45 protein-coding genes are annotated in these 45,974 nt (G+C 32.9%); 29 read left to right on the top strand and 16 right to left on the bottom strand.

What is annotated here, in order from left to right:
- Positions 1 to 600, top strand: a 600-nt coding sequence (locus NE054_RS00510) for a PD-(D/E)XK nuclease domain-containing protein (protein ID WP_297887074.1), incomplete at its 5' end; no start/stop codon positions are given.
- Positions 601 to 616: 16 nt separating this feature from the next.
- On the opposite strand, the gene NE054_RS00515 is transcribed toward NE054_RS00510, so the two are convergent.
- The 8 genes from NE054_RS00515 to tyrS form a co-directional block, all read right to left on the bottom strand.
- Positions 617 to 2,095 (bottom strand): menaquinone biosynthesis decarboxylase, encoded by a 1,479-nt coding sequence (locus NE054_RS00515; protein ID WP_297887076.1) that lies wholly within the window; start codon positions 2,093 to 2,095, stop codon positions 617 to 619.
- Position 2,096: 1 nt separating this feature from the next.
- A complete protein-coding gene (locus tag NE054_RS00520) occupies positions 2,097 to 2,732 on the bottom strand; it encodes a DUF502 domain-containing protein (RefSeq protein ID WP_297887078.1) in 636 nt (211 codons plus the stop codon).
- A complete protein-coding gene (locus NE054_RS00525; protein ID WP_297887080.1) occupies positions 2,732 to 3,580 on the bottom strand; it encodes an ATP-dependent Clp protease proteolytic subunit in 849 nt (282 codons plus the stop codon). The genes NE054_RS00520 and NE054_RS00525 overlap by 1 nt, the downstream gene beginning before the upstream one ends.
- Positions 3,581 to 3,582: 2 nt before the next feature.
- The gene (locus tag NE054_RS00530) at positions 3,583 to 4,257 is read right to left on the bottom strand and encodes a dUTP diphosphatase (protein WP_297887084.1); all 675 of its coding nucleotides are present in this window, start codon (positions 4,255 to 4,257) and stop codon (positions 3,583 to 3,585) included.
- 11 nt (positions 4,258 to 4,268) lie between these two features.
- Entirely contained in the window at positions 4,269 to 5,819 is a 1,551-nt protein-coding gene (locus tag NE054_RS00535) for a 1,4-alpha-glucan branching protein domain-containing protein (RefSeq protein WP_297887087.1), read from the bottom strand.
- A 125-nt stretch (positions 5,820 to 5,944) separates the two neighbouring features.
- Complete coding sequence (locus NE054_RS00540; protein ID WP_297887089.1) at positions 5,945 to 6,181, bottom strand: hypothetical protein; 237 nt, start codon at positions 6,179 to 6,181, stop codon at positions 5,945 to 5,947.
- A 59-nt stretch (positions 6,182 to 6,240) separates the two neighbouring features.
- Positions 6,241 to 7,365, bottom strand: a complete 1,125-nt coding sequence (locus NE054_RS00545) for a KamA family radical SAM protein (RefSeq protein WP_297887091.1) — start codon at positions 7,363 to 7,365, stop codon at positions 6,241 to 6,243.
- Entirely contained in the window at positions 7,362 to 8,579 is a 1,218-nt protein-coding gene (tyrS, locus tag NE054_RS00550; protein ID WP_297887094.1) for a tyrosine--tRNA ligase, read from the bottom strand. Before tyrS ends, NE054_RS00545 begins: the two co-directional genes overlap by 4 nt.
- A gap of 70 nt (positions 8,580 to 8,649) precedes the next feature.
- Between tyrS and NE054_RS00555 the strand changes: the two genes are divergently transcribed.
- Together NE054_RS00555 and ccsB are read left to right on the top strand one after the other, a co-directional pair.
- Positions 8,650 to 8,949: a nucleotidyltransferase domain-containing protein gene (locus NE054_RS00555; RefSeq protein WP_297887097.1), complete on the top strand. Its 300-nt coding sequence runs from the start codon at positions 8,650 to 8,652 to the stop codon at positions 8,947 to 8,949.
- A gap of 220 nt (positions 8,950 to 9,169) precedes the next feature.
- Positions 9,170 to 10,288 (top strand): c-type cytochrome biogenesis protein CcsB, encoded by a 1,119-nt coding sequence (gene ccsB / locus NE054_RS00560; protein WP_297887100.1) that lies wholly within the window; start codon positions 9,170 to 9,172, stop codon positions 10,286 to 10,288.
- A gap of 130 nt (positions 10,289 to 10,418) precedes the next feature.
- Here ccsB and ispD read toward each other — a convergent pair whose 3' ends face one another.
- Entirely contained in the window at positions 10,419 to 11,078 is a 660-nt protein-coding gene (gene ispD, locus NE054_RS00565; protein ID WP_297887103.1) for a 2-C-methyl-D-erythritol 4-phosphate cytidylyltransferase, read from the bottom strand.
- Entirely contained in the window at positions 11,078 to 13,204 is a 2,127-nt protein-coding gene (locus NE054_RS00570) for a cation-translocating P-type ATPase (RefSeq protein ID WP_297887106.1), read from the bottom strand. Before NE054_RS00570 ends, ispD begins: the two co-directional genes overlap by 1 nt.
- Before the next feature lie 82 nt (positions 13,205 to 13,286).
- On the opposite strand from NE054_RS00570, the gene fabG reads away from it, so the two are divergent.
- The 10 genes from fabG to NE054_RS00620 all read left to right on the top strand — a co-directional run bounded on the left by fabG (position 13,287) and on the right by NE054_RS00620 (position 21,642).
- Positions 13,287 to 14,027 carry a 3-oxoacyl-[acyl-carrier-protein] reductase gene (gene fabG, locus NE054_RS00575; RefSeq protein WP_297887109.1) on the top strand — a complete coding sequence of 247 codons (741 nt, stop codon included), beginning with the start codon at positions 13,287 to 13,289 and terminating at the stop codon, positions 14,025 to 14,027.
- 28 nt (positions 14,028 to 14,055) lie between these two features.
- Positions 14,056 to 14,289 (top strand): acyl carrier protein, encoded by a 234-nt coding sequence (acpP, locus tag NE054_RS00580; RefSeq protein ID WP_297887111.1) that lies wholly within the window; start codon positions 14,056 to 14,058, stop codon positions 14,287 to 14,289.
- A gap of 5 nt (positions 14,290 to 14,294) precedes the next feature.
- Positions 14,295 to 15,539 carry a beta-ketoacyl-ACP synthase II gene (gene fabF, locus NE054_RS00585; protein WP_297887113.1) on the top strand — a complete coding sequence of 415 codons (1,245 nt, stop codon included), beginning with the start codon at positions 14,295 to 14,297 and terminating at the stop codon, positions 15,537 to 15,539.
- Positions 15,529 to 16,245 carry a ribonuclease III gene (gene rnc / locus NE054_RS00590; protein ID WP_297887116.1) on the top strand — a complete coding sequence of 239 codons (717 nt, stop codon included), beginning with the start codon at positions 15,529 to 15,531 and terminating at the stop codon, positions 16,243 to 16,245. The genes fabF and rnc overlap by 11 nt, the downstream gene beginning before the upstream one ends.
- A 4-nt stretch (positions 16,246 to 16,249) precedes the next feature.
- Positions 16,250 to 16,978 (top strand): pyridoxine 5'-phosphate synthase, encoded by a 729-nt coding sequence (locus NE054_RS00595; protein WP_297887118.1) that lies wholly within the window; start codon positions 16,250 to 16,252, stop codon positions 16,976 to 16,978.
- A 4-nt stretch (positions 16,979 to 16,982) separates the two neighbouring features.
- Positions 16,983 to 18,797, top strand: coding sequence for a glutamine--fructose-6-phosphate transaminase (isomerizing) (gene glmS, locus NE054_RS00600; protein ID WP_297887120.1), 1,815 nt, complete (start codon positions 16,983 to 16,985; stop codon positions 18,795 to 18,797).
- A gap of 40 nt (positions 18,798 to 18,837) precedes the next feature.
- Positions 18,838 to 19,611, top strand: coding sequence for a molybdate ABC transporter substrate-binding protein (gene modA / locus NE054_RS00605; RefSeq protein ID WP_297887122.1), 774 nt, complete (start codon positions 18,838 to 18,840; stop codon positions 19,609 to 19,611).
- A gap of 99 nt (positions 19,612 to 19,710) precedes the next feature.
- Positions 19,711 to 20,100, top strand: a complete 390-nt coding sequence (locus NE054_RS00610; RefSeq protein ID WP_297887124.1) for a TOBE domain-containing protein — start codon at positions 19,711 to 19,713, stop codon at positions 20,098 to 20,100.
- A gap of 1 nt (position 20,101) precedes the next feature.
- On the top strand, positions 20,102 to 20,785 hold the full coding sequence (modB, locus tag NE054_RS00615; RefSeq protein ID WP_297887126.1) for a molybdate ABC transporter permease subunit: 684 nt from the start codon (positions 20,102 to 20,104) through the stop codon (positions 20,783 to 20,785).
- Complete coding sequence (locus tag NE054_RS00620; protein WP_297887129.1) at positions 20,782 to 21,642, top strand: ABC transporter ATP-binding protein; 861 nt, start codon at positions 20,782 to 20,784, stop codon at positions 21,640 to 21,642. The genes modB and NE054_RS00620 overlap by 4 nt, the downstream gene beginning before the upstream one ends.
- Here the strand turns inward: NE054_RS00620 and NE054_RS00625 are convergent.
- The 5 genes from NE054_RS00625 to NE054_RS00645 are packed head-to-tail and all read right to left on the bottom strand — an operon-like array spanning position 21,635 to position 24,400.
- A complete protein-coding gene (locus tag NE054_RS00625) occupies positions 21,635 to 22,273 on the bottom strand; it encodes a hypothetical protein (protein ID WP_297887132.1) in 639 nt (212 codons plus the stop codon). The two genes, NE054_RS00620 and NE054_RS00625, sit on opposite strands and share 8 nt — an antisense overlap.
- Positions 22,270 to 22,959 carry a DNA repair protein RadC gene (radC, locus tag NE054_RS00630; RefSeq protein WP_297887135.1) on the bottom strand — a complete coding sequence of 230 codons (690 nt, stop codon included), beginning with the start codon at positions 22,957 to 22,959 and terminating at the stop codon, positions 22,270 to 22,272. The genes NE054_RS00625 and radC overlap by 4 nt, the downstream gene beginning before the upstream one ends.
- 6 nt (positions 22,960 to 22,965) lie before the next feature.
- Complete coding sequence (locus NE054_RS00635) at positions 22,966 to 23,439, bottom strand: BCAM0308 family protein (protein ID WP_297887138.1); 474 nt, start codon at positions 23,437 to 23,439, stop codon at positions 22,966 to 22,968.
- A 12-nt stretch (positions 23,440 to 23,451) separates the two neighbouring features.
- The gene (locus tag NE054_RS00640) at positions 23,452 to 23,820 is read right to left on the bottom strand and encodes a DUF29 family protein (RefSeq protein ID WP_297887141.1); all 369 of its coding nucleotides are present in this window, start codon (positions 23,818 to 23,820) and stop codon (positions 23,452 to 23,454) included.
- Between the two features lie 4 nt (positions 23,821 to 23,824).
- Positions 23,825 to 24,400 (bottom strand): DUF29 family protein, encoded by a 576-nt coding sequence (locus NE054_RS00645; RefSeq protein WP_297887146.1) that lies wholly within the window; start codon positions 24,398 to 24,400, stop codon positions 23,825 to 23,827.
- 85 nt (positions 24,401 to 24,485) lie between these two features.
- On the opposite strand from NE054_RS00645, the gene dnaE reads away from it, so the two are divergent.
- The 4 genes from dnaE to NE054_RS00665 are packed head-to-tail and all read left to right on the top strand — an operon-like array spanning position 24,486 to position 31,669.
- Entirely contained in the window at positions 24,486 to 28,421 is a 3,936-nt protein-coding gene (dnaE, locus tag NE054_RS00650) for a DNA polymerase III subunit alpha (protein ID WP_297887148.1), read from the top strand.
- Positions 28,422 to 28,435: 14 nt separating this feature from the next.
- Positions 28,436 to 29,485 carry an ABC transporter permease gene (locus tag NE054_RS00655; RefSeq protein ID WP_297887151.1) on the top strand — a complete coding sequence of 350 codons (1,050 nt, stop codon included), beginning with the start codon at positions 28,436 to 28,438 and terminating at the stop codon, positions 29,483 to 29,485.
- On the top strand, positions 29,470 to 30,231 hold the full coding sequence (locus NE054_RS00660; RefSeq protein WP_297887153.1) for an ATP-binding cassette domain-containing protein: 762 nt from the start codon (positions 29,470 to 29,472) through the stop codon (positions 30,229 to 30,231). Before NE054_RS00655 ends, NE054_RS00660 begins: the two co-directional genes overlap by 16 nt.
- Positions 30,221 to 31,669: an MlaD family protein gene (locus tag NE054_RS00665; protein ID WP_297887155.1), complete on the top strand. Its 1,449-nt coding sequence runs from the start codon at positions 30,221 to 30,223 to the stop codon at positions 31,667 to 31,669. Before NE054_RS00660 ends, NE054_RS00665 begins: the two co-directional genes overlap by 11 nt.
- 48 nt (positions 31,670 to 31,717) lie before the next feature.
- Here the strand turns inward: NE054_RS00665 and NE054_RS00670 are convergent, their stop codons facing one another.
- On the bottom strand, positions 31,718 to 32,698 hold the full coding sequence (locus NE054_RS00670; protein ID WP_297887157.1) for a glycosyltransferase family 9 protein: 981 nt from the start codon (positions 32,696 to 32,698) through the stop codon (positions 31,718 to 31,720).
- 59 nt (positions 32,699 to 32,757) lie between these two features.
- Here NE054_RS00670 and NE054_RS00675 point away from each other — a divergent pair, with 59 nt between their 5' ends.
- The 12 genes from NE054_RS00675 (at position 32,758) to NE054_RS00730 (ending at position 45,939) form a co-directional block, all read left to right on the top strand.
- Positions 32,758 to 34,218: a glycosyltransferase family 39 protein gene (locus tag NE054_RS00675; RefSeq protein WP_297887160.1), complete on the top strand. Its 1,461-nt coding sequence runs from the start codon at positions 32,758 to 32,760 to the stop codon at positions 34,216 to 34,218.
- Between the two features lie 73 nt (positions 34,219 to 34,291).
- Entirely contained in the window at positions 34,292 to 34,981 is a 690-nt protein-coding gene (gene mtnC, locus NE054_RS00680; protein ID WP_297887162.1) for an acireductone synthase, read from the top strand.
- A 32-nt stretch (positions 34,982 to 35,013) separates the two neighbouring features.
- Positions 35,014 to 35,793: an ABC transporter ATP-binding protein gene (locus NE054_RS00685; protein ID WP_297887164.1), complete on the top strand. Its 780-nt coding sequence runs from the start codon at positions 35,014 to 35,016 to the stop codon at positions 35,791 to 35,793.
- 126 nt (positions 35,794 to 35,919) lie between these two features.
- Positions 35,920 to 37,545 (top strand): IS200/IS605 family accessory protein TnpB-related protein, encoded by a 1,626-nt coding sequence (locus NE054_RS00690; protein WP_345780594.1) that lies wholly within the window; start codon positions 35,920 to 35,922, stop codon positions 37,543 to 37,545.
- A 9-nt stretch (positions 37,546 to 37,554) separates the two neighbouring features.
- A complete protein-coding gene (locus tag NE054_RS00695) occupies positions 37,555 to 39,138 on the top strand; it encodes a proton-conducting transporter membrane subunit (RefSeq protein ID WP_297887169.1) in 1,584 nt (527 codons plus the stop codon).
- Between the two features lie 18 nt (positions 39,139 to 39,156).
- Positions 39,157 to 39,720, top strand: a complete 564-nt coding sequence (locus tag NE054_RS00700; protein ID WP_297887171.1) for a hypothetical protein — start codon at positions 39,157 to 39,159, stop codon at positions 39,718 to 39,720.
- A 19-nt stretch (positions 39,721 to 39,739) separates the two neighbouring features.
- The gene (locus NE054_RS00705) at positions 39,740 to 40,714 is read left to right on the top strand and encodes a sodium-dependent bicarbonate transport family permease (RefSeq protein ID WP_297887174.1); all 975 of its coding nucleotides are present in this window, start codon (positions 39,740 to 39,742) and stop codon (positions 40,712 to 40,714) included.
- A 2-nt stretch (positions 40,715 to 40,716) separates the two neighbouring features.
- Positions 40,717 to 41,010: a P-II family nitrogen regulator gene (locus NE054_RS00710; protein ID WP_297887176.1), complete on the top strand. Its 294-nt coding sequence runs from the start codon at positions 40,717 to 40,719 to the stop codon at positions 41,008 to 41,010.
- Between the two features lie 19 nt (positions 41,011 to 41,029).
- Positions 41,030 to 43,861, top strand: coding sequence for a putative inorganic carbon transporter subunit DabA (locus tag NE054_RS00715; RefSeq protein ID WP_297887179.1), 2,832 nt, complete (start codon positions 41,030 to 41,032; stop codon positions 43,859 to 43,861).
- A gap of 36 nt (positions 43,862 to 43,897) precedes the next feature.
- On the top strand, positions 43,898 to 44,134 hold the full coding sequence (locus NE054_RS00720; RefSeq protein WP_297887182.1) for a ferredoxin oxidoreductase: 237 nt from the start codon (positions 43,898 to 43,900) through the stop codon (positions 44,132 to 44,134).
- A gap of 19 nt (positions 44,135 to 44,153) precedes the next feature.
- Entirely contained in the window at positions 44,154 to 44,723 is a 570-nt protein-coding gene (locus NE054_RS00725; protein ID WP_297887184.1) for a carbon monoxide dehydrogenase beta subunit family protein, read from the top strand.
- A gap of 85 nt (positions 44,724 to 44,808) precedes the next feature.
- On the top strand, positions 44,809 to 45,939 hold the full coding sequence (locus tag NE054_RS00730) for a transketolase C-terminal domain-containing protein (RefSeq protein WP_297887186.1): 1,131 nt from the start codon (positions 44,809 to 44,811) through the stop codon (positions 45,937 to 45,939).
- Positions 45,940 to 45,974 lie beyond the last annotated feature (35 nt).

A 45,974-nucleotide genomic window follows, 5' to 3' on the forward strand; every position in this document is an offset into this window, starting at 1 on the left:
ATTGATTACATCTATCCGGAAAATCTACTGTTTCAATCCGGATATCTGACTATAAAACAAACAATACAGATAGAAGATGAAACGATATACATACTTAGTTATCCAAACCACGAAGTAAGAAAAAGCTTCAACAGAGCATTTTTAACCCATATAATACCCCCACCCCAAGCAAGTAAAACTCAGCTAAACCTGATAAGAGCCTTTTTATCATCAGACATAGAAAAAATAAAACAAACACTTTACAGTTTTTTTGCAAGCATACCAACAGACTGGTACAGGAAAAACAACATTCAAGAGTATGAAGGATTTTACGCATCTGTTGTTTATGCGTTATTCATCGGAAGTGGCTTAACAACCATAGCGGAAGATACAACAAACAAAGGAAAGATAGACCTAACAGTAATAGCACAAGAAAAGGTTTACATAATAGAGTTTAAAGTTATAGAGGAAACCCAAGAAGGAAAAGCATTACAGCAGATAAAAGAGAAAAAGTATTATGCAAAATACCAAGACAAGTATGAAGAGATTTACCTAATTGGTATAGAGTTTAGTAAAGAGAAAAGGAATATAACAAATTTTGAAGTAGAAAAAATGTATTGAAACTAAACATCTAAACTTATCTGTTTTTATCTAACATTTTTTGCAGAATTTCTTCCCAAACTGGTAGAACTTTTTTCTTTACATTTTCATCCATTTTGGCAACTTCTGGCCAATCTCTTAAATAACCTTCTTCTTTCCATTTTGTGGTTGCGTCTATTCCCATTTTTCCACCGAATCCTACGTAGTTGGTAGAATGGTCTAAAACGTCTATAACACCTTTTTGTATTATCACATCCCTTGATGGGTCTACGTTGTTTCCCCATATCCAAAGAACTTCATCTATATCTTGTACGTTTACCCAATCGTCAAACACGATGATATTTTTTTCAAACATCAACTGTCCAAGACCCCAAAGGGCATTTATCACTTTGAAAGCATGTCCCGGATACCTTTTTTTAATAGAGACAAAGGCAAAGTTGTGGAAGCATCCGGATATAGGTAGGTTGTAATCTACTATTTCCGGAAGGTTAAACTGAACCATAGGTAAAAATATTCTTTCGGTAGCTTTTCCAAGCCATCCATCTTCCATTGGTGGTTTTCCTACAATGGTTGTTTGGTATATAGGGTCTTTTCTGTGAGTTATACATGTGATATGCATCAAAGGGTATTTGTCTACAGGTGTGTAGAATCCTGTGTGGTCCCCAAACGGTCCTTCATCGTGTAATGGTTCGTTTGGGTCTATGTATCCTTCTATGACAATTTCTGCATCCGCCGGAACCTCTAAAGGAACAGTTTCACATTTTACCAGCTTAACACCTTTTTCTCTTATTATTCCTGCAAATAAAAACTCGTCAACATCTTCCGGAAGTGGTGCAGAAGCACAGTAGGTTATTACAGGGTCTGCACCTATTACTATTGCAACAGGTATTTTTTGACCGAGTTTTTTCGCTTTCCAGTAGTGGTGAGAACCTCCTTTATGTATCTGCCAATGGACGGTTACTTTATCTTTATCTATAAGCTGTACTCTATACATTCCTATATTTCTTATACCACTTTCTGGGTCTTTTGATATCACTATTGGCAGTGTTATAAACCTTCCACCATCTTTTGGCCAACATTTCAAAACAGGAAAATCAAAAATATTTATATCATCACCTTTTTTTATAACTTCTTTACATTTTCCATCTTTTACGATTGTAGGTAAAGAGTCGTTTAATTTTTTTAGTTCCGGAAGTTTTTTTATTTTTTCTAAGAATGTGTTTGGTATCTCTGGTTTTACTATCCTGTATAGTTTCCAACCTATATCCTCAAACTTTTCTACACCAAGTGCCATCTTCATCCTTTTCTCACTACCAAAAGCGTTTATCAAAACGGGAATTCCTTCGTATCCTTCTACATTTTCAAATAAAAGGGCTTTTCCACCTTTTGGCATCTTCATCATTCTGTCTGCAATCTCTGTAATCTCTAAAATTGGACTTACTTTTGATTTTACTCGTATTAATTCGTTGTTTTTCTCCAAATCTTTTATAAACTCTCTTAAATCTTCGTATGGCATATTAATCTCCGTTTGCAGAAACTTCTCCTGCAGGGGCTTGATTATCTTTTAGTAATTTTATATGTTTTTTTATCACAAGTCCACCTGATACGATGGTCCTCATTGCTTCTTCAACTGTTAAATCTGTAATTATGATGTCTTCTTTTTTTACCATTATGGCAAATCCGGATGTTGGGTTGATTGCAGCTGGAACAAAAACTATGTAGTAAAACTCATCACATATTTTTAGTTCATTGGCTATAAACCCTAATGCAAAAGTATCTTGATGTGGAAATCTTACCAGGGCAACCTTTGAAAAGTTCTCTTTTTTGGAGAAAAGTGTTTCCATTGTTTGTTTTGTCGCATTGTAAACGGAACCTGCAACAGGAATTTTTGATATTAAAGACTCAAAGTATTCTAACACTCTTTTTCCTAAGTAATTTTGAGCTAAAAGACCCAAAACAAATATAATGGATAATGTTACCAAAATACCTAAGCCGGGAATATGGGGAGTAGGAACCCCCATTTCTTCTAAATAAGGAAGTATAAGATTGTTAACAACTGAAAGAAGTGTTTTTATCACCCATATTGTAACTATAATCGGTATTAATACAAATAATCCAGTGATGAATATGTTTTTTAAGTTTAGCTTTTTCATTACTTTTTAACTGCCTCCGGTCTTTTTATTGGTTCTGGTAAGTACTGAACCGCTGGTATTCCTGTTGGTTGAGGGTATAAATCCATAAGTGCGTAAACTTCTTCTGGCATTTCTGTGGACACTTTTAGTCCAAGTTCTTGAAGGTACTCTACCGTAATTGGATAGTCATGGGTAAACTTACCTTGAGATAACTCTTCTGCAATTTTTTCCGCTTGTTCTACTGAATAACCTTTTTTAACTAAAATATTTTTAACTGTATCGTACATCTGCTTCAATGCTTTTTTACTCATATCTATTTTTACTAATGTTTGGTCATCAATATCTTTTGGCTCTTTTACTTTTTCTATTGCAACCAGTGAAGCTGCAGGTTCCATTCCAAGTTGAGGGTCAACAGGTCCTAATACTGCGTGTTTATCCATAACTATCTCATCTGATGCTAAAGCTATCAAAGTCCCACCAGACATCGCATAATGAGGAACTATTACCCTAACTTTAGCCGGATGGTCTGCCAATGCTCTTGCTATCTGAGTAGCTGCCAACGCTATTCCACCTGGTGTGTGAATTATAAAATCAATTGGTTTGTCTTTTGGTGTCATCCTGATGGCTCTTAAAACCGCTTCCGAATCTTCTATGGTAATCATCCTCATCATAAAAAAGCCAAACAAAGACCTTGTTTCTTGTCTATGAATAAGGGTTATGACTTTACTGCCGTACTTATCTTCAATAGCTTTTAATATTTTCTCCCGACTCCATTGTAGCATCTGTGCCTGTAAAATAGGCATTATTATCATAAATAGGAATATAAACCAAAATAGCTGGCTGATAAAGAAAAATCCTGTGTGGTCCATTATTAACCTCCTGAGTTTAACAAAATTTTTCTTAAGTTTTCTTCCATTTTTTCTAAGTTATCAACTTCTTTTATCACTCTGAGTAAATGTTTGTTATCTTCAAGACCGTTTATTACTTTCTTGTACTCTCCGGATTTGTACCCCATCTCTTGTCTTATATGGTTAAGTATGTTTTTTCCCATGTAAAGAAGGTAAAGTCTATCAAATCCTATCAACTTCTTTGTAAGAATTCCAAAGAAAAATAAGACTCCATTTAAATTTTGTTTTAACGCTTTTTCTGCCATCCTTTCAAAAAGGTATATGTACTGCTGATAAATGTCTTCATCTTTTTGATAAGTTTGAGCCAAGTAATGGTTTATGTAATCACCTTCTATATCTTTTAGGTCTTTAAAGTCTTCGTTTAATCCTTTGTAAAAATACGTTAAATCCGGATTTTTTTCCATGAGAATTAAAGATAGTATAAAATGGAAAATGTCTGCAAGCTCTATTTCAAGATTTTCTATGTCAGGTTGTGTTTTTTTCCACCATTTCCAAGGAAGGCTCTCAACAGCTTCTGCACACTCAAGCCATATAGCTCTGTAAAAGTCTTCTTTAGTTCTTATCTCTTTCCAATTTTCATTTATTTTTTTGTTTAATTGGTCTTGTAAATCTAAACAGTGTTTAATTTTTTCTTCCAATCTTTTCTCCTTTACAGTATTTCAGAAAATATAGAGTTTTTCTCTTTCAAACTATTTAAATAGTCAAAGTCTATTATATTTGTTTGAAGCATCTTTTTCAAGCTGTAAAAGTTATGAATGTGTTCTTTTAGTCTGTTAGTTGCATACTGTTTTGCTGTTTGTGTGGTTATAAGAAAAGTCCAATCACTACTTTGAGCTAAAAGTAGTTCTTTTTCCATCTGTTTTACAACTTCGTTATCTTTAAAAATCTCTTTGACTTTTAATAAATCTTCTTCCATTTGATGAAGGTATTTGTAAACCCATTGGTTTTCCGAATTAAGCCATACTTCAAAGTATCCTTTATCACCCCATGAGGAAGGAGATGGTCTTATAACTTGATTTTCCGGATACAAATCTAAATATTCAGAAGGGGTGATAGATTTGAACTGTTTGTAAGTATCAATCATTTTAAAGATGTTGTATAAAAACTCTGGACCTTCAAACCACCAATGACCAAAAAGTTCTGCATCGTAAGGACTTACTATCAACGGAAGTCTATCCATATATTTTGATAGATGTTCCATCTGTTTTTCTCTTGATATATGAAAATGTCCTGCATGTATCTTGGTCATTTCGTAAGCTTTATCCGGGTCGTAAGGTTTTTTATGGGCTAAATCTACATCTCCTGTAATTTTGTAATACTTTATTCCTGTGTAAACCCTTATTCCATCTGGACTTATAAAATCTTTTATATACTCAAAATCAAGGTCAAATCCAATGTCTCTGTAAAAATCTCTGTAATTTGGGTCTCCTGGATAACCTTCTTTAGCACTCCATACCTGTTTTGATGACTCTGGGTCTCTTGCAAAAACCGCAACCGAATTAGGAGTATAAACGGGAGCAAAAACACCGTACCTTGGAGTTGGTTTTCCAAATATAACTCCGTGGGAGTCCATAAAGAAGTATTCTATACCGTATTTTGCAAGTGTTTCATCAAGACCATCAAAGTAAGCACACTCAGCAAGCCATATACCTTTTGGTTTTTTACCAAAATGTTTTTGGTGAGATTTAACCGCCAGCTCTACCTGTCTCTCTACAGCAGAAGGGTTAGGAGAAAGTAGTGGTAAAAATCCATGGGTTGCGTTACATGTTATTATTTCAATGTTTTTCCTTTCTTCAAAATATCTGTACCCATTTAACACATCTCTTTGTAAAAAGTTGTAGTAAAAATCTTTAATCTGTAAAAATCTTTCGTTATAAAAGTTAGCTAACTTATTGAAAACAGGACTTGATTTTGTTCTGTGAATCTCTTTTTCTGTAAGTAGCAACATTTTATCTAAGTACTTTTCATACTTCGTCATCAGATGTTTATCGGTTAACATCTCTGCCAAAGGTGGTGTTATTGATGTTGTGATTTTAAAATCTACACCTTCTTCCTTTAACTGTTTAAACTTCATCAGAAGTGGAATGTACGTTTCTGTGATAGCCTCAAAAAGCCAATGTTCTTCTAAAAAATACTTGTACTGTGGATGTTTTACAAAAGGTAAATGGGAATGTAATACAGGCATCCAAAATCCTTTCATTGTTATCTCCCCCTTGGGATTTTAAGATATATTATATATGATAAAGATGAATTTTCCGTTAAGAAATTTTTAATGATTGTGTTTGAAGATTTAGATAGAAGGGGCTTAAAGCCCCTTTAAAGAGATTACTTTTGTTCAGCTGGTTTTTGCTCTTGTCCTGCTGGAGCAGCTTGTTGTTCTTGTCCTGCTGGAGCAGCCTGTTGCTCAGCTGGTGCTGGAGCAGCTTGTTGCTCAGCTGGTGCTGGAGCAGCTGGTTGAGCTTGTTGTTCAGCTGGTGCTTGTTGTTCTTCTTTCTTTTGGCAGCTGAAAAGTAAAGATGCAGATAAAACCGCTGCCACAGAACCAAGTACTAATTTCTTCATCTTACAATACCTCCTCAAAAAATAATTTTAAAAATTATAACATAAAATTTTTGTTTTTTTCAAACTTTTATTTTGACTATTTTCCCTTCGTAATTTTTAAATGTGTATAGATTTTCGTTTTTTTCTAATAAATATTCTGGAAGTAAAGGAACTTTTCCCAAACCGTCTATCAAATCTACAGCAAAAGTAGGGTTACCAAGTCCGGATACTCTACCTCTTAAGTGTTCCATTATTTCAAGTCCTTTTTCTATTGAAGTTTTAAAATGGTACACACCTTTTGTTGGGTCACAGTTGAATAGGTAGTAAGGTTTTATTTTTACTTTAAGTAGGTCTCTCATTAGATTTTCTATGGTGTGTTTATCGTCGTTTATTCCTTTTAATATAACTGTTTGGTTTAAAACGGGGGTTCCTGTTGAAAGTATGTTTTTTACAGCTTTTTTTGTTTCAGATGTGATTTCATTTGGATGGTTAAAGTGGGTTACAAGCCATACTTTATCGTATTTATCAAATATTTCTAACAGCTCTTCGTCAAAGAATCTAAATGGGTTTGCTACGAGTTCTCTTGAGCCTATTCTTATAATATCTATATGGTCTATTTCGTAAATATTTTTTACTATATACTCTAATTTTGTGTTTGGGAGAGTTAAAGGGTCTCCTCCGGATATTAAAACCTCTTTTATGTTTTTGTTGTTTTTTATGTATTCAAACATTTTGTCGTATTCTTGTTTTGTCCTTGCTCTTTCATCTTCCAAAAACATCCTTTTTCTCATACAGTGACGACAGTAAACACTACAAAAGTTTGTAGCTCTAAACAGTACTCTATCCGGATACCTGTGGGTAAGACCTTCCACTGGGGATTTTTTGTCTTCTAAAAATGGGTCTAAGAGTGCTCCTTCCTGGTATTTTTCATCTATCTCTTTCTCGTCAGGAATAATCTGTTTTACAATTGGGTCATCCGGATTTTCTCTATCTGCTAAAAATATGTAGTAAGGTGTGGTGCCAAAATGATAAATTTCTGATACTTTTTTAAAACTTTTTTCATCTATTATATTTAAAATCTTTTTTGCATCTTCAAGAGTTTTTAAACGGTTTTGTATTTGCCATTTCCAGTTTTTCCATTCCTCCTCTTTAACATCTTTGTATATAGGTATTTCTTTCCAGTATTCTCCTTCTAATATTTTCAACTATTTACCTCAATTTTCACAAACTTTCTTTTTCCTGCTTGGATTGTATGGTTTTTTGTAAGGTCAACTTTGTATAAAAAGTCTTCTACCTTTTCTCCGTCAATCTTCACACCACCTTGTTTTATAATTCTTTTTGCTTCTGCTTTTGATGGTACCAGGTTAAGTATAAATAAAAGTTCAAAAAGTTCTATTTCTTTGTCTGGAAGGTTTAAATCACTTACTTTTACAACCGGAATGTCTTCTGGTATCTCTTTTTTTGAGTGAACTTTTTCAAAATGTTCTTTTGCTTTTATTGCTGCTTCTTCATCGTGGAATCTTTTTACTATATACATCGCAAGTTCTTTTTTCACCTGCATTGGGTGTAGTAATCCAGATTCTACATCTTTTTTCATCTTTTGTATCTCTTCTTCCGTTAAATCTGTAAGAAGTTGCCAGTACTGCCACATAAGCTCATCTGATATAGACATTATTTTTCCAAACATTTCTTCCGGTGGTTCGGTTATTCCTATGTAATTACCGTAGGACTTACTCATCTTCTTAACACCATCTGTTCCTACAAGTAAAGGAAGTAGTATTGCTACTTGGGGTTTTTCTATACCGTACTCTTTTTGTATATCCCTTCCTATAAGGAGGTTAAACCTTTGGTCTGACCCTCCAAGTTCAACGTCCGCTTTTATTGCCACCGAATCGTAGGCTTGTAAAAGTGGATATAAAAATTCGTGAATTGATATAGGTATATTTTCTTTAAATCTTTTTTTAAAGTCTTCTCTTTCAAGCATTCTTGCCACTGTGTATTTTGCTGTGAGTTTTATAAGGTCTTCTGCTTTCATCTCAGCAAGCCATGAGCTGTTGAACACGACAACCGTTTTTTCCGGGTCTAAAACTTTAAACACCTGTTCTTTGTAAGTTTTTGCATTTTCTAAGACTTGCTGTTTTGTAAGAGGTGGTCTTGTTTGGTCTCTTCCGGAAGGGTCTCCAATCATTGCTGTAAAATCACCTATTATAAAGTAAACAGTATGACCAAGTTGTTGGAATGTTCTTAATTTTTGTAGTAAAACTGTATGTCCTAAGTGTAAATCGGCAGCTGTTGGGTCAAATCCGGCTTTCACCACTAAAGGTCTACCTTCTTTCAACTTCTCTAAAAGTTCTTCTTCTGATATTATCTCCAAAACACCTTTTTTTACTATTTTAAGTTGTTCTTCCGGTGATAACATAACTCCTCCTACTTGAAATTTATGAAATTTTATTTTACCATTAAGAAACAAAGTTTTAAATGTGATAAAAATGAAAGTAAATCCAAGAAATATTAAAACCATAGAAGATTTAAAAGATTTTTTAACGAATTACTTTAAGGGCAAAAGTGTAAAAATTTACCTTTTTGGCTCTCGTGCAGAGAAAAAAGAAAGATATAACTCTGACATTGATTTAGCCTTTGAATCAGAAGAAGATATAAGTCAGGATTTGGCATTGATAGAAGAAATTTTAGATGAAAGCAATTTAATCTACAAGGTGGATTTAGTAAACCTAAAATTTGCACCCTATTTGATAGAAGAAGTCAAAAGTAAAGGTGTAAGATGGCTTTAGAAAAGAGGCTGAAAGATTTAGAAAAAGCTTTCGACAGATTAAAAGAGTCTTACTTTAAAACTTTGGAACATGTTAGATGTGGCTGAAAAGATATTTAAGGATTTGGCTGTTTATCTTCCTGTAATTGAAAGTGTTTTAGCAAAATTTAGCTGATTTTTTATCTTGAATATTTTTATAAAAAAAGTAATATAATAGTGATTTCTAAAATAGGAGGTTTTTTATGGAAACGGTAGTTTTTGAGAATAGAAGTAAAAACAACTACCTACAGGCCGTTTTGTTTAGTACTCTTATTTTGGTCTTTGTAGGTGGGTCGGTAGCTTTGGCTATACTTAGTGGTAAGGTTAGTAATGTTCTTGTATTTCAGATATCCGGATTTATCTATGGTCTTTCTGCCTTGATGTATATTTTTCAGTTTTTCTTTAAAAATGAGAATGTTGGGAAAGTAGGGACTTTGTTTGCTTTTCTTGGATGGCTTACTCAAACCGTAGGACTTTTTTTAAGAGGTTTAGAGTCTTACTATATGGGTATTTTCCATCCACCTTGGACAAACCTTTATGAGTCTTTGATGTTTTTCCCTTGGCTTGCGGTAGGTTTATACCTTTATATAGAAAGAGAGTATAAAACAAAGGTAATTGGAACATTTTTTATGCCTATAGTTGCGTTTTTGGTTATATGGGGACATAAGTTCAATACGGATATTAATCCTCTTGTTCCGGCTTTAAGGAGCTACTGGCTTTATCTTCACGTGCTGGCTTCCTTTGTTGGATATGCAGGATTTACAGTTTCTTTTGGAGCATCCTTTGCATACCTAATAAAGCATAACTTTAATAAAGAGGTAGAAGTAAAATCCGTTTATTATTTGGGTTTTGTTTTCTTTTTAGTACTCTCCGGAATATTTGGATACCTTACCTTAACAGGAGCAAAAGATATTAAAACAATGATGTTTGGAGTTATTTTTATTTTATCTTTACTTGGTCTTTTGTACTTTGCGGTTTATGTTTTAAAACCTATTGGAAAAGTTTTACCATCTGAAAATATTCTTTCTGAAATTGCATTTAAAGCTGTTGCTATATCTTTTCCTATATGGACTGCTTCTATAATGCTTGGTGGAGCTTGGGCTAACGAAGCTTGGGGAAGTTATTGGAGCTGGGACCCAAAAGAAACATGGGCTTTAATCGTTTGGTTATTTTTTGCTGCATACATTCATGGTAGAACAATTGGAAAATGGAAAGGAACAACATCTTCTTGGATAGTTGTAGCCGGATTTATAATGCTTTTGATATGTTATTTCGGTGTAAATCTCTACTTCCCTGGACTTCATAGTTATGCAACGGAGTAAAACACTTTCCAAAATCCTTATGAACGACACGAAAAAACCCCTGTATTACAGGGGTTGTTAATAACTTTCATGATTGCTGAATATTCGTTAATCTAAAGTGAAAGGAAAAGCGTAAATTTACCATTTCAAACTAACCTTGTTGCATACTGATTAAAGCCTCTGCTAATTTTATGTCTTGGGGATAGGTAATCTTAAAATTTAGAAAACTTCCTTCATTTACCGTTATCTTAAAACCTTCCTTCTCCATCAGTGCAGAATCATCTGTTGCTAAAAAATTTTCCGATAAAGCTTTTTGATGGGAGTAAAGTAGTTTTTTATAATCAAAAGTTTGTGGTGTTTGTACTATGTAAATAAAATCTCTATTCAAAGTTTTTATAACCTTTTTGTCGCAAACTTCCTTTATAGTGTCTCTTGATTTGTATGCTGTAATAGAACCATCCCATCCGAATTTAACGTTTTGTATTCCATCTAAAAACATCTTTTTTGTTGCAAAGGGTCTTGCGGTGTCGTGAATAATCACGATATCACATCTTTCAAGTTGTAAAAGACCGTTGTAAACGGAGTACTGTCTTTCTTTTCCACCACAAACTTTTTTAAACGGTTTATCAATTTTTATAGGAACATCTAAATCTTCTTTGGGCAAAACAATTACAACTTCATCTATTTCATCTATACTCTCAACAACTTCCAAGGAAAAATCTATAATCCTTTTGCCTTTTATACTCATAAACTGCTTTTTACTTCCAAACCTTGAACCACTTCCGGCTGCTAAAAGTATGCATCCTATCATTAGTAAGCCTTTACTCTCAAAGAGTTTCCTATAACAAACACACTACTCAAAACCATGGCAAGGGCAGCAAATATTGGATTTAGTTGTCCTGTTATAGCTAAACCCATACCTATGATGTTGTAGATGAAAGCCCAAAATATGTTTGTGTATATCACCCTTTTTACTTTTCTTGATAGGATAATTATAAGTGGTATTTTCCTCAAATCGTCACTTATAAGGCTTATAGATGCTGATTCTCTTGTAAGGTCTGTTCCACAACCCATAGCTATACCTATATCTGCGGCTGTCAGTGCTGGAGCGTCGTTTATTCCATCTCCAACCATTGCAACAACTTTTCCTTTTGATTTTTCTTCTTGAATTGCTTTTAGTTTATCTTCTGGCAGTAGATTTGCTCTTACGTCATCTATTTCCAACTCTTTTTTTAGTACATTCGCAAAGTATTGGCTATCGCCTGTAAGTATGCCTACTTCTATGTTTATTGACTTTAACGCATCTATTGCAACCTTAGCTTCAGGTCGAATACTTTGAGTGAAAGAAACAAATCCTAAAACCTGACTTTTGTCTGATAAAAATGTAATTATCTCTCCATTCTCTATCGCTTTTTCTTTCATCTTTTTTAATTCTTCATCTAACTCTACATTAAACTGTTTTAAAAACTCTTGGCTTCCAAGGATATACTCTTTACCTTCTACTTTTCCACTTACTCCAAATCCAAAGTGAACTTTAAAATCTTCAACTTTCAACTCTTTACAGTCTTGACAATCTTTTATGAAACTTTTTGCCAAAGGATGCTCTGAGTTTTTTTCTAAGGAGTAAAAGATGTTCTTTGCCATATCATTCTTAAACCAAGTAGTTGAAACTTTCATAAATCTTTCCGTTATGGTTCCGGTTTTGTCAAAAAACACTTTTTTGACTGTTGAGAGTTTTTCTAAAATTTCTGCACTTTTTATTATGACTCCATCTTTCATCGCTTGTCCAAGTCCAAGCCATAAAGCAAGTGGAGCGCCAATACTAAATGCACAAGGACAAGATATAAGTAAAACGGACAATGATACTATCAAAGCTTTTTCAAATCCGGATTGAATGTACCAATATACAAAAGATGAGATTGCAAGAAAGAAAACAATAGGTAAAAAGTAAAAGGCTATTCTGTCGGTAATTCTGTTGATTGGTGCTTTAGTGTTTCTTATCTGTTTCATTATCTCTATAAACCTGTTTAAAGTCCATTGAGATTGAGGTTTATCAACTTTTATTATAAATGTGCCATCCAATACTGTTGTTCCGGTATAAAGGTAATCTTTAGCTTTTTTTAAAACAGGTTTTATCTCACCTGTTAGTGTAGATTCATCAACATTTCCAATTCCTTCCAGTATAACACCATCGGCAGATACTTTTTCACCTGGACGTATTTTTACCAAATCTCCTACCTGAACTTCTTCAACAGGAACTTCAACCTCTTGACCATCTCTTACAACTGTTGCCTTTTTTGCTGTTAGGTCCATAAGCTGTTTCATAAAGTTAGAAGCTTTTACTCTTGACGAAGTCTCTAAATACCTTCCAAAGGTTACCAAAACGAGTATCATAGTTGCGGTTTCAAAGTATATAGCATTTTTACCAGTTAAAACAGAGTAAACTGATAGAAAGTAAGCAGAAAAAGAGCCAATCGCTATCAGTGTATCCGTGTTAAAGTTTAGAAGGTTCTCTTTTGAAAAAGAGTTTTTTAAAATGGGGATTCCTAAAAGAATCATAACTGGTGTAGAAAGGACTAGTATCACCCATTTTATAAATCCTGTAAATAAAAGCATCTCTCTATCGTTAGGGTCAACAAAATGGGAGCCGTATATGTACATGCTAAGCATCATTACAAGCATTGCTAAAAAGTATCCAAAACCAAATTTTCCCAAGAATGCTAAAGCTGTTCCTTCTTCACCTCTCAATCCAGTTGTTCTGTTTATAAGGTAACATCCAAAACAGCAAAAATCTTCCATCTTACCGTCTACTTCAAATTTCAAAGGTTTTCCGGTGATTGGTATTCCACATTGATAACATTCTGCATTTTTTTCTTCTGACAAAGACAAAGGACCACAAGAACATGAAATAGAAGGCTTAATTTCTATATTTTCCAAAGTTTGGACCACCTCTTTTTATAAATTTCAAAAAATGTGTTAAAATATTAAGTAATTTTTGCTATTTTGTAAAGAGGTATAGATGATAGATTTTAAAGGTAAAACAGTTCTTGTAACAGGCTCTACAAGAGGGATAGGAAAAGCGATAGCTATTGCTTTTGCAAAAAATGGAGCTGATGTAATAATAACTGGAAGAGAAAGAGCTGCTGCTGAAACTTTGGCAAAGAATATAGAGAATGAGTTTGGTGTAAAGACTTTTGGTGTAAATTTTGATTTAGCTGGTGATATAGAAGAGTCTTTTAAAGAGATAACTCAGTGGTCCGGTGGAAAAATAGATATTCTCGTAAATAATGCTGGAATAACAAAGGATACTCTCTTTATTCGGATGAAACAGGAAGATTGGGATAGTGTTATAAACACAAATCTTACAGGGACATTTAAAATAACACAAGCGGTTGCCAAACTTATGATAAAACAAAGATACGGAAGAATAATCAACATAAGTTCTATAATAGGATTTATAGGGAATGTAGGACAGGTCAACTACTCTACAACGAAAGCCGGATTGATAGGCTTTACAAAATCTTTAGCAAAAGAGCTTGCATCAAGAAATATAACGGTCAACGCTGTTGCTCCGGGATTTATTGAAACCGATATGACAGCAAATCTACCAGCTGATATAGTGGAAAACTATCTAAAGCAGATACCTCTTGGTAGATTCGGTAAACCAGAAGATGTGGCTAACGTAGTTTTATTCCTTGCATCGGATATGGCAGGTTATATAACAGGTGAAACCATTCACGTAAACGGTGGAATGTTTTAAAAAATTTTAAATATAGGAGGTTTTAGAGATGTCAATTGAACAAAGAGTTAAGGAAATTATCGCAGACCAACTTGGTGTAGAGATGGAAAAAATCACTCCGGAAGCTAAATTCGTAGATGACCTTGGAGCTGACTCTCTTGACGTAGTAGAGCTTATAATGGCTTTTGAAGAAGAGTTTGGTGTAGAGATTCCAGATGAAGACGCGGAAAAGATAGCAACAGTTGGAGATGTTTTAAATTATATTAAATCAAAACAAGGGTAAGAAGGATGAGAAGAGTCGTCGTAACCGGTCTTGGTGCTGTAACACCTATAGGTAACAACGTAAAAGATTACTGGGCAAACCTTGTAAATGGTGTCAGCGGTATAGATGTTATAAAAAGATTTAATCCTGTTGAAATAGGTCTTCCGGTTATAATTGCCGGAGAAGTAAAAAATCTCAATCCGGAGCAGTTTTTAGATTCAAAAGAGCTAAAAAGGATGAGTGATTTTGTTAAATTTGCAGTTATAGCTGCAAAAGAAGCTATAGAAGACTCCGGATTGGACCTTGATAAAATTGATTTAAACAAGGCAGGTGTTATAGTCGGGACCGGTATCGGCGGCCTTCGGGACATTGAAGAACAGCAAAAGGTTGTTATGGAGAAAGGAGTTAAAAGAGTTTCTCCTTTCTTCATACCATCCGGAATATCAAATATGGCAGCTGGGTACATATCTATCCAGTTTGGGTTTAAAGGACCTAACTCTTGTGTAGTTACAGCTTGTGCAACAGGAACCCACTCTATTGGAGATGCCTTTAAGATAATCCAAAGAGGCGATGCTGATATTATGATTGCAGGTGGTACAGAATCTGCAATAACACCACTTGGAGTAGCAGGATTTGCAAATATGAAAGCACTCTCTACAAGAAATGACCAACCTCAAAAAGCGTCAAGACCCTTTGATGCGGAAAGAGACGGATTTGTAATGGGTGAAGGAGCTGGAATATTAATCTTAGAAGAACTTGAGCACGCTAAAAAAAGAGGAGCAAAAATATACGCAGAAGTCGTTGGATATGGACTTACAGGAGATGCATACCATATAACAGCACCTTGCTCCGATGCAGATGGAGCAAGAAGAGTTATAGAAATGGCTCTAAATGATGCAAGGGTTAATCCGGATGAAGTCCAGTATGTAAACGCTCACGGAACTTCAACACCTTTAAACGACAAAATAGAAACTCTTGCATTAAAACTTGTGTTTAAAGACCACGCCTACAAACTAAAAATAAGTTCTAACAAATCTATGATAGGACACCTTTTAGGAGCAGCAGGAGCTGTTGAAGCCGTTGCAACGGTTTTAACCATAAAAGAAGGAATAATACCACCTACCATAAACTACGAACATCCGGACCCAGATTGTGATTTAGATTACGTTCCAAACAAAGCAATAGATTATCCAGTGAAAGTGGCAATATCAAACTCTTTTGGCTTTGGTGGAACAAACGGATGTTTAGTCTTCAAGGCTTATGAAGATTGAAAATCCGGAATTTTTAGAAAGAGTTGAAAAGTTAGAAAAACTTCTAAATTATTCGTTTAATGATAAGTCTTTACTTTTAGCAGCTATAACCCATAGGTCATTTGTTGCGGAGTATCCTAAAAAACTCAAAGATTACGAAGTTTTGGAATTTTTAGGAGATTCCGTTTTATCTTTGATAGTCAGTGAAATACTTATAAAACAGTTTCCAGATGCAAGAGAAGGAGATTTATCACAACTTAGGTCTTCCATTGTAAGTGAAGCTTACCTTTCCAAGTTAGCAAAAACTTTAAATTTAAGTAATTTTGTGTTGATTAGCAGAGGTGAGAAACTACAAAAAGGAGAAGAAAGAGAATCACTACTGTGTGATGTGTTTGAAGCGATATTCGGTGCTATATACATAGACGCCGGATACAAAATAGATGTTCCAAGAGATATTTTTAACAGCCTTTTTAAAGATAAAGTTTTAGAGGATATAAAAACGGAAAATATACCCAGAGACTACAAATCACTTCTTCAGATAGAAACTCAAAAAATTTATGGTAAAATACCAAAATACAAATTAGTCCATTCTGAAGGTCCAGAGCATGATAAAGTGTTTGTAGTTGAATGTCAGATAGATGATATAAAAACAACTGGAAAAGGAAAATCAAAAAAAGAAGCAGAAACACAAGCAGCAAAAGAAGCATTTAAAAAGATAAAGGAATAACAAAATGAGACTTGGAGTAAACATAGACCACATAGCAACATTAAGAGAGGCAAGAAAAACAGTTGAGCCAGACCCTGTAAAAGGAGCTTTAATAGCTATTGAAGCCGGAGCAGACCAAATTACGTTACACCTTAGAGAAGACAGAAGACATATCCAAGATGAAGACCTTTTTAGATTGAAATGTGAGCTTAAAGACACTCAAATTCCAATAAATCTTGAAATGGCACCTACTTTGGAGATGAAAAACATCGCTTTGGAAGCTCTTCCAAATACAACCACATTGGTTCCGGAAAAAAGACAAGAGATAACCACAGAAGGTGGGTTAGATGTAGTATCTATGAAAGATTACCTAAAAGAGTATATAAGAGAACTAAAAGAGTCAGGAATCAAAGTAAGCCTTTTTATAGACCCGGATATTCAACAGATAGACGCGTCTTTGGAAGTAGGAGCAGATGCGGTTGAGATACACACAGGAGAGTATGCAAACGCTTATGGTAAAAATGTAGAAAAAGAGCTTGAAAGAATAAAAAAAGCTGCAAAGTATGCAAAAGAAAAAGGTTTAGCAGTTTATGCAGGACATGGTCTTAACTACGAAAATGTGGTTAACATTGCAAAGATAAAAGAGATAGAAGAACTAAATATAGGTCACTCAATAATCGCAAATGCAATATTTTTAGGACTTTATCAAGCAGTCAAAAAGATGAAAGAGATAATAACAAACGCAAGAGGATAAAAGTATGTGTGGAATAGTTGGGTATGTTGGATATAGGAAAGTAGTACCAGTTTTATTACATGGACTTCAAAGATTAGAGTACAGAGGGTACGACTCAGCCGGAATAGCTGTCTTAGATGAAGAAAAAGGGAAGATAATAGTTGAAAAAAAAGTTGGAAAAATAAAAGATTTACAAGAACATCTTTGGGGTAAAGATATAAAAGGAAGTATAGGAATAGCCCATACAAGATGGGCAACCCACGGACCACCTTCTGTAGAAAACGCCCATCCACACACCAGTCAAAACGGTGAAATTGCTGTAGTTCACAACGGAATTATAGAAAATTACGCCCAGTTAAAAGAAGAACTTATAAAAAAAGGATACCAGTTTAAATCTCAAACAGATACGGAAGTAATAGCTCATCTACTTGAAGAGTACTACGAAGAGAATCTGCTTAACACAGTTTTGAAAGTTGCAAAAATGTTGGAAGGTGCTTATGCCATTGGTGTTATTTCCACATTAGAACCGGATAAAATCGTAGCTTTAAGAAAAGGAAGTCCGTTAATAGTAGGAATAGGAGAATATGAAAACTTCATAGCATCTGATATTCCGGCTGTTTTGGAATACACAAAAAAGTTTATAACTCTTGATGATGAAGAGATAGCTGTTATCACAAAAGATAAAGTAGAAATCTACAACATAAACGGACAAAAAGTAGAAAAAAAACCGTTTACTGTAAATTGGGATATTGCAGCTGCTGAAAAAGGTGGTTATAAACACTTTATGTTAAAAGAAATTTATGAACAGCCAAAAACCATCACAGACACCATATCCGGATTTTTCTCAGATTTGAACAATCCGGTTTATCAGGAAATTAAAAACATAGAAAAAGTCGTTATAATAGCTTGTGGAACATCATACCATGCTGGACTTGTAGGAAAGTTTTGGGTTGAAAAATACGCAAAACTTCCTGTAATAGTAGATTACGCATCAGAATTTAGATACAGAGATTTTCCAGTTGATGAAAAAACACTTATAATAGCCATAAGTCAATCTGGAGAAACAGCAGATACAAGATTTGCAGCTATAGACTCAAAAAAGAAAGGAGCAAAAGTTTTATCCATTGTAAATGTAGTTGGGAGCTCTCTATCAAGAGAGAGTGACTTTGTAATATACACTTACTGTGGTCCGGAAATTGGTGTTGCTGCAACAAAAACCTTTACAGCACAACTTATAACTCTTCTTTTATTTGCAGTTAAATCCGGATTGGAAAGAGGATTTATAAGTGGTGATGAATTTGAAAAAATCCATAAAGATATATCTCACCTTCCAGTTTTAGTTAACGAAATATTAAAACAGGACAAAAAAGTTGAGGAGATATCTTACAAGTATCACAATGCAAAAGACTTTCTGTTCCTTGGAAGAGGGTTAAACTACCCTATTGCATTTGAAGGAGCACTAAAACTAAAAGAAATCTCCTATATACACGCGGAAGGTTATCCGGCAGGGGAGATGAAACACGGTCCAATAGCCCTTATAGATGAAAATCTTCCGGTTGTATGTATAGCACCCAAAGACTCTCTTTATGAAAAGATGATATCAAATATACAAGAAGTAAAAGCAAGAAAAGGAATAGTTATAACTATAACAGATTCTGATGACAAAGAAATTCTATCTCTATCGGACAACATAATAAAAATACCTACAGTTAACAATGAAAACTTATACCCAATAGTATCTGCAGTTCCACTTCAACTACTTGCATACCATATTGCGACAATATTAGGAAAAGATGTGGACCAACCAAGAAATCTTGCAAAAACGGTAACAGTGGAATAAAATATTTTAGATTTAGTTTTCAATAGATAAAAGGTTTGAGATGAAAAAGGTTTTGAGTTTACTGTTGACTTTAATTCTTGGTATTAAAGTTTATGCAGGTGAGATAACGGTTTATGCAGCTGCAGACCTTACTTACGCATTTGATGAGATACTTAAAGTTTACAAGCAAAAGTACCCACAGGATACCGTAAAAACTATTTTTGGTTCTTCCGGTAAAGGTTATACACAGGTTTTAAACGGTGCTCCTTATGATGTTTTCTTCTCTGCTGATATGAGTTATGTAGAAAAACTAAAACAGCAAGGACTAACAGCATCTGACATTAAACCTTACGCAATAGGTAGAATAGTTTTATGGACAAGAAAAGACTCGGGAATAGATGTTTCAAAAGGTATTAATGTAGTACTTGACCCAAAAGTGAAAAAGATAGCTATAGCAAACTGGGAACATGCTCCGTATGGCGTTGCTGCAAAACAGTGCCTTGAACATTACAAACTTTTTGATAAAGTAAAAGATAAACTTGTTTTAGGTGAAAATATCAGTCAAACTGCCCAATTTGTAGAAACAGGTGCAGCTGATATAGGGTTTTTAGCTCTTTCTATTGCAAAAAGTGATAAACTTCAAAAACAAGGCATATACTATCTCTTACCTGCAAATTGTCATAACGAGATAAAACAAGGTTATGCAATTCTAAAACATGCAACAAAAGACAAAGAGACCTTTGAAACGGCAAAGAGGTTTTATGAGTTCATACAGACCAATGAAGCAAGAAAAATATTTATAAAATACGGATTCGTCCTTCCGGGTGAAGATTGATGATTCACTTTTTTGATACTGACTATATTGGTTAAAGTTACTATAGGTTCATCAGGAAAAACTAAAACAGCAGGGATTTGCAATCTCAGAGGATAACAAATGAACATAGTTAAAGGTTATATAGTCGGTATTGAATTTACTGATACAATCTCTCAAATAAAGTTGAATACAGAAATTGGGGATTTTTACTGTGTTGTACTTGAAAATCCGGATACCGCTAACTACTTAAAGATAGATAACACGGTAAACCTTATATTCAAAGAAACTGATTTTGTAGTTTGTAGAGATAAAATACACCCTTTTAACACTTTTCAAGGAACTGTTAAATCTATCTTTAAAGGACAACTCTTCACAAGAGTTTTTATTGAAAATAAAGGTCTTCAATTTTCGGCTTTAATTACTAATTTAGAGTTTGATAATCTTCTTATAGATATCGGTAGCCAAATCTATTTTTACATAAAACCTACAAACATTATTTTGGAGGTGTAGGTTGTTAGAAATTCTTAAACAGATAGATTACTCTCCTTTTTTTCTAACCTTTAAGCTTGCTTTTATTACCACTTTAATTTTGTTTGTTGTTGGTATTCCGGTTTCATACTTTTTGGCTTACTCAAAATTTAGATTCAAATCTGCTTTTGAGGCTGTTGTGGCACTTCCTTTGGTGTTACCACCTTCTGTTTTGGGTTTTTATCTTCTGTTAATCCTATCAAAAAATGGTTTTTTAGGTAAGTTTTGGGAAGAGAATTTTGGTCATCAACTTGCATTTCATTTTGAGGGTATTGTTATAGCATCTGTAATATTTAGTTTTCCTTTTATGGTTCATCCCTTAACATCCGGATTTAAATCTGTAAATAAATCTTTGATAGAGGCTGCTTACACTTTGGGAAAATCAAAATTGGAGACACTTTTCAAAGTTATCCTTCCTAACATGAAACCTGCAATAATCACTGGAATAACCTTGTCTTTTGCCCATACCATTGGAGAGTTTGGTGTTGTTTTGATGGTAGGAGGAAGTATTGAAGGAGAAACAAAAGTGGTCTCTATAGCTATTTACGATGCCGTTGAAAGGTTAGATTACACAACAGCCCACGTTTATGCCGCAATACTTTTTGGTTTATCATTTTTTGTTTTACTGGTTGTTTATATGCTCAATAAAAGGTTTGAGATAAAATGATAGTTGTTGATGTTAAAAAGGAGCTTATTGGTTATAAAGGAAAGTTTACTTTAGATGTAAGTTTTAAAGTGGAAAAAGGAGAGTTTTTAACGATATTTGGAAAATCCGGAAGTGGTAAAACAACTGTACTTAGAATTATTGCAGGGCTTGAAAATCCAGATGAAGGATACATAGAGTTTGACGGTAAGGTGTACTTTGATTCTAAAAAAGGTGTTAATCTGCCACCACAAAAAAGAAATGTAGGATTTGTCTTTCAAAACTACGCCCTTTTTCCCAACATGACAGTTTACGAGAATGTAGCTTTTGCACTGGACAAAGAAGAAAGGGATAAAGTTGATGAGATTTTAAAAGTTGTAGAGCTTTACAACCTTAAAGACAGATATCCTTCATCACTATCGGGAGGACAACAACAGAGGGTTGCGTTGGCAAGAGCGATTGTAAAGAATCCGGATATACTACTTTTAGACGAGCCTTTGTCTGCCCTTGATTACTCAATACGATTAAAACTTCAGGACCAGCTAAAAAAACTTCATAAAATGTTTAATCTTACAACACTTTTAGTTTCTCACGACAAACCGGAGGTTTTCAAACTATCCGATAGAGTTATTTACCTTGAAGATGGAAAGATAAAAAAAGAAGGAACTCCAAGGGAAGTTTTTATAGAAAAAAGTATATCCGGAAAGTTTTCGTTTTACGGAACAGTTTTAGATATTAGAAAATCTGATATTTTAAACATAGTTACAGTTGATATAAACGGTAATCTTGTAGAAGTAGCTACAACAGAAGATTTTAACATTGGAGATGAAGTTTTGGTAGGAGCAAAAGCCTTTAATCCTATTATCAAAAAAATCAGTTAATCTTTTCAAGAGTTATATTTACTTTACCTTCTATCTCAATCCGGTAAGGTGTATTTTCATTTTTCTTTATAAAAACCATTATTTTTTTCGTCTTGCTTTTTTGAGGTTCAAAAATGTATTTAATCTCATTACCCGTTTCTTCTTTTGATATTAAGACTGGAGCGTTATTTATATAAATTTTCATAGATAAAACTTCATCCGGAGAGATTTTACCTTTAAAGAAATTTGCTATTATAGGAAGCCATGGTTTTTTTTCGTAAATCTCCTGATTTTCATATATTCTTTCTTTCTTGTTTTCTTTCTCATAAAGAGCTTTATACTCACCTTCTTCCATATACAGAAAATCGTAGTTATAAAGCCAGCTTAGAGATTTGTAGGTTTGCCCCTTTGCTTCTATTTTTCCATCTTTGTTTGTAATGTACATGTCAGCAACTGCCAACCCCATTGCGTAAACTTTGTACACCACATAGTTCTTAACTTCACTGTTTTTTGCATTTTCTTTGTTTGTATCTTCGTTGTTTGAATATGTTGTTATGTACAAAGGCTCTGTTTTATAAACATCTTCCTGAGAGTTTACCTGAGATAGTAAAACAGGAGTAAAAAGGGTTATCGGTAAAAAAACCTCTATCACAGAAGACCTTCCTTAGCAAAACTGAAAAAGTCTGATTTTCCTATTATGATATGGTCCAAAATCTCAAAACCAAGTTCAATTGAAATGTTAAACAGTTTTTTTGTAAAGTCTATATCCTCTTGGGAAGGTTTGCTACTTGCGTTTGGGTGATTGTGGGCAACTATAATTCCGTTGCAGTTGTATTTTAAAGCGTAGTACAAAATGTCTCTTGGTAACACTCTTACAACGTTCAACGAACCTTTTGCTATGGTTTCCTTTGCTAAAAGCTCATTTGAACTGTTTAAGTAAAGGGCAACCATATGTTCTTGTGATTCTTTTGATAAATACTTTAAAAGCTGGTAAGCATCGGATACAGAAGTTATTTTTATTCTATCTTCTGGTTCTTCCATTCTTTTTGCTATCTCTATTATTGATAGAATTTGAAGAGCTTTTGCAAAACCTATTCCTTTTATTTTCTTTAAATCTTCTAAGGTAAGATTTTTCAAATCTTTAAAAGATTTTCCGTTTAATATTTTTTGAGACAAACCTAAAACGTTTATACCTTTTGTTCCAGAGCCGAGAGATATGGCTAACAACTCTTCATCAGAAAGAGAAGAAAAGCCGTATTTAACGGCTTTTTCTCTTGGTAGTAAATCCTTAGGTAAATCTTTAATGGGTTTTTTATATAAAACTCTATCCTGTTTCATAAAAAATCAATCTCTATGCCAGTATACTCTTACGTATTTTTTTCCTTCCGGGTAGTTGAGTTTTAAATCACCTTTGTAGGCTCTATGGACCGCCTCTCCTACTCTCCTTGCAAGATGTTCGTAAGTTGTTCTTATAACCATTTTTCCATTTTCTTCTTTAATGTCTATAATTCTTTCTAAAGGTCTGTAAGCCATCTCTTCTTCTTCAACATTCTTTATAAGATTTAGAATTTCATCTTTGTGTTTTTGTAAAAACTCTCCTTCCAAGTAAACAACTCCACCTTCGTAGTTATCCTCTATTCTTCTACAGGCAGGACAGATTATTTTTTGTGCATTTTGAGGAACTTCTTTCATCCATTCAAATATTCCATCATGAAACACAACTCCACATCTTTCACATACAGAAGGGTCGTGATACTTTTCTTTTGTAAAGTATGGGTCATGAACGTACTCTTGAATCAACTTGTCCATTCTCTTCATCGCATCTCTCCTTTATAGGTTATATTTTTTCTTATATTCATAGATAACATCTCTATATAATATATCAATTATATCGTAAGGGCAACTGTTTGGTAGGTTTACATTTTTGATTCCATTTTTCAATAAATCTTTGCGTATGATTTTTAATGCTTCTTCCCAAGCTTTTTGTATAGTTTCAAAGCTTTCTATAAATCTTTCTAGAGAGGGCATATCTGAAACTAAATCTTCAATTTCTTTTCTTGCGTTAACTATGCTATTAATCCAGTTTTTACCACCTTTCGTTTTGTGTGACGCTATACCTGTATAATTATCCCATTTGTATAAATGGGCTAAAATTATCGCTAAATAACTTATTAAACTTCTTTCATCCCTTTTACTCAAAAATTTACCTTGTATCGTTTAATAAATCTGCAAATGCTTCAAATCCTTGTTCATGTAAAACTTTTTCTATGAATTTACTTATAAAACTATCAGGTTCATTAGGCAAATCTTGAATTTGCATGTTCTTTTTGAAAAGATACACAGTAATTAGATTTTTGGCTAATTTCCATGCGGTATTTAAATCAATTTTTTTAAGTGAAGGGGAATCTTTGACTATTTTCTCAACTTTTAAAATATAATTGAATGTGTTTTCTACAATCTTTTTTTGCTCTTTTTTTTCATTTTTGTTAATTTCGTTTTTATTTTTATAAATTGTTTTAATTATATAAAGATTTGCCATTATCTTTGCGATGTACTTATAGAGGTTTATTTTTTCTTGGTTTTTTAAACTTTCTAATTCTAAAATTAAATTTTTCCAATCAACCTGATTGAACTTCCCCTCTTTTATAAGTGCTAAATTTTTTTCAAACCACATGTAGTAATCTGTATTATAGAGGTTTTTTTCTTCTTTTTTTAAAATCTGTTTTTTCATTTTTATCCATCCTTTGTCATGTATCTTTGTAATTTTATCATATATCATAAATATAATCAAAAATTTTAGTTTTGGAAATTGAGGAATCCGGATGTAAATTATTATGGTTCAAAAAATCTGTAAGGGGTTAGATATGGGAAAGGATTTTGTTCATCTGCATTTGCATACTCATTACTCTCTGTTGGATGGTGCAATTAAGATAAAGGATTTGGCTAAAAAGGCTGTAGAGTATGGGTATAAAGCAGTTGGACTTACCGACCATGGAAACATTTTTGGGGCTGTTGAGTTTTATCAAGAGATGAAGAGTGTAGGTGTAAAACCTATCATAGGTATGGAAAGCTATTTTACAAACAACAGGTTTGAGAAAAAAGGAGAAGGGTCGGACGATATTCTAACGGATAAAAATTACCATCTTATTTTGTTTGCAAAGGATAAAACCGGATTTAAAAATCTTATGAAGTTGTCTTCGTTGGCTTACACGGAAGGTTTTTACTACAAGCCGAGAATAGATTGGGAGCTTTTAGAGAAGTACCATGAAGGACTAATCTGCCAAACTGCTTGTCTGAAAGGCTTTATCCCTCATCTTCTTTCAAAAGGGAAATACGAAGAAGCTAAATTTTATGCTAAAAAGCTAAAAGATATTTTCGGAGAGGACCTTTATTTTGAAATACAGTTAAATGGTTTAGAAGAACAAGAGGAAGCTAATAAAGGAATTATAAAGCTTGCAAAAGAGCTTGGTGTCAAAGTAGTAGGAACCAACGATTCTCATTATCTAAATCCGGAAGACCAGCCGGCTCACGATGTTATAAAAGCTCTCCAGATGAAAGAGACTTTAAAAAGCCTTCAAGAAAAAGGGAAGGCGTTTAAGGTAAAAGGTCTTCACTTTACTTCTCCGGAAGAGATGTATGAAAAGTTCAAAGGTTATGAAGAATATTTAAAAAATACGATGGAGATAGCGGAAAAGTGTAATGTTGAGATAGATACGGCTGATACAAGAGGTTATCTTTTTCCTAAGTATCAGATTCCGGATGTAGAAAATCCAACCGCTGAAGATGTTGCAAGATACTTTGAAAAGTTGGCAAAAGAAGGTTTAGAAAAGAGATTAGAAAAGATAAAGAATTTATCATCTGAAAAACTTCAAGAGTACAGAGAAAGACTTCAGTATGAGATTGATGTTATAAATAAAATGGGATTTGCCGAGTACTTCCTGATAGTGCAAGATTTTATCAATTATGCAAAAAACAAAGGTATACCTGTTGGTCCAGGTAGAGGTTCAGCTGGTGGTTCTTTGGTTGCCTACTGCTTAGGAATAACAGAGATAGACCCTCTTAAACATGGATTAATTTTTGAAAGGTTTTTAAATCCAGAAAGAATATCTATGCCGGATATTGACGTAGATTTTTGTATGGACAACAGGGAAAAAGTAATAGAGTATGTAAAAAACAAGTACGGAGAAGACAGTGTCGCTCAGATTATCACCTTCAACTTTATGAAATCAAAAATGGTTATAAGAGATGTTGCAAGAGTCTTGGGATTTCCTTATCAAGAAGCTGACAAAATAGCAAAGATGATACTTCCTGGACCGGTTCAAGGTACAACCCTTACAATAGAAGAAAACCTTGAAGCCAATCCGGATTTTAAAAAGTTATACGAAACGGACCCAAAGGTTAGGGAGCTTTTAGATTTAGCAAGAAAATTAGAAGGTTCTGCAAGACATACAGGTATCCATGCTGCAGGAATAGTTATAGCACCCGGACCTTTAGATGAGTATGTACCTGTTTACAGAGATAAAGATGGAAACAAAGCGACCCAGTTTGAGATGAAAACCTTAGAACAACTTGGTCTTGTAAAAATGGACTTTTTAGGTCTAAAAACTCTTACAGAGTTAGACTTAATGAAAAAATTGATAAAAGAAAGACATGGTGTAGATGTAAACTATCTTGATATACCCCTTGACGATGAGAATGTTTTCAAACTTCTTCAATCCGGAAAAACAACCGGTGTGTTCCAACTTGAAAGTAAAGGAATGCAAGATTTATTGGTACGCTTAAAACCTACAGTGTTTGACGAAATCATCGCCATCTTGGCTTTATTTAGACCTGGACCACTGATGAGTGGAATGGTAGATGAGTACATAGAGAGGAAACACGGAAGAAAACCTGTAGAATATCCTTTTGATGAGGTAAAGGAAATACTTAGTGAAACATATGGGCTATGTTTGACTGGAGATACTTTAATAACGTTAGCAAACGGAACTTTGATACCTATTAAAGAGATAGTTGAAAAAAATTTTGTGGGTGAAGAAGTTTTATCTCTTGATGTTAATACAAATAAAATAGTTAGAAGTAAAATTACTCACTGCTTTTACAATGGAATAAAAGATGTATACAAGATAACATTATCAAACGGTTTAGAGATAAAAGCTACAGCAGACCATAAATTTTTGACTCCTTTTGGCTGGAAAGAGGTTAAAAATCTAAATCCGGAAAGAGATTTATTAGCAATACCTATCAATGGAGATATAGGATTTACCTCCATCAAATCTATTGAATATTTTGGAAAGGAACATGTTTATGATATTGAAGTTGAAAAAACTCACAACTTTATAGCCAATAATATTATTTCTCATAACTGTATATACCAGGAACAGATAATGTTTATGTCAAACATTCTATCTGGTTTTTCGATGGCAGAAGCTGATACCCTTAGAAAAGCCATAGGAAAGAAAAATGCTGAAACTATGGCAAAGATGAAAAACAGATTTGTAGAAGGAGCTGTAGAAAGAGGATTCAGTAGAGAAAAAGTAGAAAAACTGTGGGAAGATATTGAAAAGTTTGCATCATACTCTTTCAACAAATCTCACTCAACAGCTTACGCTTACCTAACATACTGGACAGCATGGGTAAAAACTTATTACACCGACGAATTTTTTGCAGTAAAACTATCTACCGAAGCAAATGATACAAAATTTTTAAACCTACTTTCAGATATGGAAAACTTTGGTATAAAACTTCTTCCACCGGATATCAACAAAAGTATGAAAGACTTTTATATAGAATCTCCTAAAAACATCCGATTTGGTCTTGCAAGAATAAAAAACGTTGGAGAATCTTCAGCACAAGAAATAGTAAAAGAAAGACGGGAGAGAGGAAACTACGTTGATATATACGATTTTTGTGAAAGGTTGGATACAAAGACGGCAAACAAGAGAGTTTTAGAAAGTCTTATAAAAGCCGGAGCCTTTGACTTTGAAAAAGTGGACAGAGCAGTTTTACTACATAATGTTGACAAAGCCATATCAACAGGACAAAAAGCCAGAGAAAGTAAAATAGTTGGACAAAACTCTCTATTTGCCCTTACAACTACTCCTGTTGTCAACGTAAAACATATTTACGATGATACAGGTATAACAAAACTAACAGATAGAGAAAAATTAAAGTATGAAAAAGAAGTCCTTGGATTTTACCTTACAGGTCATCCTATAAATGCTTACAAGAAAGAACTTGGAAACAAAGTATCAAAAATAGGAGCTCTTTACGAAGATATTTTCGGAAGTAAAAGATTATCCGGTGATATAAAAGTAAAGTTAGCAGGTGTGGTAGATGAGATTAAAATGAAAAAAACAAAATCCGGAAATACGATGATGGTATTTAACTTTTCAGACGAAACAGGTCAGATAGACTGTAGAGCATTTCCTGAAAAATTAGACAACAAAGAACTTTTAAAAGATGATAGTATAGTTGTATTAGAAGGCTTTATAGAAGTAGACGAAGAACAGGAGAAAATATCGATGAACGTGGTAGGAGTAGAACCGATAGAAAACTTTTTAAAAGATATAAAAGGAATAAAAATAAAAATACACAAAGAAAAGGCTATGAACGGATTACTTCCAAAACTCCAAAGGATTTTTGAAAAGTACAAAGGAGACAAAGAAGTAGTGTTGTACATTTACGATAAAAACTTTGAATGTGAAATTCAGCTTCATTCAGACTTTCATGTGGATTTAAAAGACGAGTTTAAATATGAGATTTTTCAGCATATATCAGAAAAAGATGTTATTTTATTTTAAAGGAAATTTTATAAATGTTTTTAGAAATAAAAGATAGAGTTTTATACATTAAAGATTATTGGACGGTAGAAAACTACAATAAAATAAAAAAACAAGTAAAGGTTTTGTCTAAAAAATCTTTTGATTATGTAGATGCATCGGAATTAGAAAAGTTAGATTTTTATGGTGCCTATCTTATAAATAACTTCTTTAAAGAGTATGAAATAAGAAATATATCTCCTTCTTACGAAAAGATAATCAGTATGTCAAAAGAAATACCACAACTTAGTAAAAAGAAATCTAACTACTTAAGTTTAATTGTAGAAAGTGTTTATAAAAAAATCGGTGATTATTTTCAGTTTATCTCGTTTACAGGAGAAATTTTAGTAGATATTTTTAGAAATATAAAATCTATAGAAGCAAGAACTTTATTTAAAGAGTTAGAAGAAGGGGGAATTAAAGCTCTTGGAATTATAACGATTCTTTCCTTTTTGATAGGAGTTGTAATAGCATACCAAAGCTCAAAAATGCTTGCAACTTTTGGAGCAAATATTTTTATAGTAGACCTTGTATCCGTATCTTTGGCAAGAGAGCTTTCTCCATTGATTGTTGGTATTATTATGGCGGGTAGAAGTGCAAGTAGTTTTACAGCTGAGATAGGATTAATGAAAGTATCAGAAGAGATAGATTTTATGAAAACTCTTGGAATTTCTCCTTATGCTTGTGTTGTTTTTCCGAAGATATTGAGTCTTGTATTTTGGCTTCCTATACTAATTACTTATTCATTAATTTTAGGTATATTAGGAGCTATGATTGTTTCTGATTTTACTCTTGGAGTGCCACCAAATCAATTTTTTCATAGACTTACAGAAGTTTTAGACTTTGACCACTACTTAGCCGGAATAGTTAAAGGTCCTATTTTTGGTTTAACTGTTGCTTTGATAGGTGTTTATGAAGGTTTTAAGGTACAACAGAAGGCGGAAAGTGTAGGTTTTAGTGTTACAAAAAGTGTTGTTAGAACTCTGTTTGCGATTATAGTCATTGATGCTTTATTCTCGGTGGTTTACAGATGGTTAGGTATATAGTAGAAGTTGAAAATCTTGTATCAAAATATGGGGAAAAGGTTGTCCATAAAGGTTTAAATCTTAAAATAAAAGAAGGAGAGCTTTACGCTATTGTGGGTGGAAGTGGTGCAGGAAAATCTACTTTATTGAGAGAATTGTTACTTTTAAGAAAAGTAGATGGTGGAAAAATATTGTTCAAAGGAAAAGATATTACAAAACTATCTCAAAAAGAAATAGATGAGCTTAAAAAAAGAATAGGTGTAATGTTTCAGTTTTCTACAATGCTTTCATCTTTAACCGTAGGACAAAATATCATTTATGTGATTAAAAAAAGGTATAACATAGATGATAAAACAGCCATTGATATGGCAAAAATAAAACTAAATCTTGTAGGATTAAATCCAGATGTTTTTTTTATGTATCCATCTGAACTATCTGGTGGAATGAGAAAGAAAGCATCTTTGGCTGTAGCACTTTCTACAGACCCAGATATCCTTTTTTTAGATGAGCCTACTTCTGGACTTGACCCAATAAGTGCAGAAGATTTTGATACATTAGTAAGAACGTTGGTGGATACAACTGGAATAACTATAGTTCAGATTACCCATGATTTGGCATCTTTACTTTTTACGGATACCGTAGCAGTTATAAGTGAAGGTTTAATTGTTTATGAAGGAAATCCAAACGGATTGTTGAATGTTGAGAACAAATGGGTAAAAAACTTAACATCGACGTTAAGGTTCAGGAGGCTTTTAAATGGAAAGTAAACTTAAATATTTTATTGTAGGTTTTGTTTTTCTTGCATTTTTATCCGGATTTGTATTTTTAACTCTTTGGGCATACAAAGGTTTTGGAAAACAAGAATACAACACTTACTTAATAGAAACAACATTGTCTGTAAATGGTCTTGATGTAGGAAGTCCAGTAAAGTACAAAGGTGTAAGTATAGGAAGAGTTAGTGAAATAGAGATAGATAAAGAAAATCCGTCTATAGTTAGAATATACATAGATGTAGATAAAAATTTAAAAATAGGCAACAATATATATGCTACTCTCGGGATGAAAGGTATAACGGGGTTAGCTTTTATTTCTTTAGAAGAATCTGATAAACCTTTGGTTGAAACAAAAAATAATATCACAAAAATACCTCTTTTACCATCTACTTTCCAACAGATGGCAGATAAAATTCCGGATATTCTTTTGGAATCTCATTACCTTCTAAAAGATGTAAGAAAGTTGATAATGAATTTTGATATTCAAGATTTAAACACAGCAATTCAGACAACAAACACTACTCTTTTAGCTTTACAACCAACTTTGGAAAAAATAAATACAAATTTTGATACCTTGACAGAAAAGTATTCTAATTTGGCTCAACAAATTTCAGAGCTTATTCATAAAGGAAATGTTTCTGTGGAAGAAAGTAATAAATTAATAAAAGAGCTTCAATTGACAGCAAAATCATACCAAGACCTTGCAATAGAGTTAAAATCTTTATCAAAAGATATAAAAAATCAAATACCTATGTTGTCTAACAATATTCAAAATCTTTCAAACAAATCTGAAAAAATTATTCTAAATATAGATAAGTTGATTAAAAAACTCCAACAAGAGACAACAACAGAAATTTTAATCCAAAAAAACAACAAATCCTGCACCAGTGGAGGAGAAAAAATGAAAAAAATTCTACTTTTAATTTTTGTTTTATTTTCAGCTTCCTGTACACCTAAGATAATTCCGGAAAAAAATATCTCTTATTACTCAGTAGATACTATTGATATTCAACCCAAAAATAAAGTGAATATTACTTTATCAGGCATTGATGCTGTAGATTATCTTTTGACAAAGAAAATAATATACAAAGAAAATTATAAATGGGGTTATTTTCAGAGTGGAGAGTGGATTTGTAATCCGGATTGTTTGTTGGAGAAAAACATCCTTAAAGCTCTTCCGTATATAAAAGAAAATACAAAAAACAGAATTTTTATAAAAATTTTAGATTTTTATGCAGATTTTCAGTCGGAAGGGACTTATGTAGTTGCTTCATTTAAAGTAAATTTACAGACAGAAAATAAAGAACTTACAAAAGTTTTTGATTATAAAATCCAAACAAAAAAAGATTTAAAAGATGTAATATCCGGATTTGAAAACATCGTTAATAGTTTTATAAAAGATTTAGATTTGTGGTTGTCTAACTCTTTGTAAGAAGATAATCAATGTCTTTTTTTAATTGTTCTATATCAGGGTTAGGTTTTACAACTCTACAAACAGTCCAAGGGTTGTTGTGAAAATGTTCGGGTGTGTTAAAGCTAAAGTTGGTTTTCCTAACGCTACGGCTATGTGGTATGGTCCGCTGTCGCTTGAGATAACCATTTTGCCAAGGTTTATAGCTCCTACAGATTCTAAAATGTCTGTTCTTCCTGCAATATCGTATATAGGGTGGTTGTAATTTTTTAGATACTCTTTTATGAAGTTTTGATTTACTTCTTTTTCAAATTCTGCACCTATTAGGACAGGTGTTAAACCGTATTTAGAATAAACGTAGTAAATAATCTCTTGATAAATTTTGAAATCTGGTCTTTTTGGAATGGCATCCGGAGTTCCACATCCTATGTTTACAATCAAAACGTTGTCATCTAAATTAAGTTCTTTTTTTATTTTTTCTCTAAATGTAGTTGCCTGTGGAGTTTCTTTTATCTCTATTTGGATATCATTCCTCTTTATTCCAAGTTTATCTAAAACTACAAAATCTCTGTCTGTGTAATTTAGGATGTCTATTTTATGTTTTTTCTTGAAGGATTTTATAGAAGGAGCATAAAAAGAATAAAGTAATCCTCTTGGGAAAACTTCGTTTATGCCAATCGTTTTTATACCGTATTTAAATCTTCCTATCATGGATACTATTGTGGTTTCTAAGCCGTACGGTTCAAAATCTATGATAAAATCCGGATTAACTTGTTTTATAACTTTATCCGCTTCTTTTAACGCTTTTATAAAGTTTTTGACTTCGTTGAAGTACTGTTTGTTTATAGTGTAAAAACTATCTAACAGATGGTGTTTTGAAATAAGTTTTTCGGATGGATAATTAGGATGGTTTGTTAGAAATAGTAGGTTTAGTTTTGCATCCGGATATCTGTTTTTTAATGCTCTCCAAGATGCAGAACTTCTAAGTATATCACCTATTCCGGCACTGTGTCCTTTTATCATCAAAATGTTTTTTGGATTTATATCCAAAATAAACAACTCCAAAAAAGTTATAATAGTAAAAAAATTTTATCAGGATTTTTAAAAAGATGTTGAAAAAAGTTTTGATTTTTCATTTTTTGGTTCTTGTTGTTAGGGTTTTTTATGTTTTGTTTAGGGATATAGATTTATCTCCGGAAGAAGCTCAGTACTGGCTTTGGTCCAAGTTTTTGGATTTATCTTACTACTCAAAACCACCTTTGATTGCTTACATGAACTTTATCTCTACTGCTGTTTTAGGAGACACTGAGATAGGAGTTAGGATAAATGCTATTATACTTGGATTTTTTATAGCTGTTATAACTTACCTTTTTTCAAAAGAGCTTTTTAAAGATGAAAAGGTTGCGTTTTTTAACTCTACTTTTATTTACTTTATTCCTGCTTACGATATCGCTTCCATAATCTTTCTTACAGATACATCATTGGCTTTTTTCTATCTTCTTTTGTCCTATTTGTTTTATAAATCCGTAAAAGAAGATAGACCTGTCTTGTGGACTTTAACGGCAGTAGCAGGTGGTCTTGGCTTTTTATCTAAGTACTCTGTTGTTTTTTTCTTTCCGGTTGCTGTTGTTTACCTTTTACTATTTTCTAAAAAAACTTTTAAAAACAGATGGTTTTATATAAGTATTTTAATTGCTGGACTGTTTACTTTACCTGTTGTTTATTGGAACTTCTCTAACGATTTTGTATCCTTCAAACACGTAGGTAAGTTGTCAGGAGCACAAGAGAGTTTTTCTATAAATCTGAAACACTTGGGAGATTACATTTTAGGACAGATTGGACTAAACTCTGTCTTTTTATTTCCTTTCTTTGCCTACGGAATATACAAAGCATTCAAAGAAAAGGACGAAAAACTTATCTACCTTTCTTTATCACCTTTGATGGTCTTTATCTTTTTTGGATTGATTGTTTTAAAGAAGAATGTAGAGGTAAACTGGCCTGCTTTTGGTTACTCTACACTTTACATTTTATCGGGATATTACATCTATAAAAGATTTTTAAAATTAGCAATACTGCCTATGGCTTTATCTTTAATCTCTATCATGGTTTTATTTTATACTCCTATTTTAGACAAAGTTGGACTTACTAAGATTCTTCCTCCAAAAGTTGACCCAACAAAAAGACTTGTCGGTTGGGAAGAAATGGGAATGTTTGTAAGTAATTTGAAAAAAGATTATCCAAAAAGTTTTGTATTTTCGGATTCTTATCATATTTCCTCAGAGATGAGTTTTTACATAGAAGGAAAACCTTTTGTGTACTGTATAAAGGTAGATAGAAGGATGAATCAATGGGATTTATGGGAAGGTTTGGAAAAATATGAAAACAAAGGATACTACGGAATATACATAGCGGACCATCCTATGACGGAAAAAGTCAAATCCGGATTTGAATCTGTGGAAAAAGAGTATTTATATAAAGTAAGATACAGAGGAGTAGATGTTAAAGAGTACTACATATATGTCTTGAAAAATTACAAAAAAATAGAAGAAGACCCAATAACAAGCTACTAAAATTAGATGATGCAGATTTTGGAGTGTGATAAAATTTTTACGCTTATGTGCTTAAAGTAAAAAGGAGTTATTTATGGTTAAGGCTGTTTTGACCGATATTGAAGGAACAACAACACCTATATCCTTTGTTAAAGATGTACTGTTTCCATACTCTTACGAAAAAATTCAGGATTTTGTTTTAAAAAACAAAGACAATCCTCAAATTTTAAAAATCTTAGAGGAAGTAAAAAAAATAGAAGGAAAAGATTTATCTTTGGAAGAGATAATAGATACATTAAAAAAGTGGATAGAAGAAGACAGAAAGATAACACCTTTAAAGGAAATACAGGGTATTATTTGGGAAGAAGGTTATAAATCCGGAAAACTTCAAGGTTTTGTTTATCCGGATGCTTATGAAAAGTTAAAAGAGTGGTTTGAAAGTGGTATAAAAATATACGTTTACTCTTCTGGCTCCGTTAAAGCTCAAAAACTTCTTTTCTCAAATACGAACTTTGGAGATTTAAACTATCTGTTTTCAGGCTACTTTGATACAAACATTGGAAATAAAAAAGACCCTACTTCTTACAAAAAAATAGCACAAAGTATAGGATTAAATCCTGATGAAATACTCTTTTTATCAGACAATCCGGATGAGATAACAGCAGCGGCTCATTCCGGAATGAAGGTCGTTAGATTAGTAAGACCAAAAGATGCAGATTATATAAAAGAATTTCCATACACTCAGGTAGAAAGTTTTAAACAGATAAATCTCAAGATGTTATAATGTTTTAACTGATTTTACAGAGGATTTTTTTCGTGAGTGTTAAGATAAAGGTTGAAAACTTAGTAAAGGCTTTTGGAAAGAGAGAAGTATTAAAGAATGTAAATTTTGAAGTGAAAGAAATGGAAGTATTTGTCATTATGGGAGGTAGTGGTAGCGGTAAAAGTACCATAATAAAGCATATCATAGGACTTTTAAAACCAACATCCGGAAAAATATACGTAGATGGGACAGATATAACTACTTTAAAAGATTTTGAGCTTATAGAGTTTAGAAAAAAAATAGGTTATCTGTTTCAAGAAGGAGCTTTGTTTGACAGTTTGAAAGTTTGGGAAAATGTAGGATTTTACTTTCTTGAAAATACAAAAATGCCAGAAAAACAGATAAGAAAGTTGGCAGCAGAAAAACTGGCTTTGGTAGGTTTAAAAGACATAGAAGACCTTTACCCTTCACAGCTATCCGGAGGAATGAGAAAGAGAGTTTCGTTAGCAAGAGCTATATCTTACAACCCTCAGATAATACTTTACGATGAACCAACATCCGGATTGGACCCTGTTACCTCAGCTATGATAGATAACCTTATCTTAAAGTTAAGGGACAACCTTGGAGTGACTTCTATCGTCGTTACCCATGACCTTGAAAGTGCTTTTAACATAGCGGACAGAATAGCCATGATACACAAAGGTGTTATATACGCAATAGGAACACCACAAGAAATAAAAAACCATCCGGACCCTGTTGTCCAGCAGTTTATAAACAGAAGACCAGAAGGACCTATAACAGAAGAACTTATGAAAGAAATACAAAAAAGATAAGTACAAAGGAGGATAGAAACAGTTGACAAAAACTATACAAAATAATACATTATTAGACAGTGAGAATAGAAAGCTACTAAGTGTACAAAAACTAAACTGGAAAAGGTAAGAAAAGGAGACACTACCATGATAACCCTTCAATGCCAACTGGAACTCTCCAACCAAGACAAGGAAATCCTATTATCTCTTATGCGTAAATTCTCCTCCTGTATGAGATATGCATACAACAGATTGTTAGAAGGTAATGATAGAAAAAACCTCAAAAAAGAATTACAAACTATATTTAGTATAAACTCAAGATATGTAGATGATGCTATCCTAAAAGCCCAAAATGTTATAAACTTATGTAAAGAAACAAATCAAAACCCTAAAAAAGTTATATTCGGTGGTAGAAAGTTATTTAACAAGTTAAAGAAAAACCATCTCAATGGTAAAAGAAGACAAAAACTAAAAAAACAGTGGAAAGAAAAAAGATTATCTCTCTACTCAAGAGGAGATAAAACCAAGTCTGGAAATCTAAACCTAAGATTGATAAAAGAAAATGATAACTGGTATTTAAGAATAAACACAGGTAATAGACAATGGATAAAAGCCAATGTTATAAGAAACGTTAAAAGACAGAAAGATAAATGGATAGACTTTATATTCAAACTTACAGAAGCGGAAATTACAGGTAACTATTTTCCATATTCCGTTGAGATAAACATAAAACAAGGAAAATTTTATGCAAACATCAGTTATGAAGAAACCATACCAACTGTAAAGTACACAAAAGAAAAAGGTATAATAGGATTAGACATAAACGCTTCACCATTTCATATAGCTTTAGCAAACGTTAGCAAAGATGGAAATCTAATAGGTTATAAATCAATAAGCCTACATGAACTGATAGGTAAGAATAAAAACCAAAGAGAATACCTACTATGGCATATAGCCTATCAAGTTATAAACTATGCAAAAGAAAATGAAAAAGCTATAGCGGTAGAAAGACTAAAGAAAATACCAAAAGGTTATAGAGGAGATGGAAAAGGAAAGTTAAGAAAAATATTTCAGCAGTGGAGTTATAAATCACTACTAAACAAAATAAAAGTATTAGGACAAAGAAACGGCATACAAGTAATTGAGATAAATCCAGCCTACACAAGCGTAATAGGAGCATACAAATACTGTCCACAACACAATATAGACAAAGACATAGCAGGAGCATATGTAATAGGAAGAAGAGGATTAGGATACAAAGACAAAATACCAAAGAACTACATAAAATTGTTAAACAGTAAAGAATACTTGCAATACTCAATTTTAAAGTTAGAGGAAAAGCAAGAAGAACTCAAAGGATATTTACAGGAAGAAAGAAACATCTATAAAACAAAGCCAATAAAACAAGAGATTAAAAGCATAGACAAAGATATTAAGTTGTTAAAAAACCTTAACAGCAATCCAAAGGCAGGGCAGCAGGTCAACCGATGGAAGGAACCTGTGAGAGAGGAGTATAAATACTCTTACAAACTTTGGAGAGTTGTTAAGGTAGCCCTTGGTATTCCTATTCTTGGTAAATCTTTTAATAGGGATTTATCTCTGCTAAGGACAATCTTAGTGGATTGGGATAGGATATCAAGAAGGTTAGCTCCTGTGCTTGGTGCAGGGGCTATGGTTAGCCTAATACCGCCTGCAGACCCTCAGGCTAACCTGAAATGGCGGAATACAAATAGGTCTGCCTCAAGCTGTGTCAATTTTACACAGTTTGTGTAACCAGGTTTTATGAATAGTGTAGTATTCTTAATTCCTTTTATACCTTTAGTTATAGCTTTGCTTATTCTTTTTATAGACTACAAAAAGGTTATTCCAAAAATAAGTATATTCTTTTCTTTACTTATAGCCGGGTTGAGTATATACGGTACATTTCAGCAATTTAAATACAACACTCCAATAATATCGGAAAATAAACTTTTAAGTTTCGATAGATTATCTTCAATACTTACTTTGTACGTTGCTATTTTAGGAATAATAATTAGAAAGTACTCTTACAAATACATGTGGGATGAACCTGGCTACAAAAGATTTTTTATTTTACTTAACTTTATATTTAGTTCGATTTACTTTTTATTGATGGCAAATCACATATTGATTATAATGTTAGCATGGATAGGTTTAAGCTTGTCTTTGTTTTACCTTTTATCTTTTCGCTCTGACTCAAAATCAGCGGTATATTTTGGAAGTTTGGCTTTTTGGTTCCATAGGTTAGGTGATTTATTTTTTATAATTTCGATGGTATTGATTGTTAGAAGGATGGATAATCTGTATTTGTCAGATTTGAAAAATCTTTGGCTTTCTTCCATTAACTTAGACTTAGAATTAGCTGCCATTTTTCTCGTTTTAGCAGCAATGTGTAAATCATCGATAATACCGTTTCATTTTTGGTTACCATACACTTCAGAAGGTCCAACACCTGTTTCTGCATTAATGCACGCAGGTATTGTAAACGTAGGAGGAATAATTTTAAACAAATTTGCCTATCTATTTTTACATACAGAATACGCCTTAAATATAGCATTTATTTTTGGTCTTATTACCGCAATTTTAGCATCTATGATAATGTTAACTATTCCAGATGTTAAAAGAGCTTTAGGATACTCAACCGTTGGTCAAATGGGATATATGATTATGGAAGTAGGTGTAGGAGCATTTAGCTTGGCTATATATCACCTTATGGTACACGGTATTTTTAAAGCTACGTTATTTTTAGAATCCGGAAACGTTATTCATCAAGCAAGAAAAGAACCTAACATCACTAAATCATTTTCTTACAAAGTCTTTTTAGAAGAAGAAAGAAAATTTAACAAAAATTTTCAATTTTTAATAGGAGTAGTTGTTTTAGCTTTAGTTTTACTTACAGTTATAGAATTCCTATCTAAAAAAGATTTATCAAATTATTATGCAGCTTTGGTATTTTTAGCTTTTGGATGGCTTACAAGTTTTCAACTCTTCAACTCATTTTTTAAAGTTTCTAAAGAACAATCCTTAGGAATCTTAATATCGTTGGTAGCTTCGTTTACATTAATAGTTATAATATACTCCTTCATAGGTTTAGCTTTTGAAAATTATCTATATGGAGAAAACTACAAAAAACTTTTTGAAGCAGCCAACTTATCTTTTGGACTTGTTTCTGTTGCAATTTTATTTTTAATCCTGACAGCTGTTGTAATGTGGGCTTTATCTTACTATTCCAATTATGGAGAAAATGGAAAAACTAATCTAAAAAATAAAGTAATTCTTGTTTACCGCATTTTGTATGAAGAACTTTACTTAAGAAAACTATTTTTATCCTTGTTTAAGATGAGATAAAAAAATGAGGAGTTGTAAATGGAGATTATGTATATACTCTATGGATTACTGTTGATTGTATCTACCATTTTGTCTCTAAAAATTGTTAAACTATATCAAATTTTTGTACTACATTTTGTAATAAACTTTTTAGCAGTTTTACTACTTCAATCCCATAAAGATTTGTATGGATTAGGTCTAATATCCACATACATAACTTTTTTTGTTAGCATTAAATTTCTAAAAGATAAATACAATGTAGATACAATTTATAGTATAGAAGGTTTAGTTCATAAAATTCCGTTATTTTCCTTTATATTCAGAGGTGTTACTTTAATGTTAGGTTTATTTCCACCTTTCCTACACTCTAACATAGTTTACTTAAACTTACTTACATCTAAAAATAACGTTGTAGTTTTGGATTTAATACTTTTGCTATTATTTGATTTTATCGTATTCATGAGGTTAACTAACAACATAATATTTGGAAAACCTAACGATAAAATCGTATATATAGATATTTCAAAGTTTTATAGTTTTTTCTTGATACTACTGCTAATTTTAAATATCTCTTTGGGAGTTTACATTTTACTTAACATTTAAATAAAGGAGGTTTAAATTTATGAGTGTAGATTTACTACTTCAAAATGTACTTAATCCACCAATACTGTTTTTCTTCTTAGGTGTTCTTTCCGTATTTTTAAGGACAGGTCTTGATATTCCTCAACCTCTACCAAAGTTTTTTTCATTGTACCTTCTAATAGCAATAGGATTACACGGTGGATATGAACTTGCGAAGAGTGGTATAGATTCATACGTTTTGAAAGTCTTACTTCTTGCTATGTTGATGGCTATTTTGGTGCCTATATACGCCTTCTTCATACTTAGAATCAAATTGGATGTTTTTAACGCAGTTGCGATTGCAGCTACCTATGGTTCTATAAGTGCTGTAACCTTTATAACTGCTTCAAACTTTTTACAGTCTTTGGGAGAAAACTATGGTGGTTATATGGTTGCTGCCATGACTTTAATGGAATCTCCGGCGATTGTAATAGGTTTAATTTTACTAAGTTTATTTGCGAAAAGAGAAGAAAATGAAAAATTAGAATGGAGAGAAGTTATCAGAGAGTCATTCTTTAACCCTTCCGTGTACCTTTTGATAGGTGCTTTAATGATAGGATTCATCACAGGTGAGAAAGGATGGAAAGTTGTAGACCCTCTTTTTGGTCAGTTGTTCAAACCTATGTTGGCATTTTTCTTACTTGATATGGGTATAGTGGCTGCAAGAAGGTTAGGAGATTTGAAAAAGGTTGGATGGTTTTTAATAGCGTTTGCTGTTTTCATACCTATTTTAAACGCTGTCGTTGCGATTTTGATAGGTAGTTTTGTAGGTATGAGTAAAGGAGATGCTTTTATGTTTGCGGTTTTATGTGCAAGTGCTTCCTACATAGCTGTTCCAGCTGCTATGAGGTTGTCAGTTCCTGAAGCAAACCCAAGTATCTATGTTACAATGGCTTTAGCGGTAACATTTCCATTTAACATATCTGTAGGTTTACCTTTTTATTATTGGTTATTAAACTACATTTGGGGGGTATAACCATGAAAAAGATGAAAAAAATCGAAGTAGTAATCGACACTCTACACATTGAACATCTAACCAACCTTCTGGATAAAAAAGGGTTTTCAGGGTATACGATAATAAAAGACGTTTATGGAAAAGGAGAAAGAGGATTTATGTCAGGAGATGAGCTTACAGATGTTTTTAAAAACAGTTATCTTTTTACAGTATGCGAAGAAGAGAAAATTAAAGAAGTTATTGAAGACTTAAGAAAACTTTTAAAAAAGTATGGAGGAGTTTGCTTAATTTCAGATGTTGAGTGGTTGATTCATTAAAAATATAGATGGAGGAAAAATGAAAACCGCTGTACTCAAAGAAGCTTCAGAATTCTTACCTAAATACTGGCCATTAACAATGTTTGTTTATCACAACCCTTTACACGAATTTGAAAACATGCACTTTAAAGAAGCTTTAAAAGTAGCTCAGGATTTATTTGATGCTAAAGTTTACATGCCATTTTCTTACTATGTAGACCTTTATAGAGAAGGAAAAGTGAGGAAAGATATCCTTCAGCAAAATATAGATGCTTTCCTTAACAAAAACAATCTACAGATTAGTAAGTACAAAGTAAGAAAACTTATGGTAGATATAATGCCTACGTGGGACGAATTCAAGGAAAACAGTTATAGAGAAACAACACAGACACCACCAAAAGATTTGAAAGAAAAAATAACAGCTGACAAAGGATTTTCAGATTTAGATAATCTATTAGAAAGATACATACATAAATACACTTTTAGCCAGATTTTAGATGTAGTATTAGACCAAAATATATATGAAATATTTTATAATGATGCTATCGAGTTTGTTTCAAGGTTCTTAGATGAAGGTCAAACAAACTTACCACTTCCTTTTAGGGACTTAGGATACTGGAACTGCTTTACCTTACACTACAATGTAGATAAATCTATGGAAGAAATTTTGGAAGATTTTGAAAAAACAATAAATCCCCCTGATTTTAAGAAATATGCCATGAGAATGTACATAAACTTTTTTGGTTGGAGTAGCTTTATAAAATTTAGAGAATCAAATCCATTTTACCCTTATCAAGAAGAATACCCTATATCATTAGAAGAATTTGGTGCAAGCCTTTTTTACATTGAAAAATTCTATCTTGAAAAGTTAAACAAGTCTAATATCAAAAATTATTTTGATTTTATAGATTTTTATAAAAAAAATAAGGAGTTTGTTATTTTAAAAATACTAAAGGATAAAAACATCCTTTCTCCAGAGTTTAAATCTAAGTTACTGACTTCTAAAGATTACGCCTCAACATTAAACCAATTTATAGAAAAGGAGGTAGAAAAAGAAGCAAAAGCTGTTATTAACTTATCTAAAAATCTTTTTGAAGATGAAGATTACCTAAAGATTTACGATTTAGTGAAAAAAATAAAAGAAGAGGAAGGATACATCTGGATAAAATCTTTAGAAGAATCTTATGCATTTTCGTATGGTAAAGAATTTTTAAAAGTTTATGAAATAGAAGAAAATCCAAAGGCTTTTGCAGTATTTTGTGTAGATGTAAGGTCAGAAGCTTTTAGAAGAAACTTAGAAAGAATAGATAACTATAAAACTTTTGGAGTAGCCGGATTTTTTGGAATAAAAATGGCCTTGATAGAGTTCGATAAATCTCATGAACTTCTTTTATGTCCTGCAATGGAAGTTCCAGAACGAGTAATTTTAGAAATCCCTCAACAAAAAACAGGAGAGTACGAAAAGAGAAAAAACATCATCTCATCTCTAAAGAAAACTTTAGATAAACTAAAGAACAATCCTTATACACCATTTTTTACCGTTGAGTCTTTTGGTTGGTTGTTTGGTTATAATCTTTTTGGTAAAACATTGTTTCCAAAACTCTTATCAAAAGTAAATCAAAAAATAAAACCTCTTCCTCCAAAGACATCTTACTTTTTAGAGAAACTATCGGCTGATGAAATAGAAAAATACACTGATAGATTCATCATGGAAAAAATAGCATCAGCTTTTGAGAAAGAAAAGATAAAATTTAGTGAAGATGACCTGAAAAAGGTGCTGGAAAGTATAAAAAACAACTTCCAAATTCAAGAAAAATACAGTAAAGTTCTTCAAAAATATAAAATAAACAAAGATTACTATGATTTAATTTATAAAAAGTTTTCAGAAGTAGGTTTTACCTTAGAAGAACAAGCAAAGTTAGCTGATAACTTCTTGTCTTTGATAGGTATGGTTGATGGTTTTCCAGAATTTGTACTACTTGTAGGTCATGGCAGTGAGTCGGATAACAACCCTTACGAATCCGCTTTGGATTGTGGAGCCTGTGGAGGTAATTCCGGATACCACAACGTAAGAGCTATGTGTTCTATTTTAAATAAAAAAGAAGTAAGAGAGTTGATGAAGATAAAAATTCCAGAAGAAACAGTTTTTATTCCGGCTTCTCATAACACGACAACAGATGAGGTAGAATTTTATGATGAAACGATTCCCAAAGGTAAAGAAAAAAAATGGCAGGAAATAAAAAATGACTTTTACAAAGCATCTAAAAAAACAAGAATAGAAAGATTATCCATACTACCGTATGCTGATACAGAAGATGATATTGTAGTAAGAGCGATAGATTGGTCTGAAATGAGACCTGAATGGGGTTTATCAAAAAATGTTGGTGTGTTTGTAGGTAAGAGAGAAACCTCTATGAATTCGGTATTAAGTAACAGATTTTTCATGCATTCTTACGATTACAGATTGGACCCAGATAACACTATCCTAAAAAGAATACTCAATGGTCCGTTTTTGATAGCTCAATGGATTAACGCTGAATACTATTTTTCAACGGTAGACAATGAAAAATTTGGCTCTGGTTCAAAAGTTTACCATAACGTCGTATCAAGGTTAGGAGTTTTCAGTGGGAACTATTCTGACTTAAGATTGGGATTACCTTATCAAACTGTGTATTACGAAGATAAACCTTTTCATGAACCTATAAGGCTTGTAGTATTTGTTGAAGCACCTTTGGAAAAAGTGATAGCTGCAGCTTCTGAAACAGAGCATCCTATGACCTTATTAAAAAATGAGTGGGTAAGATTAGTAGTAATTGATAGAGAAAAAAATAAGTTATTTTTACTTTCGGATGGTAATTTTGTAGAATTGTGATATAATGTTAACAAAGCTTAACAGGAGGTTATTTAAATGTATTATGTTGCAGAAGTTATAAATGATGAATGTACTAAGTATAAGTGTAATCAATGTACTCTGTTTTGCCCAGAACCAAACACTTTGATGTACGTAGATACACCAGATGAAAGACACGCTTTTGTATTTGCTAACAGATGTAAAGGTTGTGCATTGTGTGTATACGTCTGTAATAATTTGTTAAAGAGAAACGCTATCCATATGATAATGCCAGAAGTTCATTCAACAACGTAAATTTTTAGGAGGTTATATCATGGCAAAATTAGGACCAATGGGATTTTCACCTTACCCTGTTGCAGTTACAGATAAAGTTTTAAATCCACCACCAGGAAAAGCTTTACTTTTTGATGAAATTGTAGATGAAGAAATAGCGATGAGAGAAGCGGCAAAGGCTATGCTAACTAGAGAAAATCCTACCATATTCCCTGGACCACAGGTTTTGTATGCTTGGAGTGAAGATGCAAAGAAAAAGGCAAGACAGATAAAAGAACTTGCTAATATTCTTGGAGCAAAAATAATCCCAATGTACGATTACAGACCAAAATATCCAAAGATAAATCCAGAGGTTGAAATAAACCCTAACCATCCAAATCTCACCATTTGGCACAACAACATTAAAGCGTGTATATTTATAGGAGTTCACTGTCACTATGCAAACGTCGCTTTAAAGATTATTAGAGCGGAAACAGACTGTTTTACAATAGCAATGTGTAGTATGGAAGGACACGAAGATGCTATGATTACTCTTAGAGACCAGCATCCAGAAGAATTGGAAAAGTTTATCGAAATTGCCAAACAAGTTAAAGCTGAGTTAGGTAAATAAGATAGTTATTTAATGATATAAATCATTGTTTTAATTGGTATCCAAATTGATTATTTTTTAGTAAAAATTTAGGAGGTTTTTTACCATGTCTAACTTATCAACCGACGTAAAATACAATAAATCAGGTCAAAAAATAGTTTCACCAGATTACCTACTTTTTGAAGCTCCAAGGGAAAAATTTTTTATGACTGGTTCTGAAGCTGTTAAGGAAGCTGTTAAAAGAGCTACTGTAGATGCATCTGTATCTTATCCAATAACACCACAATCTGAAGCGGCTCACTTGATAGGTGAACTTTGGGTAGAAGGTTACGTTGGTGTTTATTTTAGAGGTGAGTCAGAATTTGGCGTTATGTCGGAAGTAGCTGGTTGTGCTCTTGCAGGAGCAAGAACAATAACGACAACTTCCGGTCCAGGAACTTTGAGGGCATTTGAAAACTTCCCTATGTGGGCAGGGACCAGAATACCTGTTCAACTTGTGTTGATGGCAAGAGGTGTAAATGCACCTTTATCAATACAGCCTGATAACTTGGAAGTCGGTTTTCTACTTGACACAGGATGTATGATTTGGTACGCTGAAAACGCTCAAGATTTGTTTGATATGATTTTAGCCGGGTTTGTTGTTGCAGAAAAACCAGCTGTACACGTTCCAATTATAACTGTGGTAGATGGATTCTTTGTATCTCATACAAGAGAAGCTATTATGCTTCCACCAGAAGATATAGCTCTTCCACCATACGACCCGAAAAAAGCACCTATGCCAGTAATAGACTTAGAAGTCCCTCCAGGTAGATTCTTAAGAGACCCATTTGTCATGAAATCAAACTATATATCTTATGCTACACACGCAAGCTGGCAGTTTGAGGTAAGAGCAGCAATAGAAAGGTCTAGACCTTACGCTAAACACTACCTTAGAGGATTAACTGAAGAGTTTGGAAATCCGGATGCGGAAATAGTGTTTGTTGCTGCGGGAACAGCTGCATCTCAAGCAAAAGAAGCAGCCAGGTTATTAAAAGATGAAGAAGGAATAGATGCTAAAGTTGTTAAACTAAAAACAATTAGACCATTCCCGTACGAAGAATTAAGAGCAGCTGTAAAAAATGCAAAGTATATATTTGTTCCTGAGTTTAACGTTGTAGGATGGATGGAAAGGGAAATTACAAAATGGTTATATGGATACTCTGATGCAACAGCGTTTTGGTTTCCAAATAAAGAGTGAACTGTGTGCATCGCAATGTGTGGGAATACAAGTGA

The sequence above is a fragment of the Sulfurihydrogenibium sp. genome (assembly GCF_027448985.1).
GTDB lineage: Bacteria > Aquificota > Aquificia > Aquificales > Hydrogenothermaceae > Sulfurihydrogenibium.

Coding starts and splice junctions, on each gene's coding strand:
- NE054_RS00515 (WP_297887076.1), bottom strand. CDS start 2,095: ATGCCATACGAAGATTTAAGAGAGTTTATAAAAGATTTGGAGAAAAAC.
- NE054_RS00520 (WP_297887078.1), bottom strand. CDS start 2,732: ATGAAAAAGCTAAACTTAAAAAACATATTCATCACTGGATTATTTGTA.
- NE054_RS00525 (WP_297887080.1), bottom strand. CDS start 3,580: ATGGACCACACAGGATTTTTCTTTATCAGCCAGCTATTTTGGTTTATA.
- NE054_RS00535 (WP_297887087.1), bottom strand. CDS start 5,819: ATGAAAGGATTTTGGATGCCTGTATTACATTCCCATTTACCTTTTGTA.
- NE054_RS00540 (WP_297887089.1), bottom strand. CDS start 6,181: ATGAAGAAATTAGTACTTGGTTCTGTGGCAGCGGTTTTATCTGCATCT.
- tyrS (WP_297887094.1), bottom strand. CDS start 8,579: ATGTTATCACCGGAAGAACAACTTAAAATAGTAAAAAAAGGTGTTTTG.
- NE054_RS00555 (WP_297887097.1), top strand. CDS start 8,650: ATGAAAGTAAATCCAAGAAATATTAAAACCATAGAAGATTTAAAAGAT.
- ccsB (WP_297887100.1), top strand. CDS start 9,170: ATGGAAACGGTAGTTTTTGAGAATAGAAGTAAAAACAACTACCTACAG.
- ispD (WP_297887103.1), bottom strand. CDS start 11,078: ATGATAGGATGCATACTTTTAGCAGCCGGAAGTGGTTCAAGGTTTGGA.
- fabG (WP_297887109.1), top strand. CDS start 13,287: ATGATAGATTTTAAAGGTAAAACAGTTCTTGTAACAGGCTCTACAAGA.
- acpP (WP_297887111.1), top strand. CDS start 14,056: ATGTCAATTGAACAAAGAGTTAAGGAAATTATCGCAGACCAACTTGGT.
- fabF (WP_297887113.1), top strand. CDS start 14,295: ATGAGAAGAGTCGTCGTAACCGGTCTTGGTGCTGTAACACCTATAGGT.
- rnc (WP_297887116.1), top strand. CDS start 15,529: ATGAAGATTGAAAATCCGGAATTTTTAGAAAGAGTTGAAAAGTTAGAA.
- NE054_RS00595 (WP_297887118.1), top strand. CDS start 16,250: ATGAGACTTGGAGTAAACATAGACCACATAGCAACATTAAGAGAGGCA.
- glmS (WP_297887120.1), top strand. CDS start 16,983: ATGTGTGGAATAGTTGGGTATGTTGGATATAGGAAAGTAGTACCAGTT.
- modA (WP_297887122.1), top strand. CDS start 18,838: ATGAAAAAGGTTTTGAGTTTACTGTTGACTTTAATTCTTGGTATTAAA.
- NE054_RS00610 (WP_297887124.1), top strand. CDS start 19,711: ATGAACATAGTTAAAGGTTATATAGTCGGTATTGAATTTACTGATACA.
- NE054_RS00620 (WP_297887129.1), top strand. CDS start 20,782: ATGATAGTTGTTGATGTTAAAAAGGAGCTTATTGGTTATAAAGGAAAG.
- radC (WP_297887135.1), bottom strand. CDS start 22,959: ATGAAACAGGATAGAGTTTTATATAAAAAACCCATTAAAGATTTACCT.
- NE054_RS00635 (WP_297887138.1), bottom strand. CDS start 23,439: ATGAAGAGAATGGACAAGTTGATTCAAGAGTACGTTCATGACCCATAC.
- NE054_RS00645 (WP_297887146.1), bottom strand. CDS start 24,400: ATGATATATGATAAAATTACAAAGATACATGACAAAGGATGGATAAAA.
- dnaE (WP_297887148.1), top strand. CDS start 24,486: ATGGGAAAGGATTTTGTTCATCTGCATTTGCATACTCATTACTCTCTG.
- NE054_RS00655 (WP_297887151.1), top strand. CDS start 28,436: ATGTTTTTAGAAATAAAAGATAGAGTTTTATACATTAAAGATTATTGG.
- NE054_RS00660 (WP_297887153.1), top strand. CDS start 29,470: ATGGTTAGGTATATAGTAGAAGTTGAAAATCTTGTATCAAAATATGGG.
- NE054_RS00665 (WP_297887155.1), top strand. CDS start 30,221: ATGGAAAGTAAACTTAAATATTTTATTGTAGGTTTTGTTTTTCTTGCA.
- NE054_RS00675 (WP_297887160.1), top strand. CDS start 32,758: ATGTTGAAAAAAGTTTTGATTTTTCATTTTTTGGTTCTTGTTGTTAGG.
- mtnC (WP_297887162.1), top strand. CDS start 34,292: ATGGTTAAGGCTGTTTTGACCGATATTGAAGGAACAACAACACCTATA.
- NE054_RS00690 (WP_345780594.1), top strand. CDS start 35,920: ATGATAACCCTTCAATGCCAACTGGAACTCTCCAACCAAGACAAGGAA.
- NE054_RS00695 (WP_297887169.1), top strand. CDS start 37,555: ATGAATAGTGTAGTATTCTTAATTCCTTTTATACCTTTAGTTATAGCT.
- NE054_RS00700 (WP_297887171.1), top strand. CDS start 39,157: ATGGAGATTATGTATATACTCTATGGATTACTGTTGATTGTATCTACC.
- NE054_RS00705 (WP_297887174.1), top strand. CDS start 39,740: ATGAGTGTAGATTTACTACTTCAAAATGTACTTAATCCACCAATACTG.
- NE054_RS00710 (WP_297887176.1), top strand. CDS start 40,717: ATGAAAAAGATGAAAAAAATCGAAGTAGTAATCGACACTCTACACATT.
- NE054_RS00715 (WP_297887179.1), top strand. CDS start 41,030: ATGAAAACCGCTGTACTCAAAGAAGCTTCAGAATTCTTACCTAAATAC.
- NE054_RS00720 (WP_297887182.1), top strand. CDS start 43,898: ATGTATTATGTTGCAGAAGTTATAAATGATGAATGTACTAAGTATAAG.
- NE054_RS00725 (WP_297887184.1), top strand. CDS start 44,154: ATGGCAAAATTAGGACCAATGGGATTTTCACCTTACCCTGTTGCAGTT.
- NE054_RS00730 (WP_297887186.1), top strand. CDS start 44,809: ATGTCTAACTTATCAACCGACGTAAAATACAATAAATCAGGTCAAAAA.